Here is a 57671-nt window from a genome sequence, read left to right on the forward strand (position 1 = left end):
GGTACCCGAATGTTCAGGTTGTGAACGCCCTCTCTCTTATCTATATTTAATTGCATAACCTACCTTGGTTTTATTATCATTGGTCCATCGGGGCCGATAACGGTGAGTTGACTCAGTCCCAGCTGTTCGACCATCGACCGAATTCCGCCGTTTGTCCCACAGGCGGCGCAGGGTGCTCTGTCCACGTATAGCGTCAGATTTTGCCCCGAGACGTCAATACCCTGCTGCTTAATTTGATTGAGGGCATCAATTTCCGCGTGCGTTGACGAAATTGCGTTGACCCCCGACACCGGCTGGCCATGCGCATTGATACCGTAAATTTTCTGCCCGTTGACCTCGATGACAGCCAAAGTGTTCTTGTCGGCGACGGAGCCTGCGGGGGGCAGGCCGAGCTCGGCGCGAAATTTGGCCAAGTCGTCAAATCCTGCTCGGTTTCCGCTTGTGGCTGCTCTTTGAGCGGCTGCAATGTTGCTGTAGATGGAGCGATTTGGTCCCGCAATGACAATATTGCCTGCATCATCAACGACTCTGACGAAACCTTCAGGAAGGCCGCCGACGTCGTTGGCGGCGCTTCCGGCAGAGGTGAGTGGCTTGTACCCAGCGGGAACGACAACGGTCGTGCCGTCCGAGGCAACGATAGTACGGGTGCCAGCCGCCTTTGTTGCAGCGCTGGCAGATTGCTCCAATTCACCAGCAACTTTCGTTGCGGCTCCAAGGGAAAGAACGCCTCCAGCTGTACTGGTGCAGGCTACCGTGGCGGCACAATCCAGCAGCTCCGTGACCGTGTTCGCGCATGCGGCGCTATTCGCTGCGCAGTAGGCGTACACCTCCGGACCAACCGTAACGCCCACAGCAACGAGCACAGCCAATGCAGCGACTCCAGTTGTTATCTGCTGGTGCGTAGTCAGCGCCTGTTGGTATTGAGCGGCAATTTGATCGGATGCAATATGGCCTGCGGCCACATCGCTGAGCACGCCGAGCAGCAAAGCATCCGGCGTATTGACAGAGCTCGTGCCAAGAACGTGTTGCTGGAGCCCTGATTCCTCGTCAACGGCGTTTGCAAGATCGGCTCTGCCAGCTACGCAGGCTGCACTGGAAAAGGATGCCGCACAGGCCTTTACTAAGGATGCGTTATTCGCGTCAGAAAGCTGCCGGTAGTAGGCTATGCTGAATTGCAGGTTGTCTTCGAGACCAGAAAGCGTTTGAGCCGAGCAGCCGTTGCCCAAGGATGCTTGGCAATCGGCAATCTTCTTTTGAAGGTCAGCACGCTCTTTGTTGGCCTCATCAAGTTCCTTGTGCGTGAGATAATTAAATTGATACTGCGCGCTGCCGTATGATGCTCCTTCTCCGCCGCCGACGGCGCCAGCAACCGCTGAACTGAGGCTTGTTCCGATCAGATTGGCAAGCGTCTGCTTGTCTTGATCCGACAGGGTGCTGTCCTTCAGCATACCCTCGACGAGGGCGGCGATCGCCGGTGTAAGCATTGACGAAGTTCCTGCACCGAGGGCACCCTTGATTGCCCCCTCCCAACCATTCACTCCGCCGAGGATACCGCCGCCGATCGCATGTAGCAGCGCGCGGCCTTCGCCACCTTCCTTCCAAAGATCAGCTGCGGCGTCGTCTCCACGTTGGAGAGCCTGCTTGTACAGCTCGCTGGAAATATCCCCGACCAGCCCAGCCATTGTTGCTTGTGCCGCCTGCAAATCAGCCTGCGTCTTGTACTGATCGCGCAGGATATTCTCGAGGTCCGGCAGGCCGGGCAGCGAGGTATTAGTGTTGTCGGTATCGCGACGGATCGTGCCGATATCCTGGGTCTGGTGCGCCGGGTCGGTGATGGTGATCGGGATATTGCCACCGATGGCCGAGAGCGCCTGACCGGTTTTGTTTTCGTTCGCTTTGACAGGAGGTGACGGCACTATGCCGCTAGTACCGATTGAGCCGCCGTAGGTGTCGGCCTTCCAGGTTGAATGGGTATCGATATCGGCAACCGTCAGCGTCCCGGTAGAGAAGCTGTTGCGTCCCTCCCCGGCCTCACTCGTGATCAAACCCCCAACGAGCGACGTATGACCGCTGACATCAATATCGAGTCCCCCTGCCCCGGCGTGAATGCCGGACTGCTCGGTGACCACTACGGCGTCGCCGCTGGCCTTCTGGGTAACGCCGGAAACACTGGTCGAGCCGAAGCCGGTCTGGGCCGATAAACTGAGTTGGTCGGCCTTGGCCTTGGCAGTATCTACCTGGCTTTCGATGGTCAGGTTCTTGACGTCGGCGGTGACCGAATTACCGGTGATCGTGGCGCCGCGCAGCGTCAGGTCATTGGTGACGATTGTGATGTCACCAGTGCCATTGACGTGGGTGTTCGTGTGGCTGACGCCGCTTGTATCGGCGCTGCCCTTGCCGTAGCCGGCATTGGCAACCAGACCCAGATCTTTGGTGCCTTTGCCTCCGCCGCCAAAAGTGGCACCGACACCGACCCCAGCACTCCAGGAGGAGTTGCTGCTCGCGCTGTCCGTCGTGCCTGTCGCAGCGTTGAGATTAATGTTGCCGCTGGTCGCCGACAGAAAGATATCGCCGGTCAGCGGATCGCCTGAAACCGTTGGTATGCCGTTCTTGTCGTAGCCGGCCAGGATCTGCGCACCGTCGCTCGTGATCGAGCCGTTCTCTGCCTCCATCGAGATCGACCGACCAGCACGAATGTCGGTGACGACGGGTGTCGAGGTGGAGGATGAGGACTGGCTTTCCTGATGGTTGGCGCCGACCGTCAGAGTGACGTTAACACCGATGTCGCCGGACTTTTGATATTGGCTGTAGACACCCGTCAGATCTTTGTAGGCCTGGTAAAAGCCAAGGCCAGCGATGGCGGTGTTGGTGACGGCATTGACGCCGCCGCTGTCCGACAGACGCTCGGCCGAGTTCATGATGCTCTGAGCTGCCTTGCCAACCTGGCTGGACACCGTAAGCGTCACGCCAGCAAAGGTCTTCTCGTGCATTTCCTCATAATTGGTGACGTCGTTGGCCGAGAGCAGGTTGATGTCGTTGCCGGCAAAAAGATTGACGTCACGCTCGGCAGACGCGCTGGTCGCCTGCAGGTTGACATTGTTGCCGGCCGAGATGTTGAGGTCGCGACCTGCTGACAGCGCCGACATGGCATTTGTGTCGGATTGCTGGGCCGAACTGTCCTTGGTCGACTGGGCGCCGATGCCGAGCGAGAAGCCGCCATTGCCGGACGAGAAGGCGAGACCAAAGCCGGATTTCTTCTGCTGTTCGGATTGCGCCGCACTTTCTGCCCCTGGCGTGACATTGACGTCACGGGCCGCCGACAGGTTGATGTCACGGTCGGCGGTGACCTGCGAACCCATGATGTTGAGATCGGTGGCGCGCGCCGTCAGGTTGACGTCTTGCCCGGCCGATAGCTTGGAGCCGACATTGTCGGTCGAGGATTGTGCGCCCTGCTTTTCGTTCTTGCCGTAAAGCGAGATGAAGCCGCCACCTGAACCGACGAAGAGGCCGGAGTCCTTGCGCTGGCTGTCGGACTGATGGTTCTCCTGAGCCCCGATGATGCTGACGCTTTCGCCGGAAACATTGAGCGACCCATTGGCATTGACCTTCGAGCCGACGATGACGGCCGCCTTGCCGGCGTCGAGATTGACATCGCCGGAGGCGGAAAGCTCAGAGCCGACCGTCGTCTCGTTATAGGCGTCATAGCTGGAGCTGCCCTTGCGCAAGAAACCCTTGCTCTTCGAACTATCATGCTCGGTCTCGGTATCCTTGGCCGAGGTGACGATCAGGTTGCCACCGGTCTGGATATTAAGATCCGAGGCATGGGTGGCATCACCGGCGGTGACCTTGGATGCCGACACGGTGGTATCGCCGCCGGAGAGGATCGTCACACCATCCTTGCCGGAGAGGGTTGAGCCTGCCGCCGTGGTCGTCTCAAGATGGCCGCTAGCGTCCTTCTTGGTCGATCCGAAGAAGCCGCTCTTCTTGCTGGAGCTCTTGGTGTCGAGCGTATAGCCATCGGTGGCTTCGGCGATGGTGACGTTGTTTTTCGCCTGCAGGCCGAGCATGCCGTCGGCTGCCAGCGTCGAGCCGATGACGTTGATGTCGTTGTTGGATTTTGCGACGAGATCACCACCGGCGGTGATGGTGGAGCCATTGTTCGTGATCGACGATGACGAATTCTTTCCGAAGACAGAGGCACTCTGGCTCTGCGCGGTGGTAACGTTGATGTCGCCGTTCGAGCTCAGACCGACATCACCCTTGGCCGACAGATCCGAGCCTGAAATCAGGACGCCGGTGTTGCCGCTGATCCCGAGATTGCCGCCGGCCGTCAGCTGCGACGCCTGCTGATCGGTCCCGGAGGCCTTGGTGTAGCCATCGTTCGTCTTGCGCGCGACATCGGTCGAGACGACGTTGACGGCGCCGCTCGCGGCCTTGATATTGAGATCGCCGCCGGCCTTGGCAGAGGAGCCGATGACATTGACATCGTTATTAGCGGCAATGGCAAGATTGCTGCCAGCGGTGACCCGTGCACCTGTGGCATTTTGTTGCCCGCCATTATCGACCTTGACCGCAGCGAGGTTGACATTGTTGCCGGAGAGCTGAGCCGATCCGCCAGCTTTGACGCTGGCGCCAGCGACATTGAGATCGCTGTTATTGGCGGCGAGCAAGAGATTACCGCCCGCCGAAACCCCCGCATTCGTGTTGACCACGTTCTGGCCGCCGATGGTCATCGTCTGGGCGGCAAGCGTGATGCCGTTGGAAGCGGTCAGGTTCGCGTTGCCACCGGCATAGAAGGTGCCGGTGGATTTGATCGAGCTGGCAGCGATGCTAAGGCCGCCGGCGGCGGCGACCGCGCCGGAATTGTTGAGGTCGCCGACGTTGAGATTGACGGAGTTGCCAGCGATCATCGCGCCGGCGCCAGACCCTGCCTTGGCCCGGTCGGCAGCCGACAGGTAGACGACGGGAGCCAGCACCTGGGCCCCGTTCACGGTCTGCGTCTGGTAAAGCACGATGGATTGCTGCAGATTGGCCGCCTGCTCGGTCGTCAACCCCTGGCCGAAGGCCAGACCATGGGCCTCGGCGTAGGCAGCCCCATTGTCGAGCAAGGTCTTCATCTGCTCGATGGCACTGTTGCCTGGAATGAAGGAACCGTTTCCGAGCCCGTCGCCGACCAACTGGCGCAATTGCGTGTCTATCAGCTGGTTGTCGAAATAGGCGTCGCCGAGGAACGGAATACTGGTCTCGGGGTCGTAACCGGCCCGACTGATGAAGTAGCTCGATCCGTAGAACTTCGAGACGTCGAGGAAGGCTGCTCGGGTCTCGAAGATGAAGGCCTGGCCGGGTATCGTGCCGCCGACACCACCGGATTGCGGCTTTGCCAGTGCAGCGAGCTGCGCGACATTTGCTGGCGAGATCTGGGTGAGGTTGCCAAGCGCGGCGGTCAGGCCGCCACCGGCGGTCGGCACGCTGTTGCCAGCCACATTGGAGAGCGCGCTATTGACCGTGAACAGCGCGCCGCCTGCAGTCAGGCCGCTCAAGGCAGATAGCGGATCGCTCGATGTCGAAGGCGTACTGACGGCCGCGCTGCCGCTGGTCGAACCAAGGGATGTGTTGTTGACCGTGCCAAAGTTGAGGGTCAGCGCGCCGGCTGCCTTCAGGGTACCAGCCGCACCGCCAATGACCTGCGAACCCGATACGACAGATGATCCGTTGGCGATATCGCGCGATGGATCGGCCGTGCCATCGGCATTGTAAGCTGTACAGGCGCTCTGGGCGTTGCAGGTCGTCATCGTGGTGCGATTGAGGACGACCCCTTCGTTGGTGAGTGTCGACCCTGAGAGCGTCGCGTTGCCACCCGCTTCGATCCTGCTGTAGGAATTGGTGAGATTGGTCGCATCGATGGTCAGATTGCCACCGGATCGGATCACCGCTTCGGGGGTTAGCGTGCTCGTAAACCTGTCTTCGTAAACCGACTGGCTGAGATTGCTGGTCGGATCCCAGGTATAGGTCGTGCTGGTGTCGGCGACCCCGCCACGAATGACCTGGTCGACGATGAAGTACTTGGATGGGTTGGTGGGGTCGAGGACCGGGGTGCCGTTGGCATCGACCGGGACACGGGCCTTGATCCAGTCGTAGATCGGTCCAACTGCGGTCGGCCCGTTGGCGGAGGTCCAGGTCCAGGCATGATAGCTTGTGCCATCCGCAAGCGTCGCCTGAGACCAGAGCAGCGGCTCGTAGTCCTGCCAGGCCGGCGGATCAACACCGGGGTAAAGCTGGTGGATATTCTGGTCGCTGGTTTCGAGATAGGCAAACGGCTTGCCGGCGACATCGGGGTTGAGCACGAAGGTGCCGACGACATTGCCCGATGAGACCAGCTGACCGGTTACCCAGGTTGGTGTCGTCGACCGCTTGTTGACGAGATTGGAGGTCAGGATAGACATGTCACCACCCGCCTGGATGAGGCCGGAGATGTTGGTGGTGGCAGCGTTGCGTTGGCTGAGGTTACTTCCCGCAATCGTCAGGTCATTGCCAGCGAGAATGGCGCCCTGATCGTTGGTCAGCGCCCCCGCGACAAGGAGAGAAGCGTCACGACCGGCATAGAGAAGACCGGTCGATGTATTGGTCAGATCGCCGCTGGTATTGATCGTCAGATTGTTGGCAGCGGCAATTTGTCCGCTGTTGGAGAGGGTGGGAAGGGTGAGCGTCAGGTCATGGGCGGCCAGCAGCGTCGTCGTGTCGCTGATGGCAAGGCTGCCTGCAGTGATGGCAATATCGCCGGAGCCGCCGGCATTCATGGCCGTCTTCACGGCCGCACCGGTCAAATCAGCCTGGCCGCTGAGGTCGAGCGCCAGTCCGCCGAGGACGAGGCTGCTGCCGGTGAGGTTTGCGGATGTGGCCGTGATCGACAGCGTGCCGCCGACAGCCAGCTTGGCGCCGCGTGTTCCCGAGAGATCGATCGTACCGGTATTTATCGTAAGGTTGCCGGTGACGTTGCTGTTGTTCGTGTAGGTGATGGTGCCCGGCGCGCTCAACGAGGCGTTGGCAAGGCTTTGCAGCAGCGCATAGCTGATACCGCCGCTCGTCGTTGCCGAGAGGTTGCCACCGGACAGCAGCGCATTGCTGGCGGTTATGTCGCCATTTGTGGCCGTGAGTGTCATTGTGCCTGATTGGGCATTGCCCTGTTTCAGCATCAGCGCGCCGGTGCTTGAGGCACGCGTCGCAGCGAAATCGACGCCTGACACCAGGCTAGCGACTGAGATCGACTGACCTTGCAGGTTGACACTGTCTGCTGCCATGGATTGGCCGGCCAGAGCGATTGTGCCGCCGGCGGTCATCGTCAGGTTCTGATGGGCAATAACGTTGACGGGCGTTATATTACCGATGTCACCGCTCGCCGTGGCGCCGATCCCGCCGGCCGCCAGCAGATTGGACGCGTTGATATTGCCTGCGGTGGCTTCTAGGGTGAGTGTGCCAGTTGAGCCGAGCACAACGCTACCGTCCGTAGATTGGTTTGTAGCGACAAAGTCGACGCCAGAGACAAGGCTGCCCGCCGTGATGGACGAGCCGGTGATTGCGACATTGCCTGCTGCCAGAAGCGTTCCAGAAACATTGGCGGCGGCATCGACGGTGACGGCACCATGACCGGTGACGTTGGACGCTGCGAATGACCCGGCCGTGATATTGAGATCGCCGGCGACCAGCAGCGCCCCGGTCGTGGCGCTGCCGAGACTGCCATTGGTGGCGCTGACGGCATTGATCGTCAGGTCACCATCTGAGCCGATGACGATAGCGCCGGTCGAGGATTGCGCCATCGCAGCAAAATCAACACCCGTCACGACTTGGCCGGTCGAGATCGTGCCACCCGACAACGAAACATCGTTGGCCCCGAGGGTTTGGCCAGTGACGGTCAGGTTGTTACCGCCCGAAAGCGAGACGTCGTTATGCCCTGTTACAGTGCCGAGGCTGAGATCCGCGGCTGTCGCCGTGATGGTTCCGGCCGCAAGCAAAGCATTTGCCGAGAGCTGACCGGCGGCCTGTAGAGACAGGTTACCGGTCGTGCCCAAGGTGACATTGCCGCCATTGGCTTGTGTTGCGGCAAAGTCCAGACCGCTGATGACTTGATTGAGGGAGACCGAGCCGCCAGAGATCGAGACCTCCTTTGCTCCGAGAAGCTGGCCGGTGGCCGTGAGGCTGGAGCTGCCGGACAGGGTGACGACTTGGTGGCCGGTCACATTCCCGACGTTGAGATCTGCGGCCGTGGCAAACATCGTTCCTGCCGCAAGCAGCGTATCTGCTGACAGACTGCCAGAGGCCTGCAACGTCATATCGCCGGCATTGCCAACCACAAGATTGCCATTGGCCGCAGCGGTTGCCGCAAAATCCACGCCGGATACGATGGCGCCGGCTTGAATGGTGGCGCCCGAGATCAGGACATTGCTGCTCCCAAAGATCTGGCCGGAAACGTTGGTCGATGCATCGACAGTGAGCGTTCCGTGGGAAATCACCGTGCTTGATGTCAGCGACGTCGCAGCCACCGTCAGATCGGTGGTCGACTGAAGGCTGCCGGCCGTCATGGTGCCGGCCGCCGTTGAAGTGAGCGCTCCGGCAGACAGAAGGTTGCCCGTCGCGATATTGCCGCCTGTGGCCGTCAGGCTGAGATTGCCAGCGGAGCCGAGAACCACGTTGCCGTTTGGATCGGCACTGGTAGCATCGATATCGATGCCCGAGACGACCATGCCCGTCGAGACTGACCGACCGGCGGCAGTGAGATTGCGCTCAGCCAGCACGTTACCGGCGACAGCAATATCCAGCCCGGCATTCAGCGCGATGTTGCCGTTGCTTAACAGGGAAGCGGCCGACAGCGAGCCAGCCGTCGCGGTCAGAGTGAGATCACCGACGCTGTTGGCAGCACCTGCGATCACGATATCGCCGGAGGTGGCGACAAGCGTTGCCGCACCATTGCCAGCGGTGACGCTGCCGGCAGCAATGCCGCCGCCGGAACTCATCTGCACGGCCGTGCCGCTGGTGACGTCTTCCACCACGCTTATGAGGCCGGCTCCGCTCACCAGGGCAATATCGCTGTCAGCCGCAACCGACTGCAAGGTGATGCCCTCGTCGGCCTGGACATTGACCTTTTGCTTCGATGCAACCTTTGCAGCGGTGACCCGGTGTTTCGAGGTGATGGTCACGCCATCGCGTGCCGACGCATTGCCGATCGAGATCTTGCCGTCAGCCGAGAGGGACAGTTCACCGGCATTGGCGGCCATGTCGCCGCTCATCTTGACGCCGGCACCCTTCTCGGTGACGACGATCTTGATGCGGTCGGCCTGCATGGCGCCGAGCGCCGAGCCATCGATCGCATATTCCGGTGTGCCGGAGGTCGCCGTCAGCGCGGTTGCCTCGCCTGTGGCGTAGTCGTATTTGCTGGCGCCGCCCGTCAGTCGGATTGTCTTGCCATAAAGCGGCGCGTTGACGTGGATCTGGCGCGAGACGACGTCGAACAGGTCGACGGCACCGGGGGCAGCCGCAAGATTTGCCCCTGCCCCTTCGAAGGTGACATCGCCGCCATTGACGGTGAACCCTGTCAGACGACCGTCAGCCCCGATATCTGGAACCCCGGTGGTGAGCGTCGCGCGCGGGGTGTTGATGAAACCGCAGCCCGAGCACGTGATCCCGTTCGGATTGGCGATGATCACATCCGCCCTGCCGCCGAAGACTTCGGTCGGACCGTTGAGCGCCGAGCGATTGCCGCTCGTCACCTCGTTGAGGATGACGGAGGCCGGACCGGAAGTCTTCAGGTTCGGATTGCCCGGCGTGACCCCCCCGAGGTTCGATGTGCCGACCTCGCCATTGAAGTTGTTGAGGATGAGGCCAGGCGTGCCGACATTGTAGTTGTCGTATTTGTTATGGGAGAGACCGGTCCCGTTCGGCGTGACGATATCGACGAGCGGGACACCGTTCGGCGCTGTCCCGACGCCGGGCTGATTGGCTGCGGGGGCTGATCCTGCAGCGGAGACAGACTGGGCATTGGCCAGCATCGGCTGGAAAACCAGCAGGCCGCTCAAGAGCATCGCAAGCGATCGTCCGGCGATCACACGAAAACCTTGCCTGGTGCGCTTTGAAAAGCCAGCGCTTCCCAAAATCTTGATGCGATCAGTCATGGTCACCACCTCACGGATGTGCTGGCGAACAGAAGCCCGGCGTTGTGCCGGTCAACCGTTCCGCCGAATATGTCCGAATAGCCGATATCGAAATTGACATGGCCGCCAGCGAGCTTGGCGCCCACCGTCCAGCCAAACATGTCGCCACCCTCGATGCGGTAGCGTGATTGCGAAGGGATGCGCCCATAATCAAGACCGACATAGGGACGAAACTCGCCAAATAATTTTACAAGCTCCGCATGACTGGCGAAGGGCTGTGTGCGCCAGGCCAGATCGTTGCGGACAAAGAAGCCGTTATTGCCGTAAAGCATGGTCTCGCGCGTGCCACGCACGTTGGAATATCCGCCAATCGAGAATTGTTCGGTGCCGAACAGATTGTCCGGGGAATACTGTCCAGTGATGATCGAGTTGACCTCAAAATGCTGTTCGGCGAGCTCAAACGGCTTGGTCATCGTGATGGTGCCGGTAAATTTGGAAAACCGGGGATCTGCGTCCCCTGCCCCGACGTCGCCCGGCCCTACGGCGTCAAAGAGATTGAGCCCCTGGCTGTAGGACAGGTCGAAGACCCAGAGCCCTCCCAACATTCGGCGCGAATGCGAAATACCGAGATCGCCGACCGTATATCTGCGGCTGCCGACCTCGATCTTGTTTCCGAGCAGGAAATTATTGGTTTCCTTATAGGTCAGGCCGCTATTGAACGTCGTGATCGAATCCTTGTCGCGGAAAATCACCCGGTCTGCGCCGATGCCAGCCTGTTTGCTGGTACCAGACGTTTCCAACGGACCGAAATTGCCGGGGACGGAGCTGTCGTAACCATACCAGGAACCGTTCAACGATAGTGTCCAATAGCCGTAGGGGACGCTGACATTACCGGAATAGCTGTTGCTCCTGCCCTGACCGTCATCAGGCCAGGGATAGTCCGGGCCGCTATGCTCGTAGGAGAAGTTCCATTGATCGTTGATGCCAAAAAGGCTGTCATAGCCGACCGTGGTCGATGACTTGGAGTATCCCGTCTGCTCCTGGCCGAGATTGTTATTGCCGAAGGACAGGTGCCAGGGATGGTCCGGCTTGTTCTCGATGTTGAGGATCGTGGTTCCATCCGTCTTGCCCGGCAGCATGGCTGTCTTGGCGTTGTTGGACGGGAGACGGTTGATCTGGTCGAGACCCTGCTCGATATCACGCAGGTTGGTGATCTTGTCCTTCATGCCGGGAAAGGCAGTCGCCAATACGCCGGAGCCGGGGGCTGGTTTGCCGTTGATGTAAATATCCGACAGCGTACCTTCGACGGCGACCAGACGCAGCATCTTGGTCCCGGCGATATCCTGTGCGGGCACGTAGACGCGCGAGGCTACGAAGCCCTTGTCGAGGTAGAGATGCGTCAGGTCGCGCAGCAGTCCGTTGATCTCGCCCATGCCGACACAGCGGTTCGCATAAGATGCCGTGACCTTGGCAATGGCAGCAGCAGAAAATTGCTTCACTCCATCCACCTCGACATGGGTGATCGCAAAGCACGGTCCAGGCTTCTGACTGCTGGATGGTGTTGGTTGCTGAGGCCCTGCCGGCGCGGGCTTCGGCGTCATCTGTCCCAAGGCCTCCAGGCGCTTCTGTTCAGCCTCTTGCGCTTGCCGGCGCGCGAAGTCGTCATTGGGCGTCTGGGCAACGACCGGCGATACGGCAAGGGCTGCCGTCAGCAGGGCGCTGGCGGTCAAAACGAGATTGCGGCGGTGAGCAGCTGGTGGGGGCCGGGCCGACTTCATAACTCTATCTGCCTCTTGCCTTAGGGAGTATCAGTCTTCTGCAAAGCATCCAAAGCCGCCGACAATCCTTTCAGCGAGAATTTGATGTTGACCTTCTGCCCATTCATCATCTGCACGTGCCCGGTACCATCGGCTGCCTTGGAAAACGCCGCGATCATGCGGGCGTCCAATTTCTGCTGAGACCAGCAGCCGGCCTGAGTGCAATTGCGGTAGGCGAGTTGCACCACAGGCTTGTCGGCCGCGTCGATGCTTAGCCCAGAGGGCAGATACATGTTGAGCGGCACAAGGGCGGTGAGAACGAGATCACTTGCCGGCGGCTTTGCACCCTTTTTGCCTGATGTGGCCGGTACATCTGCCTTGGCGATGGCAAGCGTCAGTACGTTAACATCCTGGTCGCCCTGCTTTACCGTCGCAATCTGCGCGACCTCACAGTTCGTTGTCGCAGCGCCATCGGCAGCCTTGCCGTCGATGCAGCGGTAATACCAGTCGTCGAATTTCTGGACGCGGGCCTGGGGCGCGGGTGCCGGCTGTGCAGGTGGGGCCGCAGTGGTCGTCTGCTGGCCATTTGTGTTTGCCGGAGCGGCCTGCTGCTCCTGCGCGAGGGCAGAATGCCCGTACAAGGTTGATGAAAACAGCAGCGTGGATGCCAACGCCCGCACTGAAAATGCTCTATTTAAAGCCGTTAAAGTCATGCAATCCCCACCAGCAATGCATTTGAATGTGCAAGTCGACCCGATCAATCGACTGTCCATCAAAGTTTTAAAAATACAGGGTTTTAGAAATACGAGGCCACTCATTGGCTGCGTCCGAGATATCAGACTAAAAGCACTATGGGCACACTGAGTCTTTCGCGCGCCGTTGTATTTGCGACGTTTCTGACGAGACGTGCTAATTCTACATCACCGACCCCTGCAGATTGATGGTAAATCCCGCTGCCGTTCTCGCTGAGTGCACCCTGCGATGTTTAAAGCATAGGGCCGGACAACCCGGTTCGTTTCATCGAAGCTTTTGTTGACGACATTGATCTTACGACACCAGCTTCGTTCAGGCGGCAGCCAAGGACACGGGTCGGCCAAGCTTTGATCCGCCCAATTGGACACCTCTATTTTCCGGGTGCGGTGGGCCAAATGGCCCCGTGGATGCATCATCCGCGATGAACTCGCGCGGATGACCACTCATCTTTTGTGATGATTGCCGCATCTGCCGCATACATTTCGGCCTTCCGGCCAGCTGCGCGTTATGCGGTCCGTGGTTTTCCAGTCAGCGTTGGATCTCCTGGGAGAGCATGAGCCGCTGTTCCTGCCGCTACAAGGCGGCAAGGTGCTGGCTGCTCCTGTCGGCAGCATACTGCCACTCATCAGGACGTTGTTCGATCTGTTCAATCTGGTTGGAGGTGTGGTGCGGACGGGCGACTGCGGTTGTCGTCGCTTGATGCTGCAAGCCTTGCCGATCTGGAGGGAGCCGCCGGCGCCGGCGCCGTCTGGCAGGGCGGTCAAAGAGTGCTTGCGCTGGAGAAAAAGCTACGCGGCCACGACGGCATTCCTGATGTCGACCTGCCGCCGTGGCTTAATGCGACATTGCGGCCCTATTAGGCGCACGGGCTGGCATCGTTGGCGTTTCTCAAGGGTGTTGGGCTTGGCGGCATGCTTTCGGGCGATATGGGTTTCGGAAAAACGGTCCAGGCGCTGGGCCTGATCGCCATCGAGAAGCCACTGGGCGACTATCGACCCGCGTTCTAGTCGTCGCTCCCACCAGCCTCATGGTCAATTGGGCGACGGAACCCGAAAAATTTGCGCCGGGATTATCCATACTCGTTCTGCAAGGTGCCGACCGCAAGTAGCATTTCCAAAGCCTTGAGGCTGTTGATCTTATGCTAACCACCTATCCGCTGCTGGCACACGACCAAGCCATCCTTGCCGAGCGCGGTTGGCACATGATCTTCCTTGATGAGGCGCAGGTCATCAAGAACGCAAATGCCGCGACGACGAAGCTGGTACATGGGCTAAAATCGCCGCATCGCTTTTGCCTAAACCGGGACGCCGCTGGAAAATCACCGCGGCGAAGTATGGTCGCTGTTTCACTTCATTGCTCCGGGGTTTCTCGGCGATTTGAAGAGTTTTACCCGTCAGTGGCGGACGCCGATCGAAAAGAAGGGTGACACGGCCAGCTCGCGGCTGTTAGCAACCCGTATCAAGCCCTTTCTGCTGCGGCGAACGAAGGAAGAGGTGGCGGCCGAATTGCCGCCAAAAACCGTTATAACCGAAAAAGTAGAGCTTTCTGCAGGTCAGCGGACGTTTTACGAATCCATCCGGCTAGCGATGCATGTAAAAGTTCAGGCGGCAATCGCCGAGAAAGGGCTCGCCCCCAGCCATATCGTCATTCTGGATGCCCTGCTGAAATTGCGTCAGGCCTGCTGCGATCCGCGCCTCTTGAAACTGACGCAACCGAAAAAGCTATCGGCAAGTGCCTTTGAGTCGGCCAAGCTCGAACAGCTGATCGAGTTGGTCGCCAATCTGATCGATGAAGGCCGCAAGTCATCGTATTCTCCCAGTTCACTTCATGTTGGAGTTGATCGGGAAGCGACTAGACGACGCGGGCATCGCCTATGCCTTGCTCACCGGCGATACCATCGATCGTGCAGCGCAGGTAATGTCGTTCCAAATGAAAAAATGCCTGTCTTCTTCATAAGCTTTAAGGCCGGCGGTGTCGGACTGAACCTGACGGCCGCTGATACAGTGATCCTCTACGATCCCTGGTGGAACCCGGCGGTCGAGGAACAAGCTCTCGACTGGGCCCACAGGATCGGCCAGGCTAAGCCGATCTTCGTCTACCGGCTGGTTGCCGCCGACCCGATTGAAGAAAAAATGGACGTGCTCAAAGACAAAAGCGTGCGCTGGCCGCCAGCCTCTTCGACCATGACTGCCGCCCGACACTCGCGATGACCGAGCCGGATCTCGACTTGTTGCTCGGGGTAGCTGATCGGGGGGGTGAGTGGATTATGGTCGCAACGCTTAATCTCACCCTGGATGCGGACCTCACCGCCGGCGTTTTCCGTCCCGCCGAGTTTAAATGACGTCTTCTCAGAAATCGCCCGTCAATCCTCAGCTGTAAATCTGGACACCAATGTTTCGTTGTCGAAGCTGTATCATAAACTCCATTGCGGGAGACGGCGAAATTCTTCGCGCTTGAGCCGCAAGTCGCAACTATGGTTGAGACCGCCTCTTTGCCTGCACAGAAGTTGCTCCGAGCGCAGCAGCGGGCCCGCCAACAGCGCCCGACCCAAAGCCTTTGTCATCTGAAACTATTAAGGCTGCTTATTTCAGACTTAAGTCGCTGTTTCTCGGCTGCCGAACAAGCGGTGGGGTATACGTCGCAAACAGCCAGGGTTTCTTCAGCATCGGTACGCCTTTGGGCTTGCTCGTGGTTGAGGTCATTAAACTGGTACCATGCTTGTGTCGCCGGCCTCGGCATGGTGCTGGCGCCGACTTTGCTGAGCGGCCGGGAAATGCGATCCGGCGTGATTGTAGCGCTCTCGGGACATGAGCCTGTCGAAACCGGAACTTGTCGGTACTAGCGTCGCTCGGAATCGCGCGGTCCGGCAATTCTGCGGCAGGGTGGGTGCCGAAATGCGGCGACTGGAGTGAGAGCAGGTTACGATGACGCACCCGCGCCGAAAATTCAGGGATGTCATTTTAGCCGATAAATTGAAAACGCTCGACGTCTTAGTCGCCCAAACTCTCTTTCGCGCAAGGGCGATTTTGCTTGATCGCCGATTCGCGCACTAGCCGATAGACTCTTTCGGGGACAGGAAGGTTTGCGCAATCGTCTAAATCGCGGTCTACACAATGGCCTTTCCGCATCACCGATTCGCTTATTCGCCAAAAAACCCGTTCGCTTAGAAATGGATACGCCTGTCACGACTGACACCGGATTGCCATCTTGCTGCTCAGCCCATTCGCCTATTCCCAAATCGGTTGTTCTGACGCACCAGGACGCGCCAATGGCGGCGATGCCCTTCCTTTGCGGTAAGGCATCTGCGTACAAACGGGCGGTATTACCGTCGATTTTTCCCCAACTGATCGCCAGCGTACGTCCGCCATATTGAGCATCATCGCCGCGCCAAAGCGACTGCGCCCCGCGGGCGAAACGGCACGGTATACCGTTAGCCTATCCTGCTCTCGGACCAAATCAGTTTGACCACCTATGCTAACGCGCAACTGCTATAACATGGCGACCAGACCGATTTCGTGGAAGATGCTGAAGCGGGCCGTCGTCGTGAGGTGTCGGAATGTCGGTGACCGAAACGGTGAGATATCAATAACATCCGAACGAGGCAACGACTAGCGCAACGCAGGAGAGGATTACCACCCTCAGCGCATGCCCGAAGAATGCGGGCATAGTGCAAAGCGTTCCGCCTCTCCGTCGTGTTTGAGGAAGTCGGGGCTGCGTCCGCCAACCGGCCAGACAGGCCGGGCGGGTGTCGGATAGATCTTGATGCCGTCGCAGTTTGCCGACAATACGCAGCGCTAATCAACGCCCTCGACGCCAAGCGACGACGATGCATCGCTGCCAGAGCATCGTCACCGGGAACGGCGGAGACCCGCTTGCGGGCTTCGTTCGCGAGGTGAATTGAGACGTCCGCCGCAGGCGGATCGCCCGGATCATCGGCCTGCCATCCCATCTAATATTAATCCGCCGTGTCCGGTTCTGCCTGTCATTATCATCCAGCCAAATCAGCTCTACGTCGAACGCAGGGCCCCCATCAAAAACATGGCCTGTTACTATTCTATGTCGATTGAGCCGAATCTGTTCGGCGAGGTCTGTCTTATCCGCCGATGGGGTCGCATTTGGCACCGGTGGTCATAGCCGAGTGCATCATTTCACGCCGGAGGAGGAGGCTGGCAACCTCTTCCTTGAACTGCTGCGAAAGAGGCGATCTCATGGATACGAACCGAAGCCCCATGGCCGCCCGGAGAGCGTCATCTGATCGGCTGCGAGAAGAGGACCGCCAGGGCGTGCCTTCCGGTAAACGTGAGACGGGGTCTCGCCCATTGGATTCAAACGTGATCTTGATCTCGGCGAAGAACGGACTGTTGATCGCGAGCTTCAGGCCAAATTTGTCGTTGCGGAATAACGGGCAGTCCGCGAAATAGGACCGTAGTGCAAGCGTAGGACGCGACGCCAATGGACGGTGAGGAAGTCGAAGACGCAGGAAACTCTATCGGCGTCGCGTTGCGGCACGACGTCCGGCAGCGCGGTCTTGATTTCGATCACAGAGCGTCGAAAGGCGCCGTGTGGAAACTGATCACTTCCGTGACCGACAGGCGGAACGGGTCTTGGTCGTCATGGAGCTTCCAGTCTATCATGCCGGTCGATCCGGCAGGGTGGCCTTGGCGATATGGTGAAAGCCACCCTCAAAAGGGCGGCTCGGCGCTGAGTCTGACTTCCCGTTCGGCCATCAGGACTTCGCGCCCAGCCAGCGCCAGGTCGAGTTCCGCTTCGATCCGGCGACGTTCGTCCGGGTGTACGTTCGTCCGGGTGTGCGTTCCGCAACTCGGCCTGCAGTTCCACGATGCTCCGTTCCAGTTCGTTTGCCATCGTCGTCTCCTTGACGTTTGTTAAAGACGACGCCCGCGGTCATGGAGGGATGGAGGGGTCAACGGTCGCGATAGAGACCGGCGGAGCCGGCAGGGTGAGCCGAACTTCTGTGGTCGGGCCTCAGGATCGGGCAAGAAATTTCGGGGACCCGCTCGTCCTAGGCCTTCATGCCGCCATGGCATCCTCGGTTGGACGCAGCAGACATTCCCTCTCCGTACTGCCCATTGATCCGCAAGTGGGCTCGATGCCCGCGTGCGGATCCACCAATACAGATGCACCGTGATGCGCCAAATACGCGGTAGCTGTGGAAAAATCAGCAAATCGCTGCTCTTGGCGGGGTGGGTCGATGACAGGGCTGTGATCCTCTGTCAGGGATTTTCGCACGAATGACAATGGGGAGAACGATATGACGACCACCAATGAAATTGCCGACAAGATCGCCGACGAGCACAGTCTCACGAAGGCCCAGGGAAAGGCGATCGTCGAAGCGGTGATTGCATCGATCATAGAGGCAGCGATTGCCGGCGACGAAACGAGCCTTCCCGGCTTCGGAAAATTCAAGGTGAAAGATACACCGGAGCGCGAGGCGCGCAATCCCGCGACCGGAGCGGCCATCAAGGTCGCCGCCGCCAAGAAGCTGGTTTTCACACCAGCCAAGGCGCTGAAGGATGCGCTCAACAAGTGATCTGAGGAAAGCCCCGCCCGGATCGAGCGGGGCTTCGATGTCTGATCAGCGGCGGGTGTTGCGCGACCAGATGAGCTGCAGTCCCTCGTGTCCCTGGATTTCACTGAGCGTCGCGTAGATCGGGGCCGGAAAACTCGGATCGTCAAGTTTGACCGAGATGCAGGCGCGCTCGGTTTCCCGGGCCTGCTTCTGCCAGCCTGCGCCGAATTCGACATTATGCGGTGCACCGCATAAGGTCGATTATGCATAGAGCGGGATTATGCGGAGCGTTGGTCGCTGAAGCCTGCTTTTGCCGATGCTCGCGGTGGATTTTACTCCGCATAATTCCGGAGCCTTCTGTGCCGCTGAGATGGATAGTGCGTCTTAAAATGCGGACGTCTTTGGCCTATGCTGATCCGCATGATCATTTAGGCGGAAGCTTCAAAGTTGGCGGAAAAGAATGATGCTTGGGAGAACATTGCTCGCATTCGACGGCGGTTAGCCGATCTGAATGAAGAGCGGATGGCGCTTGAGCGTGAGCTGGAAGTGTTTGAGCAACAGCTGATTTCCGATAGCCCGATTGCCGCCGAAAAGCCAGCCTTCACCGATGCCCCTGTTACCAACAGCTCGCCGTCGATGGAGAAGGTGGAGTTATTCCGGCAGTTGTTTGCCGGGCGCCCCGATGTCTTTCCGGTGCGATGGGAAAATAGAAAGGATGGACGCACCGGCTATTCGCCATCCTGTTCCAACGAGTGGGCGAAAGGAATCTGCGGCAAGCCGAAGGTGAAATGTGGGGACTGCCCGCATCAGGCGTTCATCCCGTATTCCGAGGATATCATCGAAAAGCACCTTCGTGGCGGCGATGCCCGTTCAAGCGACTTTGTTGCCGGCGTATATCCATTGCTGCAAGACGAAACATGCTGGTTCCTTGCTGCTGACTTCGACAAGGAAAGCTGGGCGGACGATACCAGAGCGTTGCTGGCAACCTGTCACGCAAAAGGAATTGCCGCAGCCCTCGAACGGTCGAGGTCGGGAAACGGCGGCCATGTCTGGATATTCTTCTCCGAACCCGTTCCCGCGAAGGTCGCCCGACAACTGGGGGCCGCACTGATCACAGAGACGATGGAGAACCGCCCCGAGATCGGCTTCACGTCCTATGACCGTTTCTTTCCCAACCAGGATACCATGCCACTTGGCGGCTTCGGCAATCTGATCGCGCTTCCCCTGCAAAGGAAAGCTCGCGAAAATGGAAACAGCGTTTTTATCGATGGCGACCTGCAACCCTACGATGACCAGTGGGCATACCTGTCGTCTTTACCCAGGTTGTCGGCGGACGAAGTCTTCAGGATCGCCGACGAAGCCGAATTGTCGGGGCGGGTCTTGGGCGTCCGGATGCCGGTCGATGACGAACATGCCGATGAGCGGTGGATGATGTTGCCGTCACGTCGGAGCGAGCCGCGGCGAATTGAGGCTGCGATCCCGCAAAGCATCAAGGTCGTGATCGCCGATCAGGTTTATATCGATAGGACCGAGCTTCCGTCCGCGCTGATTGCGCAGTTCGTGCGCCTGGCAGCATTCCAGAACCCGGAATTTTATCGTGCGCAAGCAATGCGATTGCCGACATTCGGCAAGCCGCGGATCATCTACTGTGCCGAGCTTCATCACGCCATGTCGCGCTGCCACGAGGCTGCTTCGACGAAGCAATTGAGCTCGTCAAGAGCCATGGCGCGACCGCCATTTTGGAGGATCACCGCGAAGACGGAGATGCGCTACCCGCCGGCGTCTCGTTCCAAGGGGAACTGCGACGGCCACAATCGCGGGCCTTTGCTGCTCTTGTCGCCAACGATAACGGCGTGCTCGCCGCGACGACCGCCTTCGGCAAGACAGTTGTCGCTGCTGCACTCATTGCACATCGAAGCCGCAACACGCTGGTTCTTGTTCACCGCAGGGAGCTTCTCACCCAATGGGTAGAGCGTCTGAGTTCCTTCCTGAGCATCGACCCAAAGCAGATCGGCATCATCGGTGGCGGGAAAAGGAAGCCAACAGGGATCATCGATGTGGCGCTGATCCAAAGCCTGGTTCGCAATGGCGAGGTCGATGACATCGTGGGAAATTACGGTCATCTGATTGTGGACGAGTGCCACCATCTGTCCGCTGCAAGTTTTGAACTTGTCGCTCGCAGATCCAAGGCGCGATACGTGGTTGGCCTATCAGCGACGGTCGCCCGAAAGGACGGCCATCATCCGATCATCTTCATGCAATGCGGTCCCGTTCGCCATCGGGTCGATGCAAGAGTTCAAGCTGCCGAGCGTGGTATGCGCCACCGTGCCCGCGACCGTTCGACGAAGTTTGAGTTACCAGCGTCACTCGTCTCGGCAGAGCGCCCGTCAATGCCAGCGATCTATGCGGCCCTTGCGCAGGACCAAGGCCGAAATGACCTGATATTCGATGACGTGCTGAAGTCCCTCGAGGCCAAACGTTCGCCCATCCTGCTGACGGAGCGTAAGGATCACCTTGATTATCTGCAGCAGAAGTTCTCACCGTTTGTAAAAAATCTGGTGGTGCTACGTGGCGGCATGTCGGCGAAGGATCGCAAGCAAGCCAACACGGCGTTGAATGTCGCAGACGATGATGAGCGTCTGATACTTGCGATAGGCCGCTATATCGGGGAAGGCTTCGATGACGCCCGGCTCGACACGTTGTTCCTCACCATGCCGATCGCCTGGAAAGGCACTTTGGCGCAGTATGTCGGACGTCTGCATCGTCAGCATGACGGTAAGAAAGACGTCTTGGTCGTCGATTACGTCGATAGCACCGTTCCCGTTCTGGCCCGGATGGCGGCAAAGCGACGAGTGGGTTATCGCGCGCTGGGCTATGTGATCGAATGAGGGCGCCCCGCTGTGGGCGGAGCGCCGTGTTTCTGGTCAGCGGGACCAGATGAGCTTGTGCTCGCCTTTGTCGCCCTGGACGAGGGAGGCATAGACCGGAGCTGTGAAGGACGGATCGTCGAGCTTGAGCGAGAGGTATTCGGCGCCGGTTTCCCGGGCGGTCCGGCTCCAGCCGGCTCCGAACTCGACACCCGTTGCTGTGACCCGGAAGTCCGGGGCGCGATCGTTGTCGCGGTCGCAGGGTTTGATTGATGCCTTGACGTTGAGGGTGAGGGTCTTGATGGTACCGTTGTAGGCGCCGGTTTCGTCGCGGGTGAAGGTGCCGTTCTGAGCCATTGTCGTTTCTCCTGAGAGTTGTTCGAAGCCGCCCGATGCGGCCTCGATGGCGGTCGAGAGGCGACGGGTTGGCCTGCTGCATCCAAAGGACCACAGCGCCAGCGGAGGACGGCGGTAGCCGAGCTTGTTGGCTCGCGAGGAATGGCCGCTTGCGGTTAGGGGAAGAAGGTCGGCGAAGCCGTTGCAGGCCAAGGCCGGACCGGCGCCAGACCAGCCGAGATGAGAGGCCGTATCGGGGCTTCGCGGCATTGTCGGCCGAGAACGACGTGGATGATCGCCTCATCATCAGCAGGAACACCGCTGTCGCAGCGTCATCGCCCCTACCGATGTCATTGCCATTGCCATCATCTTGAGGACCGGCAGCAAGACACGTGGGCCTGTGAGGCCAAACTCGCCGTGCCGATAACGGATGAGCTGCATACCGACTGCTGGAATGGATTTTAAACCTCCGATTTGTTCAATACGCCGGACTTCTCCGGAGCCGACAAGCAACTGGAGGTAATAGTGACAAAGCGAAAGTACAGACATCGCCACAGTAACTGATGCTCGCCATCAACACGTACTTTGCCCAGACTTTCGGCGGACTGCGACAGACGCGAACACAAGTACTGTCGACCATCACTATGTCTCCATCTTAACGCTTTGAAACGGCGTCCGGAAGACGATCCCAGACGCCCGCCTTGCGCCATCGGGAGAACCGATTGTAAAGCGTCGTGCGCGGGCCATAACGCTCCGGCACATCTCGCCAAGTTGAACCAGTCCTGAAACGCCAGAGGATACCGTTGATGACCCAACGGTCATCAACACGTTCAATTCCACGGCTGTTGTTCGGCAGCAGAGGTGCAATGATAGCCCATTCCTCGTCGCTCAATTCGTGACGGCGCAGAGCAATCTCCTTTCAAGAAAATGAGAATCTGCAATGAGCTCAGTGCAAAGCACGGCCTCGTGGTTTTCCATCCAACGCGCAGCTGTTGATCGGCGCCCACAGCATTGCGCCGGCAACGAACAGCGCGCGAAAGGTCTCCCCCTTGTCGACCGACCGTTCCGGCCCGATGTCGTCGGCCTTGTTTTGGCTTGCCAGCATGACATGGAACTTGCCGGTCAATTCACTGCCGCCATCGAGACACTGAAAACTGATGGCACGCTGCAGGCGGTGAGCCTAAAATGGTTTGGAACGGATCTCGTGTCAGATTGAAGTGGTGGCTCATGCCGCAAGTCCGCAAAAAAGGGCCGGCGGCGGGCAAGGTGGCCTTATATCTGAAGGATATCGCTAAGCCGCAATCTTCCCGATTTCCCGCTTTGATGCCTGAACGAGAAATCCTGACCTGGTCAAACCATGTGCTTCTGCGTAGGCATCCACCTCCTGCAAGACATCCTCGGGCATCGTGATGTTTACGCGGACGGCCTTTTTCGTTTCTTTTTTAGCGAAACAAGAATGGCGGCACCTGAGGAATTATGAGGATCAGCCATAATGTCGGTGAGGGAAGATGCTTCAGGGACAGCCTCTCCATCTTCGACAGGACCGTCGACGTGAAAAGCCAAAGCCTCTTCGGCCATGCGACGGGCGTCAACCAAATCAGTGCCGGCTGTTACGACACCTGGGAAGTCAGGAAAGGAAACACCGTAATCGCTTTCGGCTTCCTTGTGGATCAGTCCGATATAGTTGCGCATAGTGATTACCTCAGTTTTAGCCCAGATTGCTTTTCGATGCTCTTGAGCGTCAACGGGATATCTTGCTTAGGATGAGGAACTGTTACCCGGCGTAGCTTTGACGGGTGTTTGAATTGGACGTGGCTGCCCTTCTTGGCAACCTTAAACCATACATCAATCGTCAAGGCAGAGTTAATATCGACGCTCTTCGGAGAGAGAATACACACACGAAATGTGTATAAATCAAGATTGCACAGCGTCGCTTGGAATTTACGGTAAGGCGAGAGCCATTCCGCGAACAAAGCGTGATTGGCGGCGTCCCGGACGAAATGCAGGGTCGCCGCCTGCCACGGCGTGGTGAAACGCCCGCAAATTGGCGTTAGCGGCTGAGGATACAGGAACATGTCAAGCTCCCAACGGTTTAACCCCGTCAATTGAAGGAGTTCTACATGGCATTCGTCAAAGCAAAAGATGGTACGCAATTGCATGTCAAAGATATGGGCCAGGGACGTCCTGTCCTTCTCATCCATGGATGGCCGCTGACAGGCGACATGTTTGAATACCAGACGCTGGCACTTCTGGAAGCCGGATACCGGGTGATCACCTATGACCGGCGTGGTTTTGGTCAGTCAGGCCATCCGGCGGACGGCTATAACTATGATACCTTCGCCGACGATTTGGCGAGTGTCCTGGAGGAACTCGACCTACAGCAGGTCTCGCTGATCGGGTTTTCGATGGGTGGTGGCGAAATTGCCCGCTATCTCAGCCGCCATGGTGTGTCACGCGTTGCAAAGTCGGTGTTGGTTTCTTCTGTTGTCCCGTATCTCCTGAAGGACGGGAGCAATCCCGATGGCGTGGATGCAAGTGTATTTGAGGATATGAAGGCACAGATTCGCAAGGACCGCTTCGCCTTCCTGCAGGCCTTTGCGAAAACTTTTTACGGGGTCGGGATGCTGACCAATCCGGTTAGCGAGGGTGTGCTCGATTGGTCGTTTGCGCTCGGCATCATGGCAAGCCCCAAAGCCACGATCGAGTGCATCGATGCGTTCGGTAAAACGGATTTTCGCGGCGATTTCTCAGCGTTTACCATGCCGACGTTGGTCATTCACGGGACGGGCGACAAGACAGTCCCGATCGGTCCGTCGGGTCGTGCTGCTGCAGCCGGTATTACCGGGGCGACCCTAATTGAGTATGACGGCGAGCCTCACGGCCTGTTCGCGACGGTCCCCGAGCGTCTCAACAGGGATCTGCTCGAGTTCTTAGCTTAGCTGTCGGAATGCGTGAGTAGGTACAGCGAAAGGCGGGCTGGTCCTGCCTTTCGTATTTTTCATGAAAATATTTTGATCAGCAACCATCCTCGCCCGCAAAGGGAAGCCTCACTGAGGTGCGACCTCACCGACTTTGGACTTGCAATGCCGAGGCGGAAGAAGGCCCACGTACTTTTAATTCGTTGGGGGACGGAAGGTGGGGGTGGTTGCTCCATCAACAGGAGTTGGACAGGATCAAGGTTCGTTAATTGAGTAATATAATGCGTTTCCCTGCCCCCGCCATTTCCCGAGTCCGCCTTGAGCAGTTGCTTTCTCTCAACGCTCAATCCAAGCCGATTTCGCCTGAAGTCAGGCTGGGAAGCCCCGCGCCAGAGCAGGCAAGCCTAGATCTTTCCCGGCCAACGGGAGGTACCTCACGCCGAGAGCCAGAAGAAACTTTTTTACATCAATGACTTGGAAGAGATTGCGTCATGCGACTTATGGAATCTGGGGTTTTCATAGCGCGAAAAAAAAGAATTTTACCTAATCGCTTGAATGTCAGCACTCACCGTCGGACAGCTTCGCTCTCAATCTTAATCAGAGTGGTCTGAATTGATTGCCACCATCAATTGCTTTTGATGGCTCGAACCTGTCTCACCCACCACTCCGGATAAAATCTAGAAGAAAATGATGAGCCCGACGGCTCTCACCGCATTTCCAGAATACCCAAGAGCTTACCACGATAGCTATCGCCGATCACAGCGAGGACGATAACGGCACCGATCACGATAGGTTTGACATTATCGTCGGCGCCCAGAAGTTGCAAGCCGGTCGACAATACCTGCAGAATGCACGCGCCGACCAGTGTTCCGACAATTGAGCCTTTGCCACCCGAGAGACTTGTCCCACCGATGATGACGGCCGCAATTGCATTTAGCTCATAGCCAATCCCTGCGACAGGACTGCCGACGTTCAGCCGGAGCAGATAGACCATAGCGGCTATCCCGGCAGTCAGCCCCGAGATTGCAAAGACTGCAATTTTGTAGCGCCGCGGCGTATGGCCGGAAAGGCGCACGGCCTCTTCGTTGGTGCCGATGGCAAACACGAAGCGCCCGAAAACCGTATATTTCAGGATGAACCATCCGATGAGAACGACGACGATCGCGATCAGGAAGATCGACGGCAGCACGCCCCAGAAGATGAGATTTCCGAAATCGACGAATGGCTGCGGCAGGCCCGTAATCGTGGAGTTATCGCTGACCACACGCGCCAGACCGCTGGCGACATTGAGCATTCCTAGCGTGACGATGAACGAGGGAAGCTTCCACCTCTCGCAGATCCAGCCGTTGAGCCCGCCAAGAATGAGGCCAACGCCCATGGAGGCAACTGATGCCAGAACGATCGCTTGCCAAGGGGACAGACGGGGATCGATCATGATGGTGGCGCCAACCACCGTGCAAAGTGCTAGAAGCGAACCCACCGAGAGATCGATGCCCCCGACGAGGATGACGAAGGTCATGCCGGACGCCAGGACGGTGTTGATCGCCGTCTGAACGAAAATCTTCAGGAAGTTCTCGGGCGTCGCAAAATAGGGGGCTGCGGCCGAGAAGAATATGACGAGGACGACGAGTGCAATCGCAACACCGGCTTCCCGCATTGAAATACGCAGGATGGTATCAACGAGGCGCACCCGTTTCACGGCACTCGTGGTTTCAGTGTTCTCGGACACGACTATACTCCTTGTAGGCCAGTGAGAGGATCTTGCTCTCGTCAAACTCTTCACGTGTCACTTGACCAGCAATCTTTCCGGCTGAAAGAACGATGATGCGGTGGCAGATGCCCATCAGCTCAGGCAGATCGGAGGAAACCACGAGAATGCCCTTTCCCGTGGCAGCCAAGTTCCAGACAAGCTCATAGATCTCGGCTTTGGCGCCGACATCGATCCCGCGGGTGGGCTCATCGAAAATGAGCACCTTCGGTCCGCGGAAAAGCCATTTGGCGATAACCACCTTTTGCTGGTTGCCGCCGGAAAAGGTTCTGACGACCTGTTTGATCGAGGGCGTCTTTATGCGCAGTTCCTGCACCAGACGCCTGGCATTGCTGTCTTCCACCGTCTTCAGGATCAGTCCGTTGCGGGAGATCTTGCGCAGGTCGGTTATCGTCGAGTTCTGGGCGCAGGTCATGTCGAGCATGAGCCCCTGTGTTTTGCGGTCTTCGGTCGCAAGGCAAAGGCCCGCGTTCACCGCATCCTTCGGGGATCTGATCTCGACCACTTTTCCATCGACCCTGATCTCCCCGGCGGCTTTCAGATCGGCTCCGAAAATGGCTCGCACGGCCTGCGTGCGGCCGCTGCCGACAAGGCCGGCGATGCCGACGATCTCCCCGCTAGCAACGGAGAACGACAACTCCGGGCTATCGCGGCTTACCCTGAGACCCGACACTCCGAGCGCTTCGCCATAAACGGGGCTGTCTTTGCGGAACACGTTGAGATTGGCAATCGTTCGGCCGACCATGAGCTCAACGATTTCAGGAATGGCAAGTCCGGCGAGCGGCCGGGTAATCACGTGCTGGCCATCGCGCAATATGGTCACGTCGTCGCCGACTTCAAAAATCTCTTCGAGACGATGAGATATGTAAAGCGTTGTTACGCCGCGGTTTCGCAGGCGTCTGAGAATTTCGAAGAGGCGATCGACCTCCTTCGAGGTCAGCGTCGCAGTCGGCTCATCAAGCACAAGGAATTTGCTTTCGTAGCAAAGCGCCTTTGCGATTTCGAGCAATTGCAACTGTGCGACACTCAAGCGGCCGGCCTGCATTGTTGGCGCTATGTCGAGGCCGACTTCGGCGAGCAGTTCAGCCGCGCGTCTGTTCATCTGCTTGTAGTCGACCAGTCCGTGGCGGCGCGGCAGGTTCTCGAACAACAGGTTTTCAGCAACCGTCAGATTCGATAGTGGATGGAGTTCCTGATGGACGATGCGGATGCCGGCGCTGAAGGCCTCAAAGGGCGACTGAGGCTCATAGCGCCTGCCGTCGAACCAAATCTGCCCGTCGTCGGGTTTGAACACGCCGCCGAGAAGATTAATGAGCGTAGATTTTCCGGCGCCGTTTTCCCCAAGCAGCACATGTCCCCTGCCGCGGGAAATTTCGATGGAAACGTCCTTGAGCGCCACAACGCCGGGAAACCGTTTGCCGATCCTGTCCAGCCTCAAAATCGTTTCTTCGGTTTCATGTACCAAGTCGATCTCATGCATCGTTCGATCCGGATGAGGGTCAGCAGCACTTCGACGGTTCTAAACAATCGACGCGGCTAGTCATAAGCGGGAATTTTTGCAAATGCCTGCCGGGGAGATGATGCGCCAGCCATGAGCCAGCGCATCCGGTTTTGTTTGGACTACAAAGTGACAAGCTACTTCGTTATGAGCTTGATGTCAGTCTTGACCCAGCCGGTGAACTTCTCGCCCTTCATTTCACGAAGACCGTAATCGATGCCCATGGCAGCCATCTGGGCACCATATTGCTCAACGGTTGCCAGCACCTTGCCATCTTTGATCAAAGGTTGAACGGCTGGAATATTGTCGAAGCCGACAACTTTGATCTTGCCGCTCACGCCAGCCGCATCAAGCGCTTTCACAACACCAAGCACCATCGAGTCGTTGGCAGCCATGACGCCCTGAATGTCATGATATTTGGTCAGAAAATTCGTCATGACAGTGTTAGCTTCTTCGGTCTCCCAATGCGCGGTTTTGCTGTCGAGAAGCTGCAGACCACCGGCCTTGATCGCGTCGGCAAAGCCTTTCGCCCGCTCCTTGGCATTATCGGCTTCCGGGTTGCCTTCCAGGACGACGACCTTGCCACCCTTACCGAGATCCTTAGCAAGAGCATCGCCGGCCAGCTTGGCGCCATCCCTGTTGTCAGGACCGAAAAAAGCGAGATCGATACCGGCGGCCTTCTTCGCACCCTCATCGAGCGCAACATCAATATTGATGACCTTTACGCCCGCTTTTACCGCCTTGGCCAGCGGTGTTACCATGGCCTTAGAGTCTGCCGGAGCAACGACGATGATGTCGTACTTCTGCGTCACAAAGTTTTCGACGGCATCGACCTGCGATGCGAAATCACGCTCGTCTTTCATGCCGACGGCCTTGAAGTCGAACTTGTCCTTATTCTTGGCGGCGTAATCGTCGGCGCCAGCCTTCATCTGCTTGAAAAATTCGTTGGAAAGCGACTTCATGATGAGGCCAACTTTCGGCTTGTCAGCGGCGAAGGCCGGAGCAGTGCTCATCGACAATGCGACGGCCACAAAAAGCGAGCCAGCCGCACTGAGTTTCAGCACGTTGCGACGGGTTTTGATATGAAAAGCACTACGAATTCGTAGATTCGACATTTTAAACCTCCCCAATGTCTTGGAAACCAGGGCCTCCTCGCCCGTATGAACCGTTTCCAATCGTCGACGGATACCAAGTCATATATACGCTGTCAATGCCGTATCCTCGCGCAGTTATGCAACTTGAAGATGTATCTGGCCAGGAAATTGACAGCGTGACATGAACCGGTTCTATATTGCGCGAAGCAAAGTTCGCTCTCAAACTCAGGTCAAATGACGGCTATTGAGCGCGCGGATCTCCATCGGTATGAGACAGGGTAAATCGGACGTTCGGTCTCCGAAGCACATAGGCAGAGCCTGAAAATGAAGAAGGTCGGGATACGAGACGTTGCCAAGCGCGCCGGGGTCGCGACTGGGACTGTTTCCAGGGTGCTGAATGGCCACGCTTCCGTGGCGCAGGACGTGCGCGACAGCGTTGATAAGGTCATTGCGGAGCTTGGCTATCGACCGGACCCCCATGCTCGCAGCATGCGAAGCAGAGTGAGCAGGCTGATCGGAATCGTGATCCCGAATTTGTCCAACCCTTTTTTTGCCGAAGTTGTGCAGGGTGCGGAGCAGGCCGCAGCATCGTTCGGCTACAATGTCATCTTCATGACCTCGCTCGATGACGTTGCAAAGGAAGCAGACCGGCTGGAGCAACTGGTCGGACGCAAGGTCGATGGGATCATCCTTGTTCCCAGTGACGGCTTTCACGCAACGAAACCTCCTCTTGGTTTGCCGCTCGTCGTGCTCGACCGGCTAATTAAGGATTATCCGGGCGTTGCTGCCAACCATCGTCAGGGCGCGAGGCTTGGCGCGGAATATCTTTTGAATTTGGGCCATCGCAGTATCGGTATCGTATCCGGGCCGTCCGACTCTGTCCCTGCAAATGATCGTCTCAGTGGCTATCTGGAGGCCGTTGAGGTTTTCAACGGCAGCAGCGGCCAATCGTGCAGTACCATGGTCGTGGAGGCCACATTCGATTATGAAGGTGGCTTGCGGGCCGGGAGTTATTTGCTGGCACAGGCACGCAACGAGAGGCCGACGGCGATCCTGGCGAGCTCAGATCAGCAGGCAATCGGCTGCATGCGGGCTGCCTACGACCTCGGCATTCCCATACCCGCTGCCCTTAGCATTGTCGGGTTCGACGGCATTCCTCTTTCTTACATGACGACGCCACGATTGAGCACTATCCGACAGCCGATAGCGGCGGTCGCTGCCGCGGCGGTGGAAATGATCTTGGGCCGCCGCGAGTTTTCCGAAGCCGATAAACCCCTTCTTCTGGAGTGTGCGCTCCTTGAAGGTGAGACCGCATCATCGCCTAGCCAGGTCCCGATGCTAAGAAATACATAAATCAAAAAGCATGTGCTGGACGTTTAAACATTTCCATATTAAATACCTGTCGACAGATTGCACGCAGATTGCCACTGATCGCATTCTCCGGCTGCATTGACATAACGGGAACGCTATATGGAATTGGTCCGCACACGCGGTTCTGGCACCCAGACAGTCTACGCGACCATCAGGCAGGAGATTCTTGCCATGACATTGGCGCCCGGCTGTCCTCTCGACGAGGTCAAGTTGTCTGAGCGCTTTGGAATGTCGAGGACGCCGATCCGGGAAGCCCTTTTGCGGCTGTCTGCCGATGGACTGATCACCACCTTGCCGAACCGCAGCACCATTGTCGCGGCCATCGATTTCGCGACGCTTCCCACCTATTTCGAAGCACTGACATTGATGTATCGCGTGACGACACGCGGTGCCGCCGACAAGCGCAATTCTACCGCCATGGCCCACATCCGCGCGTGCCAAGCGGATTTCGCTCAGGCTGTGGCGTCCAGGGATGCCTACGCGATGATCGAGGCGAATCGCGACTTTCACGTCGCAATCGCGGAACTGGCCGGCAACCACTATTATACGACCTTCTTCTCCCGGCTGCTGGATGAGGGACGCCGTATCCTGAGGCTCTACTATTCGACGTTCGACGACCGATTGCCACGGCAATATGTCGATGAGCACGAGGAGACGATCGCCACGATCGAGGCCCAGGACGTCGAGAAAGCCGATGCGCTGGCAACCGGCCACGCGGACCAGATTGTTGCGCAGATCCAGGAATATGTTGCCCGCGATGCCGGCAACGCCCGTCGCATCACGATCGTCTAGCGTCACCCGCCGCACGGGTGATCCGCGTGTCGAGCGCTGCCGAAAACCCGTTTCGGACTGGACGCTTTTCGTAACGGTCCATTCCAAACCCGCATTACCACCACGTCTTCAAATCATTGATTGCCGAACGCTGCAGGAGCCCACACATGGAATGGAATTTCCCCGTCGCAAGGATCGATGACCCGGAGCGCTTGCAGCGGGTTGGGCTATTGCAACAGGTGCTGGCGGCTGCCGATTGCGGCGGCATCCTGCTCGGCCCGACAGAAAGTCTGCGTTATTTTACCGGCCTGGTGTGGCATCAGAGCGAGCGTTTGCTCGGAGCGCTGGTGACGCCCAGCGCTCTCTACTACATCGTCCCAGGCTTTGAGCTTGGCCGGGTGGAGACGTTGGCGAGGTTGCCGGGCGAGGTCGTCGTATGGCAGGAGGAGGAAAGCAGTGCCGCCCTCATCAGCGCGTTGCTTCCTCCGAACAGCCGCCTGGCGCTCGACGACGCCTTGCCGCTCTTCGTCTATCACGCGCTTGCACAAAATCTTGGTGCGGAACGCCTCGTCGATGGCGGGAGGATGATCCGCGACCTGCGCCTGTGCAAATCCAGCGCCGAGATCGACCTCATCCAGTTCGCCATGAACCTGACGCTCGAGGTGCAGCGACGCGCGAATGCCTTCATCAAGCCGGGCATCCGCGCCTCGCAGGTTGTGCAATATATCGATGAGCAGCACCGGGCGCTCGGTGTCCCCGACGGATCCAGCTTCTGCATCGTGTCCTTTGCCGAGGCCACCTCCCTGCCCCACGGCGTCGATGGAGACCAAGTCTACCATGCCGGCGACGTCGTCCTCGTCGATACGGGTTGCCGCATCGACGGCTATCATTCGGACCTGACGAGAACCTACGTCTTGGAAGACCCGGACGAAGACTTTGCCCGGGCCTGGACAATCGAGCGGGAAGCGCAACAGGCGGTCTTTGATGCCGCGAAAATCGGCGCGGCGTGCAGCACGCTCGACGACGCCGCGCGCGCCGTACTGTCGAGATATGGTCTTGGCCCCGACTACCGGCTGCCTGGCCTTCCGCATCGCGCCGGCCATGGGCTTGGGCTGGACATTCATGAAGAGCCCTATCTGGTCCGTGGCAATGCGACCGTTCTCGCACCTGGAATGTGCTTTTCTAACGAGCCAATGATCGTCTTTCCGGAGCGCTTCGGTCTCCGGCTGGAGGACCACATCTACATGACGGAAACCGGGCCGCGCTGGTTCACGACCCCCGCAAAAGGACCGGCCGAGCCATTCGCCAATTGACAGCAATCGTCTATGATCGCCGGCCGGCCTGCGGGTGATTGTCGGCACCGGCGCCGTCAACACCAAGATCGCCGCCGAGCATGCGGCCCACGCCCAAAAGGTCGGCGGGCATGGTCTGATGGTCATTCCAAGGGTCCTGTCGCGCGGCACCTCGGCGTCTGCCCAGCGCGACCATTTCAAGACCATCCTGTCGGCGGCACCCAACCTTCTGGCGGTGATCTACAACAGCCCCTATTATGGCTTTGCGACCCGCGCCGAGTTGGTCTTCGATCTTCGCAACGACCACAAGAACCTGATCGGCTTCAAGGAATTCGGCGGCCCCTCAGACCTGCGCTACGCTTCGGAAAACATCACCAGCCGCGACGATGAAGTGACGCTCATGGTCGGTGCCGATACGGCTGTGTTCCACGGGTTCGTAAACTGCGGCGCGTCCGGCGCCATCACCGGCATCGGCAATGTTCTGCCCAAGGAAATCCTGCATCTGGTCGCGCTCGCCCAGGCGGCGGCAGGGGGCGATGCGGTTGCCCGCGCCCATGCGCTGGAACTCGAAAGCGCCCTCGGCGTGCTCTCTTGCTTCGATGAAGGCCCGGATCTGGTGCTCTATTACAAGCACATGCTCGTTCTCACCGGCAATCCCGAATTTACGCTGCATTTCAACGAGACCGACAGCCTGTCGGACAGCCAGCGCGATTACGTCGAAAAACAGTTTGCCCTGTTCCAGGCCTGGTATGCGGATTGGTCGAAGCAGTTCGCGTCGCTGGAAAAATCCAAGGCAGCGTGAGGCAGTAGAGCCAAGCCGACGCGCAGGACACCGGATCGAAGCGGCCAGAGTCGCTTTGATCCCATACCACAAGAGCGGGACGGCCTAGCCTTCAGTTTCGGCCGCTGCTTTGACGAACGACGAGCCGGCAGGCAATGCCCCGCTCACCGGGCGCAATCGCCTCGCCCTTGGTGAGGCCCAGAATGGCAAGGCCCGCCTGCCGCCCGAGCTCCTTCAACTCCATGTCGATCGTCGTCAGGGCCGGCCGCGTCTGCTCGGCAATGACCTCCCAATTGTCGAAGCCAACGACCGCGACGTCCTGGGGAACACGCACCCCGCGGTCGCGCAAGGCATCGATCACCCCGCGGGCGATCTGGTCATTGCCACAAAAGATCGCATCGGGCGTCGCGTCTCGCTCGAAGATCATGTCGATCGCCGCGTGCCCCCACTCCTCCGTCCAGTCGCCGAACAGCACTTCCGCCCCCGCGCCATAGCTATCCCGGTAGGATCTGGCGCGTAGCCGGGCCGCCAGATAATCCTCGGGACCGGTGATGTGGATGATGGTCCGTCTCGACAACCCCACCAGATGGTCGACGGCAAGTCGCGCGCCTTGCACGTCGTCGGGCAGGAATGACAGACTTCCGGCCGGACCCTTCGCAAAAGCATAGACGACCGGGATCGAAAGATTGAGAAGCTCGACTGGCGGAACGACATCCAGCCGGGTCGCCGTGAAAATGATGCCGTCGACATGCTTGTCCAGCAGCGCTTCGAGATGAAGTTTCGCAAGAGCGGGGTCGTTGTTGGTGGCGCAGAGAAAAACCGAAACGCCCTGGCTGACAAGCGCCTCCGACACACCTGCCGTCATCGGCAACGTCAAGCGGCCATAGGTGTCGTTCGTCAACATGCCGATCGTCGAGGTTCGCTTGCTGAGCAATCCCCTCGCCAGCGAACTTGGGCGAAAGCCGATCTCGGCGGCTATCTGCTTTACCCGTAGGCGCGTTTCCTCGTTCACGCGGCCGGTGTCGTTCAGCGCATTCGAAACGGTCGAGATGCTAACGCCGGCGCGCTTGGCGACGTCTCGGATGGTGCGGCGGCGATGGGCGAGGCTTGTCAAAATAGGGGTCCCGGATTTTCGTTGCCAAAAGGTTTTAGCAAAGGCCATATACTTTGCAAAAAGGTTTTTGCATATTTTTGCACACACAATGTCGACATACCGATTTTTCTCGAATAGCGTCGTGGCAACGTCAAACAAAGGTGCTTGACGGCAACGAAAAAAGGGAACGCTTATGCACAAAATCAAATTGGCGCTCATAGCACTTTCGCTTTTGGCAAGCACGTCGCTTGCAAACGCCGAAGACATCACCCTCTGGGTTAGGACCTCGTCCGGCGCCGTGCTTCAGGCGCTTGCCGACCACTACAACGCGTCCCATGCCGACAAGGTCAACGTCACGCAAATCACCGCCGAGCAGATGGTGCCGAAACTCGGCGCCGCCATCGCCGGCGGCGCTGCCCCCGATGGCGCTGTCCTCGATTTGATCTACCTGCCGACATTCGCGGCGGCCGATAGCCTCGAAGACATCAGCGACTTCGTCAAGTCCGCCCCTTACGCAAGCGCCATGAGCCCTTCGCATATTCGCCTGGCCACCTATAACGACAAGGTCTACGGCGTCCCGGCCCTGCCCGACGCCTCGATCATCGCCTACAACACCGACCTGTTCACCAAGGCCGGCCTCGATCCGTCCAAGCCGCCGGCATCGCTCGACGAGATCGCTGCGGATGCCAAGAAGATCTCGGCACTCGGCAACAGCACCTACGGCTTCTATTTTGTCGCCAATTCCGGCAGCTGGCTGATCTATGACTTCCTGCCGCATATCTGGGCGGCGGGCGCCGATATCCTGAGCGCCGACGGCAAGACCGCCACGGTCGACACACCGGCCATGCGCGAGACCATCGCCGCCTACCGCGACATGTGGAAGGCCGGTGCCATCCACCCAACCTCGCGCTCGGGCAACGGCAACAACGCCGTCGAAGCCTTCGCCTCCGGCAAGGTCGGGATCCTGATGACCGGCTCCTACATCGTCAATCTGCTGACCAGCAAATATCCAGACGTAAAGTTCGCGGTGGCGCCGATTCCCGGCCCGAAGAACGGCGCGTCCAGCTTTGCCGGCGGCGATACCTTGGCGCTGATGAAGGGCATCGCTCCCGCGAAGAAGAAGGTCGCCCTCGACTTCGTGAATTTCTACATGCAGCCGGACCAGCAGGTGTTCATCACCCAGGAATCCGGCATGCCGTCGCGCACCGACCTTGCCAAGGAAGCCTATGCCAAGTTCGACCCGCGCAACCTCACTGCCTATGATGTGCTTGCCAAGGCCCGGACGCCCTACACCTTCTCGTCCGACGAACTCTTCGTCAGCCGCACGGGGCCGTTCGTCAACCTGATCCAGGGCGCGATCTTCGGCGATGACGTCAATGGTTCGATCGCCAAGACGCAGGACGATTTCACGAAAATCCTGAAGCGCACCAACCCGAACTGATGTTCCAATCACAGGCGCAGGGCGGCACCCTCCGTCCTGCGGTAGCACACCATCCCCATTGAATGCTCTCAACGAAGCGGAAACTCAGTTGTCTTCAAACCCAGGCATGCGGGCATCTGCAGATCACGGACGTGCCAACAAGCCCGAGCCAACGGGTTGGCTGGGACTGCTGTTCATCCTACCAAGCACGCTCTTCATTCTGCTGCTGTTCATTCTGCCGTTGATCATGACGGTCTGGATGAGTTTTTATAACTGGCCGCTGCTCGGTAGGACGAAGTTCATCGGCCTTGCCAATTACATCGAGCTCGCCGGCGATACCCAGCTCTGGCATTCGCTCGGCTTCACCATGCTGTACACCTTTCTGGTGACGACAGCCCTTTTCTTGGTCGCCTTTCCGCTGGCGCTGCTGGTCGATCGCCCGATGCGGATCGCCGGCTTCTTTCGCACCATCTACTTCCTTCCCGTGGTCATCGGCTTCGGCGCGGCATCGACGCTGTGGATGTGGCTCCTCAATCCAGACAATGGCGTTTTCGCTGAACTCCTGCAGGCCGTCGGCCTGGTCAACAGCGCGCCAAGACCACTGGAAAGTTTCTGGACAGCGCTTGCCGTCATCATCCTGATGGTCGTGTGGAAAACGGCGGGCTTCACCATGGTGATCCTGCTGACGGGGTTGCAAGGCATTCCCGACGATATTATCGAGGCAGCAAAGATCGACGGCGCCAGTCCTTTCAGCCGCTTTCGGCGGATCACCCTGCCGCTGATGCGCAATTCGATCATGCTGGCGTTGATCCTCAACATCACCTCGTCGATGCTCGCCTTCGATCAGTTCTTCATCATCACCCAGGGCGGGCCTCAGAACAGCACGATCTCGGCGGTCTACTCGATCTATCTGGCATCCTTCTCCTCCTACCGTCTCGGATACGGCTCGGCGATCTCCTTCTCGCTGCTGGTCGTGCTGGTGGCGATCAGTTCCATCCAGTTCGTTTTCCTGCGCCAACGTCCGGAGGGCGAGCGATGACCCCGGTGCCTTCGACCGTTGCGCCGAGGCGGCGCGCCGACAGGACCACGAAGCTCGCCTTTCTGGCTGTCTCGATCGTGTTTTCGATCTTCTTCATCATGCCGATCGTCTGGTCCTTCGCCAACTCCTTCAAGCCGGCGGCAGAGGCGCTTGCCCATCCGGTCGCGCTTTTTTCCAAGGCTTTTTCGCTGGAGAACTATCGCCGTCTCGAACACGTCGGCGCCGGCTGGTATGTCTACGCTCTCAACTCCGTCGCCATCGCCATCGGCACGGTGGTGCTGACTGTGCTGATATCGGTGCCGGCCGGCTACGGCTTTTCGAAATTCCGCTTTCCCGGCCAGTCGCTGATCTTCATCATGGTGATGGCGACGATGATGATCCCGTTTCAGTCGATCCTGACGCCGCTGTTCCTCATCCTGAAGGTCATCCACCTGCAGAACAGTTTGGTCGGCCTGGTGCTTATCTATGTGACCTTCCAGCTGCCGTTCTCGATCTTCATGATGCGCAACGCTTTCGATGCCGTACCACAGGCGCTGATCGAGGCCGGCCGCATCGATGGCGCGTCGCAGACCACCATCCTGCGGCGGATCATGCTGCCAATCGCGCTTCCGGGCGTCGCGACCGTCGCGATGTTCGCCTTCCTCAATTCCTGGAACGAATTTCTGGCGGCGCTGATTTTCCTCTCGGAGCAAAACAAGTTCACGCTTCCCATCATGCTCGTCAATGTCTCCTCCGGGATGTACGGCATCATCGACTGGGGCGCCCTGCAGGCCGGCATCACCGTGACGATGATCCCCTGCCTTCTGCTGTTCTTCCTTCTTCAACGCTATTACGTGCGCGGCCTGACCGCCGGCGCCGTCAAGTAAAGTTCGCGGCTTCCCCCGCCAGGAGTTTCCATGTCAGTTTCCGACAAGACAACCGCGTCCGCGCCAGACGGCCGTCCAGCCCGCTTCGTTCCCGCCGACCACAGCCGCGTCGAATTCAGCGGCGGCTTCTGGCAGAGCTGGACGGAGACCGTTCGCAGCGTCACCATTCCGTCCCAGCACGATCGGCTCGAGGAGGAAGGATTTCTCGAGGTTCTCGACTTCGGAAAGCCGCCGGGTCCCCTTGCGCGCCCGATCCAGCCCAGCGGCCTGTCGATGCAGCATTTTTTCGATTCCGACTTCGGCAAGTGGATCGAAGCCGCCAGCTACACGCTCAAGGCTCATCCCGATGTCGAGATCGAGGCGAAGATCGAAGCGATCGTCGAAAAACTCGAGCAGGGCCAGATGGCCGACGGCTATCTCAACAGCTGGTTCATTCGCCGCGAACCTGAGAAGCGCTGGACGAACCTGCGCGACCTGCACGAGATGTATTCCATGGGCCACCTGTTGGAGGGGGCCGTAGCCTATTTCGAGGCGACCGGAAAGCGGCGCTTTCTCGACGTGATGATCCGCGCCGTCGATCATATCATCGACACTTTCGGCCCCGAGCCCGGTAAACTGCGCGGCTATGACGCGCATGAGGAGATCGAGCTTGCGCTGGTCAAGCTCTACCGCGTCACCCGCGACCCCCGTCATCTCGACCTTGCCGTCTACTTTGTCGACGAGCGCGGCGCCATGCCGTCCTATTATGACGAGGAGGCGCGCAAGCGCGGTGAAAACCCCGACGACTACGTCTATCAGACCTACGCCTACAGCCAGGCGCACATCCCCGTGCGCGAGCAGACGCAGGTGGTCGGCCATGCCGTTCGCGCCATGTATCTGTTCTCGGCCATGGCGGACCTGGCGCATGAGAACAACGATCCCGCGTTGTTTGCCATTTGCGATCGGCTCTTCGACAACCTGACCAGCCGCCAACTCTACGTCACCGGCGGGCTCGGGCCATCGGCATCGAACGAAGGTTTTACCCGCGAGTACGATCTTCCCAATGAGACGGCTTATGCAGAGACATGCGCCGCAGTGGCCTTGGGGTTCTGGGGCCATCGGATGGCACAGATCGACCTCGACAGACGGTTCACGGACAGTCTCGAAACCGTGCTGTTCAACGGCGCTCTCTCCGGCATTTCCCGCGATGGGCAACATTATTTCTACGAGAACGTGCTCGAAAGCCACGGCCAGAACCGTCGTTGGAAATGGCACTATTGCCCATGCTGCCCGACGAACATTGCCCGTTTCATCACGTCGCTGGGCCAATATTTTTACTCTGCCAGGGCCGGCGAACTCGCGGTTCATCTCTATGGCGCCAATACCGCGGAATTGTCGGTCGGGAATGCTTTCGTCCGTCTCACGCAGGAAACCCGCTATCCCTGGGATGGCGACATCGGCCTTCGTCTTGGGCTCGAAAACGCCACGCCGCTGACCGTGAAGCTGCGGATTCCGGGCTGGTGCCTTGACGCGACCATCGCCGTCAACGGCGAGCCAGTCGATCTTCGAGCGTGTGTCACCAAAGGTTATGCGTATATCGCCCGGGAATGGCGGGACGGCGACGAAATTCGCCTTTCGTTCGACATGCCGGTGCAGCGGCTCTATGCCCATCCGGCGGCAAGCGAAGACAGCGGTCGCGTGGCGCTGCGGCGCGGTCCCGTTGTCTATTGCGTCGAGGAAACCGACATCGGCGGTGAACCGCAGCGGCTTCGTCTGCCTGCCGATGCGGTGATCGGTACGCGTTTCGATGCGGAGCTTCTCGGCGGCGCCATGGTGCTGGAAGGCGAAGCGCTGGAAGCGGACGCCAGCGACTGGAGCGACAGCCTCTACCGTACGTCTCCGCCAGCTTTGGTTCCGAAACCATTCAAGGCAATTCCGTATCATCTCTGGGCGAACCGCGAGCCGGGTGCGATGCTCGTTTGGCTGCAGGAAAATTAGGAGAAGAGCGATGGCAAGGCTTCAACTCAAAAGCGTCGTCAAATCCTACGGTATTTATGAAGCCGTGCGCGGCATCGATCTCGATATCGAGGACAACGAGTTCGTCGTCTTCGTCGGCCCTTCCGGCTGCGGAAAATCGACCACGCTCCGGATGATCGCCGGGCTGGAGCACATCACCGCCGGCGATATCGTCATCGGCGACCGTGTCGTCACCAATCTCGGTCCGGGCAAGCGCGATATCGCCATGGTGTTTCAGAACTACGCGCTCTATCCGCACATGTCGGTCCGGGAGAACATCGCCTTCTGTCTGCAGCAGCAGAAACTCGCAAAACCCGAAATCGAGGCCAGGATCAGACGCGCATCGGAAACGCTGCATATCACCGAACTCCTGGATCGGCGGCCCGGCCAACTGTCCGGCGGTCAGCGTCAGCGCGTCGCCATGGGCCGGGCGATCGTGCGCAATCCGAAGGTGTTTCTGTTCGACGAGCCGCTGTCGAACCTGGATGCGAAGCTCCGCGTCCAGATGCGCACCGAAATCAAAAGGCTTCATCAGATCCTGCCGACGACCACCGTCTACGTCACCCATGACCAGGTCGAAGCGATGACGATGGCAGACCGTGTCGTGGTGATGAATGCAGGACTTGTCGAGCAAGTTGGACCGCCGCAGGAGTTGTACCACAGCCCGGCGAGCCTGTTCGTCGCCGGGTTCATCGGCTCGCCATCGATGAACTTTCTTGAAGCAGAACTCATCGACCGCGACGGCGTCCCGGCCGTGCGGCTGGCGGATGGTACGCTGCTGGCGATACCGGCACAACGTCTGGCCGGCTATGCGCCGCATGTCGGGAAAGCCGTTACCTTCGGTATCCGTCCCGAGTCGATATCCCCTCGACAGGAGCGCGAGGGCTTTGCGAGTATCGACGTGATGGTTGACCTGGTGGAGCCGCTGGGACCGTCGACGATGATCTATTTCGATGTAGCAAATATCACGCTCTGCGCCAGCATCAGCCCTGACAGCGGTGCGCGGCCCCAGACGACGATGCCGATCTCGGTGAATATGAACCAGATGCATTTGTTCGACCGGGAAAGCGGACGATCCTTGCGTACCTAAACGAGGCCGCACTGTCGCCCGTGTCTACTACTTGCGCTTGAACAGATACGAACTGCCGACCCGCAGAAAATAAAAAGGCAAGCAACATGAACGGAGTAAGCTACGCCCATTTATGAAACCTACCTGGGCGGTGCCGCTACATCAAAGACGGTCAGGGCGCGGAGATCAAAGGACCTTCATCGCAAGTTGAAGGCTAAGCTTTTCAACACGGCCAAGCGGTAAGCCTAGATTAGCGCGTACTCAGCCGCGTAGATATCATGTTCGTCTCAAGGCAGTTGCGAGTCAATTAACAGCGACGTCTGTCAAAAACCACCCGCGCATCGAACGCGTCTAGCGTAACTCGCCCTCCTCACTCGCGCCGCTATGATTTTAACTTAAATCTGATACTTATCTGATCAGCAGGCGTGTGTTTTTTTGCGGGTTTGAAGCGCCATTCGGGCCCGGAGACGAAGCATAGGCCTGAATGGCATTCTACATGATCAACTGAATATGCGACCAGATTCGTTAAGAGCCGAGAACGAAACGAGAAAATGCGAGTGCATTTCGCGCATCTTCATCCATTTTGGCTTCGTCTGCACCATCGCTCAGATCGCGCCACACCCTGATGTCGGAGCCTATCGTTCCACCCGTTTTGACAAAAGGCTCCATCACGACGGCACCAGTGTAATTGATGTCGCGCAGTGCGAGACTGATCTCATGCCAAGGTAGTCGGCCTTTGCCCGGGACACGGCGATTGCTTTCGCCGGTGTGGAAATGCCCGAGTAGCGGGCCCGCGGTGCGGATGGCATCGCCAAAGCTGTCCTCCTCAATGTTCATATGGAATGTATCAAGCATCACTTTGACATTGGGCTTGCCGACATCGTTGATGAAGGCCACGCCTTCTGCCGCGGTGTTGAGAACGTGGTTCTCGAAGCGATTCAGCACCTCGATGCAGAGGTTTATGCCCAGGTCGTTGGCAAAGTCCGCGATACCGTGAATGCCCTCGACCCCGCGTGCACGGTCGCCTTCCTTGTCGACAGGCGTTGAATAGTCCACCGGCCAATAGGAATGGAGCGCACCGCCGATTGTCTTGATATCAAGCTTTGCGACGTTCTTGAGCGTTTGCTGGAAAAATACCTTACCAGCTTGCCGCACGGCAATATCAGGGGACGACAGGTTCTTGGCCTTGGAAGGCCCAATGCCGGCGGTTAGAATGATACTGTTGTCTGCCGCGCTCTGTTTGATCAGGGCAAGATCTGCGTCGCTATAGTCGTTGATGTGGTGCGCAGCCACTTCGATGACATCGAAGCCAAGCTTCGCAACCTTCTCGATGTATGGAGCAAAACTGGCGCTCCACTCATGTTCCCAGTAAGAATAGTAAATTCCATGCTTCATTGGAGCCTCCTTGAGTTTTCAGATGCAGATGTTCAGAACGACCAGCCGTCGAGAAAATTTGATCGGGTTAATATTCGTCGTCTCCTCCTTGCGAATGGAATTACCTTCCTGCCTAGAAGCGTCGCATGACAGCCGGACCGTCCGTCTTTGCCGGAGTGCAAGCTGCGATCGCCGGCGGCAAATGCCGGCTTGACTTCAACGGGAGAACAATCCGTATTGCGCGGCCTTACCGCGCAGAAAAGACAAACCGTCGCCCATCACCTGTTCAACGTCGCGCGCGACCGGGCGCCATGTCGATATGTCACCCGCCATGTCCGCTGGCATGCCGACAAAACTTTCCAGCGTCAGGACTCCCTTGAAATCGACCGCGGCGAGAGAAGCGAAAATAGGATCCCAGGGAACGTTTCCGTAGCCGGACGTGCCTCTGTCGCTCTCCGACATATGCATGTATTTCAGATGATTGCCGGCGTTCAGGATGCCGTTTCCGGCGCCCTTCTCCTCGATATTCATGTGGAAGGTGTCGAGATGGATGAAGACGTTGTCCAGACTGATCCGTTCGACCAAGGTGACGGCCTGCTCGGCGGAGTTTATCAAGTGGCTTTCATAGCGGTTCACCGCCTCGACACCAAGCTGGATGCCATGAAGCTTCGCATGGGTGCCGGCGGCGTGCAGGGCGCGCACCAGATTGTCATATTCGGCCTGCGTCGGGGGCAGCCCGGTCCGCTCGTTGGTACCACCGTATGTTACACCAGTCAGCGCTTCGCCCCCCAGCGCTGCCGCCGTGTCAATTGCAATCTTGAGATGTTCGATCGCCGCATCCGGTCGAACCGAAGCCCATGCCGCCTGCGGCAACACCAGGGAGCAAGCAGCGCGCAGGGAATGTCTATCGAGAAGTTGGCGCGTGTGTCTTGCATCAACCGACGTCGCGTCCAGTAGTGGTATTTCGATGAAATCCAGCCCGTACTCGGCCGCGCCGGCTATCGCTTTCTCCGCACCGGGGCGGTCCCACTTCATCGTCCATATGCTTGCATGAATGCCGAACCCTTGCATATGCCTAACCTCTTCTGCTGCTGAAAACTTTGTACTGCGATGCGGCCCATCGAAGGATCATGACGCCGACAAGCAGCAGGCCCCAGACGGCGGTTGCCAGATGCTGATTTGCGCCCATCAGGTTCAGGCCAGAAGACAGAAGTTGTAAAACGACGAGAGCGACGAAGACTGGAATGACCCGGCCGAAACCGCCGAATGGGTTGATGCCGCCGAGAAAGCATGCAAGCACCGTAATCAACAGGTAAGATTCACCATGTCCGACCCGGACGGAGTTGAAACGCGCCATCATGACGATACCGGCGATGGCACACATCGCTCCGGACAAGGTGTAGACCAGGATAACCACCCTGCGAGTGCTGACGCCGGAATAGCGGGCGGCCTCGATATTGGAGCCAATCATGTAGGTGTTGAAGCCAAGCTTCGTGCGCGTCAGCAGCACGTGCCACACCAGCACGCAGCCGAGCAAGACGATCAGCGGGATGGGAATCCCAAGCCAGCTGCCGTGACCCAGCGGCTGAATAAAATCAGGAAAGCCAGAAACATCGCCACCGCGCGTGAGGAATTCGCCGAGACCCCGAACGAAGATCATCATGGAAAGAGACACCAGGATCGGGTGCGCCCGCGTGTATGCCACGACGACGCCCATGATCAAGCCGGTGGAAGCGCCGGCTACGACCGCACATAGGCAGCCGACCGCGAATATGAAGGGGTTGGCATCCACGCCGCCATTTGCCTGCAGGATCCAGGCGACGGTCAGCCCGGCGAAGTTAGCGGTGAACGTGACCGCCAGATTGAGCCCACCGGTCAACACCGGCAAAAGCATCGCCAATGTTAGCAACCCCAATTCCGGCAGTTGGAACGCAACGGAACCGAAGGTCGCCTGGCTTAAAAACTGCGGCGACGCGATGCTGAAGAACAAGAGCACGGCCATCAACGCGAGGAAGGGTCCAACCATCTCCTTGCCGAAGCGCCTATAGAAAGTTTCAACGATAGCGGTCATTGCGTTTTACCCTCCTTGCGAAGGAACGGCATGAGCCGATCGATGCGCGTGTTCGACACGGTGATGGCTACCAGAATGATGGCGCCAATGATCATCTTGAAGGCGAAGGGCGACACGCCCATCAGGTTCAGTCCGTTTTGTATGATGGCGATCATCAGGATCCCCAGCACGCAGCCAAGCACCGATCCTTTTCCGCCACCAAGGCGCGCGCCGCCAAGCACAACCGCCGCCAGCACATCGAGCTCGCGGCCATACAGAGCGTTCGGAACCACTTCTTGGGCGTAGTGCGCCTGGACAAGGCCGCCGATGCCGGACATAAGCCCCAGCCAGCCGAAGGCGATGAACTGCATCGCTCCGACATTGATGCCGAACCGTCGCGCGCCCTCCGGGTTGTCGCCAAATGCGTAGAGCTGGCGTCCGATCGTCGTGCGGGTGATCAGCAGCCAGGTTGCGATGACGCACAGCACCATGACGAGAACCGGAAGCGTGATCTCGATCCAGGTACCATTGGGCATCTCGTGTTCGAAAAGCACCACCCGGCTGGTCAGCCAATCCGGCAAATTGTAGATTGACACGCCGCCGGTAAAAAACATCAGCAGGCCAAAATAGATATTGAAGGTTGAGATCGTCGCAACGATGGAAATGATGCGGAAGCCATGGATCAGAAAGGCATTGAGCGCGCCCAAGAGAATTCCGACCGAACCGGCGATAATGAGCCCAGACACCCAGCCGCCGCCGCCAATCCAGCCGAGCGCGATGACGGTGACGTATTGCACGACGGACGCACTAACCGCGAAGGATATGTCGATGCCACCGGCGATCAGGACGACCAACAGGCCGACCGCGAAGATGATGTTGACCGAGCTTGTGTTGAGCAGATCGAACGTATTGCCGAGCGAGAAAAAATTATCGGTGGCGAACGACAGATAAATGCAGATGACGGCAATGACGCCGATGAGCGCACTTTCGGTCGCGTGAGTACGAATAAAACTACGCATAAACAGCCGCCTCGATTTCCTGGAGTGAGCAATGCCGCGGATCGAACGAGCCGACGATCTCGCCTTTCGCCATGTGCAGCACCCGGTCTGCGTTGAAATAAACCTCCGGCACCTCGTCCGAAATCAGAATGATCGCCAGTCCGGTCTTCGCCAATTTGGCGACGATCTCGAAAATTCCGGCCCGAGCACCGACATCGACACCAACCGTCGGCGAATCGAGAATGAGCAGCTTCGGCTCGGTCGCCAGCCACTTGGCAATCGCAATGCGCTGCTGGTTACCGCCTGAGAGCGTCGAGATCGCGTCTTCCTGAAGCCCTATCTTGACACCGAGTTCGCGGATCCATCCGGCAACGAGATCGTGCTTCTTTTTGTCCGAAAGAAACCCGCCGGATCGGATTTTGTAGAGTGACGAGATCACCAGATTGTCGGCGATCGACTGCGGTTGAATGAGACCAAGAGACAGACGGTCCTCCGACAGATAGGCAATTCCAGCATCGATGGCGTCCCGATTGGACGAAAACCGGACAACCGAGCCTTCGAGCGTCACAGTGCCGGAGTCTGGCCGGTTCATGCCGAACAATGCGAGCGCCAATTCCGTCCGCCCGGCGCCCAAAAGCCCGGTGATGCCAAGCGTTTCGCCACGTCGAACGGTGAGCGAGATATTCTCGAACTGACCGCGACGACTAAGCGACTTGACCTCAAGAACGGTCGGCTGGTCTTCTTTCAAGGTGGCCCGAAGGTGATTGTCGAAATTCTTGCCCGTCATCAGTTCGGTGATGCGAGACTGGGTCATGCCCTCCGTCGAGTAGGCGCCGACCAGGGCTCCGTCGCGAAGGACGGTCAGGCGGCTCGAAATCTCCAGCACCTCGGCTAGGCGGTGACTGACAAAGACGACGGAAACGCCGTCGGCGGACAGAGTGCGCACAATATTCAGAAGATGATCGGTCTCCGATTGCGTCAGCGACGCGGTTGGTTCGTCCATGAAGACGATCTTCGCCTCGCCGACTAGGGCGCGGGCAATCGCGACGATCTGTCTCTGCGCTATGGGAAATTCCTTGAGCGGCAGATCGATATTCAAATCGACTCCAAGCCGCTTGAGAGCGCTCAATGCCAGCCGCCGCATGTGGCGATAATTGACGAATCGAGGCCAGCGACCGAGAACGGTCTGGAAGGCAATGTTTTCCGCGACGGTCATCTCCGGAAAAAGTGCAAGATCTTGCCAAATGACCTGGATGCCCTTTGTCTGTGCCGTGACCGGCGACATATCCGGGTAGGCCTGACCATCGAATTCAATGATTGCCCCAGGCGCCGGACGATATACTCCAGTGATGATTTTGATCAGGGTGCTTTTGCCAGAGCCATTCTCGCCGGCAAGGCAATGGACTTCGCCCGGCAGCACATCAAAGGAGACATTCTTCAACGCATGGACGCCGCCAAACGTAATATTGATGTCGCGCAGCGACAGCAGCGGTCGGCTGCCCGCAGTCGCACTATCGATCTCATGCATTCAGATGTGCTCGCCCGTTTTGGTGGATGGTCAACGAGCCGGGCCAGCCCAAGCAGGCCCAGCTTGCTGGGAGGAACAAGTGTCCTAGAGGCCCATGGCGGCCAGACCAGCGACCGTGTCCTTGTTGATCTGGACAAGCTGGTCGACTATGATGTTGTGGTTAGTGAAATCAGGATGGATGACGCCGAGACCCTCGATCGTATCGCCGTCCTTCAGTTGCTCGCCCTTCATCAATTTGTCGGCGAGCGTCACGAAAACTTCGCCGGCTTGCTTCGGATTCCACATAATCCCGCCCGAGATCGCATCCGATTTCAGCAGCTTCTCGCCCTGACCGGGCGAGAAGGGACCCAGGACAAAAATCTTGCCGGTCTTGCGCCGCTCTTCAACAGCACGGCCGGCGCCGATTGGCCCTTGGCTGCCGAAAGCCAAGAAACCCGTCAAATTCGGGTGGGCGGAGATCAGATCCAAAGCGGTGCTGCGACTTTTGTCGACATCCTCAGCCACGCCGTAGCGATCGCCGACCAGCTTCATGTCCGGATTATTTTTCTTCAGATAGGCAATGGCCGCATCGGCCCAGGCATTGTGCAGGGGAACCGTCAGCGAACCGACAAATACCGCGTATTCGCCTTTTCCGCCCATCTTGTCGGCGAGCAGCTTTCCGTAAGCCTCGCCGAAGCCCTTCGAAGAGGCGAGTTCGAAGTCCCAATCGGCGCCTTTCTGACTGGGCGACTCATGGGTGATGACGATGATGCCCTTTTCTCGCGCCTTGGTGAGAACCGGCTCCAGAACCTTAGCGTCGTTCGGCACCACACCGATGACCTTCACGCCCTGGGCAATCAGATCCTCTATGGCGCGAACCTGCAGTGCGGGGTCAGAACTCGTTGGACCGACCATCGTCGCATCAATACCGAGCTTCTTGCCTTGTTCCTTAATGCCGGCTTCCATCGCATTGAACCACGGGATGCCGCCAATCTTGACGACCACGCCGACTTTGCCGGCGTCAGCGGCAAAGGCGGCTGCAGCCGTTGAAAGCGCCAGCGACGCGGCCAGCGCGGCAACGATAAATTTGGTCATTATTTCTCCTCCACAGTTCCCGCAGGAACACGCAGACGCCCACGAAGGCGCCCTCTCCTCATCCCTGACGACGGCCGAAGCCTTCGCCACCTCATTCCCCACTTCCCGATGGGGCCACCAGAAGCACAATCGATATTTCTTTTTGCGCAATCGATGGTGCAAATATCATCTATCTAATGTGGGCTTTCGTCAAGAGGGGACGGAGGATAAGAGAAAATTAAGGAGCGACCATGAAAGACGACAGCAAGAAAAAGGCCACGATTTACGATCTCTCTGTGCTTTCGGGAATCTCCGCCTCGACTGTCAGTGCGGTTCTCAACGGCACGTGGCAAAAGCGGCGCATCAAGGAAAGTACGGCGGCGCTCATTCGCGGCCTCGCCGACAAGCATCAATATACCGCCAACCGCCAGGCACGAGGCCTTCGCAGCTCCAGGTCCGGCTTGGTGGGCCTTATGCTTCCGGTCTACGACAATCGCTATTTTTCGTCGATGGCTCAGGCATTTGAAGCGCACGTGCGGCAACGGGGCCAATGCCCGATTGTCGTAAGCTCGGGTCGCGATCCTCAGGAAGAACGCGAGACGGCAGAGGATCTCATATCCTATTCAATCGACGAGCTGTTTATTTGCGGTGCCACCGACCCTGATGGTGTGCATGATGTCTGCGAAGCCGCAGGGTTAAGACACGTCAATATCGATCTGCCCGGGTCGAAGACCCACTCGGTGATCAGCGACAACTATCAGGGTGCGAGGACGCTTACCGAGGCAATTATTCGGCACTTCCCTGCGGACGATCCGTTGCGAGCTGACGAGATCTTTCTGTTCGGCGGGCGTGACGATCACGCCACGCGTGAGCGTATACGAGGGTTTCGAGATGCTCGCGGTGAACTGCTCGGCGTTGGAGTGGAAGACGGAACCCAATCTACCGGCTACTCTCCGAACGCAATGCGGATTGCCTTTGAGTCATATTTTCAGCGTACGGGGAAACTTCCAAGGGCATTGTTCGTCAACTCTTCTATCAACTTCGAGGGTTTGCTGCGTTTCATGTCGGCTCACCCGCACGAACTTTTCGCTGATTTGGTGGTCGGGTGCTTTGACTATGACCCCTTCGCTTCATTCCTTCCTTTTCCGGTGTTCATGATGAAGCAAGATGTAGAAGGGATGCTTTCCAAGGCCTTCGAGCTCATCAAACAGCCTTCTACCCACCCGTTGATGCATCTCGTTGCATCGCAGTTAGTTCCTCCGCGTACTGCACTCCTTGGCCCATTGGACAACCTCAAAGATGCTCTCTGAAAAGTCGCCAAACCTTGTTGTCGAGTTCGGCGGCTTTGAAATTACCGAAAAACGCACGCCTTTAAAGGATTCGAACTGGCGTGCTTGTAGCGAGAGAAGCTAAAATATTGATCTTTTGGGTTGCGCGGCTCTCCAACTCGATCGCTCAGCTGATGGATGGAGCGGGAGAAAAGGCTAATACGGGAAACGCCAAGCGTTACCAGCTCACGAACCCATTTGGGGTTATCACACCCTTCCCTCTGCGGACAACGGTCGATAAACGAGCATCCAGCGGGCAGGTGTCGGTTGCTTGGCAATTGGCCTGTCTCGGCATTCGGCCAATCACCATGAGGCATCGCAGATGCGTGACGTTATCCACGTGGCCAATCAGTTTTAATCCAACGCTTGCAGATACCGGTGAAGTTGGATCGTGACGTATCCGGATAGAAGGGTTGCTGGGAGCACTTGTTGCGCGAGATATACGATGAATTGGCCCCACACAAGTGGGGCCAGCCGCGCATCAATAATCGCCTGGGGGCGGTGGTGCAAACCCCGGCGGTGGCCGTGGTGGTGGCCCGCGCCTGAAACCAGGCGGTGGTTCGTCGTCATAGCCGTTCCAGTGCCGCCGCGGCGGGGGTGGTGGCATACGATTAAAATAGCACGGCCCGTCAGGACCCAGGTGTCAGCCTCGCCCGAAAGCATAGTCTACATGCAGCACGAACAATGACACGCCCGCTGGGCTAACGGTACCAGGCACCGCCACTGAAGCGGTCGAAGCAAGGCCTTATATGGTCAGTCCTATAGTCAAGAACATTGTTTTCATAAGGTGTTCACATAGGTTTTGAGGTCCAGACGACATGATGGAAGAAGCCGCTCGGTGTCTGGCCCCGACTAGGCGGGGCCATCTCTTTTAGTTGTCGTCGCCGGGTGGCGGCGGCGGTGGTGGCAAGCCACGATCATCGCCAGGGCGCGGATGGTTGAGATGGCGACGCGGCGGTGGCGGTGGTGGGCCATTGCGAATGCAACGGCCGTCGCGTCCAAGATGGCGACGCGGGCCACACTCGCGGTCAACCAAAACAACCGAGTTCGATTGAGCGACCGAAAGACCGGCCGCAGGCATGGCGTAACTGGCTGGGGCGGACATACAGCTGGTTATAGCGGTGAACACCAATATTAGCTTTTTCACTTTCTCTCCTAAACTGCCCCACGTCGGATCAGTTAGCGCATCCCGGGTGAATATCCAGTGGATCATAGAGACAACTAGAGGAGCCCTGGTGGAACGACCTCGTTTCGATCTCGCGGCCCCTGCTATCGAGATGACCCCACAGAACTGGAACTGTGAGGATGTGGACGATTGCAGTCACAAAAAAATGCAGCCTCCTCGTCGCCGAGCACGCATCCGGACAGCAAGCTCGGCTCATTCTTGCTGTCATTGTCGCGCCATAACTCGGGAGCCCCTTCAAGAACATCCTAAAATACCCTCGAGCTTCCTCGAACCTGCCGTATGGCCGGGTTGGCTGTGACGGCAGAAGTCAGTTCCGGCATTGACTAAGGTCAACTTTGGCCTCCTCAACGTAACCCGCGCCGTCCTGCCCTTCATGCGCCGGGCACGTTCCGGCCGCATCCTGAATATCTCGTCGATCGGCGGCTATCGCGGCGTCGCTGGCCTCGATGTTTACCCAACGAAATTCGCGGTCGAAGGGCTGAGCGAGGCTCTACATGACGAACTTGCACCGCTTGGCATTCAAGTCACCGTCATCGAGCCGGGCTATTTCAGCACCGACTTCCTCGACAGCTCATCCTTGTCCGTCAGCGGTAATATCATCGGCGATTATGCAGACACTTCCGGCAAGGTGCGAACCATAGACCGCCGGTCTCAGCCATAATCAACCCGGCAACCCTCAAAAGCTGGCAGAGGCGCTCATCGCCTTCACTGACGCCCCCAATCCGCCGGTCCGCCTGCCGCTCGGTAGCGACACGGTCGCCGCGATCGAGAAAAAGCACGCACAAGACGCTGCCATTCTCTCCGAATGGCGCACCGTCTCGTTCTCGACCGACTTCGCCGTTGACTAACGACGGCGCTCGTCTGATTAACTTCGTGAAATGGGAGGCCGCTTTCGGGGCCTCTCATCGCCTTGAAAGGTATCGAACCGCGTTTTTCAATTCTCGGCGATTTAAGAGACTGAAGACCCTTCCAGTGACTAAAAAACCCCGACTTAAGGATAGTCCCGTACTGAACTGAACCGTTGCCAACGCCGCGCCGCATACGCCGTATGTGGCCACAGCTGCGTATCCCCGGGCAAATATTTCAATTCATCTGCGTGAAAATCAGGGTCCGCAGCTCTGACCGCACCGTGTTGTGCAAAAACAAGGATTTCTCTAACAGCCCCCGCAATCATCTTCTTTCGCTCAGCCGTCGCGCGCTTTCTCCTTGGCGACCTGCTGCACAAAATCGAGGAAAGCTCTGACCTTTGCCGGCGGCAGATGGCGCGCTGGATGGTACGCGTAGAGGGGATAATGTTCGTCCGACCAGTCTTTGAGAATTTGTCTTAGTCCGCCGCCTTTCAGCCAGGGATCCAAACCGATCTCCAGGCTCTGAAAGATACCTTGGCCGGCAATGCAGGCGGCGATCGCGGCGGATGGGTCGTCAAAAATTATCCTGCCGACGACTTTTACGCTGACAACTTCACCACCTCGATGAAATTCCCAAGGGAAAGCTCGGCCGGTCTCGGGGTCTCGGAACAGAATAACTTCGTGTCCACCTATCTCCTCCGGCCGGACCGGCTCGCCGAATTTCTCGAGATAGGCGGGGGCCGCGCACGTGATGACGCGGATATCCAGAAGCTTTCTTGCGATGAGTGACCCGGCATTGGTCGATCCAAATCGGACGGCCACATCGAACCCGCTCATCATGTCGTCACGGGCGTTCGTCGTCATAAGATCGATTTTCAGATCCGGATATTTCTCGGTGAACCGCGGAAGCTGGGGCGCTAATACCATCCTTGCGAACCAAGGGTCGATCGATACGCGCAGCCTCCCGCCGACCGCTGCTGCCGATCCCGAGGCGGTCGCAGCCGCTTCTTCCAGGCCCGCCACGAGCGGCACCGCTTGTAGACGAAACAAACGACCCTCTTCGGTCAGCGCGACAGAACGGGGTGTGCGGTCGAAGAGACGCACGCCCATCCTTGTTTCCAGTCGTCCGATTGCTCGGCTGATGCCGGAAGGGGTCACTCCCAATACGTCCGCGGCCTTGGCAAAATTGCCGGCGTCGGCAACTGCCAAGAATACACTTACCCCAGTAAGAAGACGTCCGTCGAAGCTCATGAAAAAGCTTTCGCATTCCGGGAAAACGAATAACAGTGATTTTTTGTCATTTTGAATATGACTATTATGATCTTTTAGCATGGCTCGGCTGTTGGTAGGTATTCGCCGTCAGCCTTTCGAAGGCGAGCGGTTTACCAGACCCGCGATCCGTCTGGATTCAAGGTAAACAATCATGAGTGAGATCACGAGAAGAGCGGTGCTGACACGCGGCACCATGGCCGCCGCCGCGGCATGTCTTGGGGCAAGCGCTGTTCAGGCGGCCAGCCAAAGCCCGCGCCTCAAAAATGCGAAGTTTAACTCGATCGATGCCGCGATAGAGAAGGCAGTCAATGACCGCACGGTCGCTGGTGCGGTCGCTATGGCTGCAACGCAGAAGGGAATCGTCTACGAAGGCCTTTTCGGCAAGGCAAACGTGGACAGCGGTACCGCAATGCGGCCTGACACGGTCTTTTGGCTTTTGTCGATGACGAAGGCGATCACAGCGACAGCATGCATGCAGCTGGTTGAGCAGGGCCGCCTCAAGCTGGATGATGACGCATCGAAATACCTGCCGCAGCTTGCTGCACCCAAAATTCTGGTAGGTTTTGATGCCAACGGTCAGCCACAGCTGCGTTCCGCCAAGAACTCAATCAAGGTTCATCACCTTCTGACGCATACCTCCGGCTACACCTATGCGAACTGGAGCGATGTGATAGTGCGCTACGAGACCGCCACCGGTTTACCCGATATCGCAACCTGCCAGAACGCCGCCTTCAATGTGCCGCTCGAATTCGAGCCGGGGGAACGATGGCAGTACGGCATCAGCATGGACTGGACTGGTAAGCTGGTCGAAGCTGTTAGCGATCAGTCGTTGGAAGTCTATTTCCGGGAGAACATTTTTGCGCCTCTCGGAATGAAGGATTCGGGATTTCTGATCAGCAGCGAGCAGAAGCGCCGTGTCGCGACATGTTTCAGCAGAGAGACTGATGGCGGCTTGAAAGCAATGCCGTTCGAGATGCCTCAGAGGCCGGAATTTTTCATGGGCGGTGGCGGCGCATACAGCACCCCGCAAGACTACATGATGCTCCTTCAGGCATTGCTCCATGGAGGCAAGTTGAACGGGGTTCAGATCCTCAAGCCTGAGACCGTCGCGATGATGATGCAGAACCAGATCGGGGATCTGAATGTTCGCAAGATGGAGTCGGCCGCACCGGCCTATTCGAACAGCTTCGATCAGTTCCCGGATCAGAAGCACAAATGGGGCTACTCTTTCGACATCAACACTGAGGCTGGGCCACACGGCCGCTCCGCAGGCAGTGCATCCTGGGCTGGGCTACTCAATTGCTACTTCTGGATTGATCCGGTTCGCCGGGTGACTGGGTCCCTCTTTACGCAGCTTCTTCCTTTCTATGACGACCGCGTCGTTGCTCTCTACGGCGACTTCGAACGCGGGCTCTATGACGGGCTCGCTTAATCTCTCCTCTTTCTGAATGGAAAATCAGACATGTACGCAATCACTGGAATCACCGGCAAAGTCGGCGGCGCTCTTGCGCGGACTCTGCTCGCCAACGGCAAAGCCGTCCGTGCGATCGTTCGCGATCAGGCCAAGGGCACTTCGTGGGCCGCTCTCGGCTGCGATGTCGCTCTAGCCGAGATGGAAGACGGAAAGGCGCTTTCGGCGGCCTTTGCCGGCACTGAGGCCGTCTTCATTCTTCCGCCGTCCGAGTTCGACCCTGAGCCTGGCTATCCCGAGGCGCAAAAGGTGATCGACAGTGTCGTCGCCGCTCTAAAGACCGCACGCCCGAAAAAGGTCCTCTGCCTGTCGACGATCGGCGCAGACGCGAAAGAGGACAATCTGCTGTCCCAGCGCACGATGCTGGAAAATGCCCTTAACGAGCTTGACCTGCCTGTCACCTTCCTCCGACCCGCATGGTTCATGGAAAATGCACTTTGGGACTTAGGCACGGCCCGCGACACTGGCATTCTTCACAGCTTCCTGCAGCCCGCGGACAAAAAGTTCCCGATGATCGCAACGAAGGACATCGGCATCCTGGCGGCAGAGCTGATCCAGCAGGATTGGACCGGAAAACGCGTCGTCGAGTTGGAGGCTGCTCAACGGGTATCGCCAGATGACCTCGCGCAAGCCTTCGCAGTGGCGCTCAACAGGACGGTGAAGGTCGAAATTGTCAACCGCGCAACTTGGGAGGAGCTGTTCCGCTCGCAGGGGATGAAGAACCCGACGCCGCGTATTCGCATGCTCGACGGCTTCAATGAAAGCTGGATCGAGTTCAAGGACAGCGGTCGCCTGGCGGAAAAGGGAAACACCTCGCTGCAGCAGGTCGTGGACGCACTCGTGGCCGGTGACAACACAGACGATCGCGCCTGATCGAACGATTAGGATGCAGGGGGGCGCCCACCTGCATCTCCAGCTTTGTTGTTGTGGAAGGAAAATATCCAATGGACACGATCGAAACGCAAGGTGTGACGATACCTCGTCTTGGCCTCGGAACGTTCCGGATGCCGGGTGCCGGCGCGCAACCGGCGGTGGAAAGCGCGCTTTCGCTCGGATATCGGCATATTGATACCGCGGCAATGTATGAAAATGAGGCGGCGGTCGGTACGGCGATTGCAGGCTCAGGCATTCATCGCCGCGAACTCTTCGTCACGACCAAGGTTTGGCACGATCAACTGGCGCCGGGTGCTTTGCAGCGAGCCTTCGCGACTAGCCTCGAAAAGCTGAAGATGGACTATGTCGATCTTTTTCTCGTGCATTGGCCGTCGGCGGACATGGACATTGCGGCGACCCTGACTGCCATGGGCCGTCTTCGTGAACATGGCTTCGCGAGAGCAATCGGCGTGTGCAATTTCAACATGCCAATGATCCGGCACGTTGTGGAAGACATACAGGTTCCGATCGCGGTTCATCAAATCGAGTACCATCCGTATCTGTCGCAGGCGCCCATGCTTCAGTACCTGCGCGCCAAGGGAATTGCGCTGACCGCTTATGCCCCTTTGGCGCAGGGCCGCGCGGCGAGCGATCCGACCCTGCAGTCGATTGGCCGGAAACACAATGTTAGCGCGTCGCAAGTTGCTATCGCCTGGCTCCTTGGCCAGGACGGGGTGATCGCGATCCCGAAGGCTGGACGAACCGAGACCCAAAAGGCAAATCTCGCGGCGGCATCGATCCGGCTGGATGACGAAGACCTCTCTTTGATAGCCTCCCTCCCCAAGGACCAACGCTTCGTCAATCCCCCGTTTGCGTGTGACTGGAATGCCACCGACTGAAGACTGGGCGATTACTCAGGAGCGCTGTCAGGCACGGCAGTGAGCGAGCAGCGTCTCCACCACAGTGATTCGTGATCGCCGCGCCATGGTGGCGGGGCTGTAGCAGGCGCGATGTCCAAAACGTGGTCGCGTTTCGGCGGAGGCTTCACTGGGTCAACTGCAATCCAAGCACTTTCTTACAGCCAATAAGAATCCGATGACGAGAATGAAAGGGATAGCGTCTTGGATACCGATTTCGACGTAGCGCGACCGCTTGGCGTCGTTGAGGACTTCTTCTGGCTCTTCGATCATTGTTGTCCCAAGCATTTCTGTATCGTCGCAGAGATAAAAGGTCGAACTCTCGTGACTGATTGGAAGGCGGCGGCGGATGCATTGCAGGCACGTCATCCAATGCTATTTGTCTCGATCGATTGTACGCGACAGCGAATACCCCATTTCTACAAAGGCTCTCGGCGCCCCATCCCGCTGCGCGTCGCGCCTTCTGGAACAACTTGGGGGAGAGAAGCGGAACGTGAGATCAGTTCGCCGTTTGATCCGACGGAGGGGCCGCTTGCTCGCGGCTTGTCATCAATCTCTTTGCTGCGCGATTTACTTTCGGCAATTTCGGGGCAGCAACTGGATCCCTATGAATTCCCGCCCCCGATCGACTAGAAATTGGATGCTCCTACGCGACCATCATCGGCACCTGGCAAGAAACTCTCGCACACGCTCGCTGTCGGATGCTTGAAACAGCCAGCGGTTACCCGACCGAGTACTCAACACTCTGGTAGCCTTTGAGCTTCGACGTAGTGGTGGAGCCTGACGAGCCACTGGAGAAATGCACGGTTGCGCGTCTAACCTCGTCGGCAACCGCAGGCACAGCAGCCAACACCGCAAGACCAAACATCAGATATCCGATCATTCGCATTGCAAAGCCTTTCCGGGTTGATATTGGCAGAGGGAATTAAAGACTGGATCTGCGGCATTCGCAAAGCCGACGAGACGAGCTATCAACATGACTATAGCCGCACAGGAGGTCGCCTTGGACTTTATGAAACTGCTTAAGTCGCTCGAAGAGCTCCTCTATGAGCTGGTGTCGTGGCTAGTGTTTTACCCGCTCACCATGTGGCGCTCTGTCGTCAGACCCCTCACCATGATGCGTTATGCCGATGCTGAACTCACTGACGAGCCTGCGGATCAGTACGAAGATACACTGAGCCCACCTCTCTTTCTTCTGATCACGCTGCTGCTGTCACAGTGCCTATCAGCCGCCTTTCCGTCCATATATGACACGGCGACTGCAGCCAAGGAGCTGGGCTCGGGATCAAACCTGCTTATCGCCCGCGGCGTGGTCTTCGGGATCTATCCGCTTTGCATGGCAGTCACAGCGCTGCGTCATCAGTCGACAAAGATTACCCGGAACTCACTGCGTCCACCGTTCTTCAGCCAGTGCTATGTCGCAGCGCCCTTTGCGTTCATGATTGGCTTGGCGTTCGACTTCATGTTCATGCCCCACGAACAGGGCCTCACCATCGGGGTCCTGACGATCGCGTCGGCTACACTCTGGTATGCGCAAGCCCAGGTAAGATGGCTTATGCAGGATCTCAAAATCGGAACACTGAGAGCGACGGGTGCTTTCGTTATCGCTTTCGTCTCTGCGAGCGTCGTCGCGCTTGTACTGGCGGTCACAATCGCCCTAGAGGCCAAAAACATAGCAGCCAGCTAAATCTCGATAATCTCTTTGCGCTGTTGGACGCCTTGATGGCATTCGAACCGCAGCCGGATGACAATCAAGTTTCTAAATCATTGATACGACAAGGCTTCTAAACAAATTTACTGCATTTGGATCCATGAATGACTGTAATTTTCGCCGGACCGCTCGACCAGTCAAACAACGCCACCACGATTAACCATCCGCGCGCCAAGACCCCGGCTAATGTAGAGGCTGTCTCGTCGCAAGGGAGCATCACCACATTACGCGCGCGGGCTTCGGAGATTGCTGACACAAACTGTCAACACCACAACATAACGTATCGCTATGTTTCCTCAACGAGACCAATTTCCAATGACCCCAATCGTTATGATCCCTGGCTTGCTGTGCTCCGCAGAGCTTTACGCTCCCCAGATGGCTGCGCTGTGGCCGTTCGGCCCCGTTACGGTAGCATCGACACTATCCGGGACAACCATGCCGGAAATCGCTACAAACATTTTGAGAGACGCGCCGCCGAGCTTTGCACTCGTCGGTCTATCGATGGGCGGATATGTCGCCTTGGAGATCATGCGTCAGGCACCGGAGCGAGTCAGCAAACTGGCATTGCTCGATACGTCTGCTCGGCCGGACACCCAAGAGCAAGTTGCGCAGCGGCGCGGCATGTTGGCTCAAGCTAAAGGTGGCGATTTCGAAGAGCTTTTGAGCCAAGTAATGTCGATACTCTTGCACCCTGCCCATCGA

At 58.2% G+C, this 57671-nt stretch carries 42 protein-coding genes and 6 pseudogenes (2 of these 48 running past the window's edge); 27 read left to right on the forward strand and 21 right to left on the reverse strand.

What is annotated here, in order from left to right:
* The 4 genes in view from J5278_RS20605 to J5278_RS20620 are tightly spaced (at most 20 nt apart) and all read right to left on the reverse strand, a layout consistent with a single transcriptional unit that may run on beyond the window.
* A protein-coding gene (locus J5278_RS20605) for a hypothetical protein (RefSeq protein ID WP_209186143.1) crosses the window boundary here: on the reverse strand, positions 1 to 56 show its 5' portion. The gene continues 322 nt to the left of window position 1, outside the view; 56 of the gene's 378 nt are visible here — the first part of the coding sequence; the start codon lies at positions 54 to 56; its stop codon lies beyond the left edge, outside the window.
* Positions 57 to 59: 3 nt separating this feature from the next.
* Positions 60 to 10163, reverse strand: a complete 10104-nt coding sequence (locus J5278_RS20610) for a hemagglutinin repeat-containing protein (protein ID WP_209187248.1) — start codon at positions 10161 to 10163, stop codon at positions 60 to 62.
* A 2-nt stretch (positions 10164 to 10165) separates the two neighbouring features.
* Positions 10166 to 11920 (reverse strand): ShlB/FhaC/HecB family hemolysin secretion/activation protein, encoded by a 1755-nt coding sequence (locus tag J5278_RS20615; protein WP_209187247.1) that lies wholly within the window; start codon positions 11918 to 11920, stop codon positions 10166 to 10168.
* 20 nt (positions 11921 to 11940) lie between these two features.
* Positions 11941 to 12717, reverse strand: coding sequence for an invasion associated locus B family protein (locus J5278_RS20620; protein ID WP_247748922.1), 777 nt, complete (start codon positions 12715 to 12717; stop codon positions 11941 to 11943).
* Between the two features lie 621 nt (positions 12718 to 13338).
* On the opposite strand from J5278_RS20620, the gene J5278_RS31085 reads away from it, so the two are divergent.
* The 7 genes and pseudogenes from J5278_RS31085 to J5278_RS20635 all read left to right on the forward strand — a co-directional run bounded on the left by J5278_RS31085 (position 13339) and on the right by J5278_RS20635 (position 18203).
* Positions 13339 to 13512 carry a hypothetical protein gene (locus J5278_RS31085; RefSeq protein WP_224128877.1) on the forward strand — a complete coding sequence of 58 codons (174 nt, stop codon included), beginning with the start codon at positions 13339 to 13341 and terminating at the stop codon, positions 13510 to 13512.
* Positions 13513 to 13530: 18 nt separating this feature from the next.
* On the forward strand, positions 13531 to 13659 hold the full coding sequence (locus J5278_RS31090; RefSeq protein ID WP_257623461.1) for a hypothetical protein: 129 nt from the start codon (positions 13531 to 13533) through the stop codon (positions 13657 to 13659).
* A 131-nt stretch (positions 13660 to 13790) separates the two neighbouring features.
* The gene (locus J5278_RS31095) at positions 13791 to 14078 is read left to right on the forward strand and encodes an SNF2-related protein (protein ID WP_257623462.1); all 288 of its coding nucleotides are present in this window, start codon (positions 13791 to 13793) and stop codon (positions 14076 to 14078) included.
* Positions 14005 to 14862: a DEAD/DEAH box helicase gene (locus tag J5278_RS31100; RefSeq protein ID WP_257623486.1), complete on the forward strand. Its 858-nt coding sequence runs from the start codon at positions 14005 to 14007 to the stop codon at positions 14860 to 14862. The genes J5278_RS31095 and J5278_RS31100 overlap by 74 nt, the downstream gene beginning before the upstream one ends.
* Positions 14859 to 14993, forward strand: a complete 135-nt coding sequence (locus tag J5278_RS31105) for a hypothetical protein (RefSeq protein WP_257623463.1) — start codon at positions 14859 to 14861, stop codon at positions 14991 to 14993. Before J5278_RS31100 ends, J5278_RS31105 begins: the two co-directional genes overlap by 4 nt.
* 1643 nt (positions 14994 to 16636) lie before the next feature.
* Positions 16637 to 16907, forward strand: a pseudogene (locus J5278_RS20630) (WGR domain-containing protein).
* A 1017-nt stretch (positions 16908 to 17924) separates the two neighbouring features.
* On the forward strand, positions 17925 to 18203 hold the full coding sequence (locus tag J5278_RS20635; protein WP_142831578.1) for an HU family DNA-binding protein: 279 nt from the start codon (positions 17925 to 17927) through the stop codon (positions 18201 to 18203).
* A gap of 45 nt (positions 18204 to 18248) precedes the next feature.
* Here the strand turns inward: J5278_RS20635 and J5278_RS31115 are convergent.
* Positions 18249 to 18419 (reverse strand): annotated as a pseudogene (locus J5278_RS31115) (DUF736 family protein); the annotation flags it as partial.
* Positions 18420 to 18704: 285 nt separating this feature from the next.
* On the opposite strand from J5278_RS31115, the gene J5278_RS31120 reads away from it, so the two are divergent.
* Positions 18705 to 20153, forward strand: a complete 1449-nt coding sequence (locus J5278_RS31120) for a hypothetical protein (RefSeq protein ID WP_257623464.1) — start codon at positions 18705 to 18707, stop codon at positions 20151 to 20153.
* On the forward strand, positions 20036 to 21070 hold the full coding sequence (locus tag J5278_RS31125) for a DEAD/DEAH box helicase (protein WP_257623465.1): 1035 nt from the start codon (positions 20036 to 20038) through the stop codon (positions 21068 to 21070). The genes J5278_RS31120 and J5278_RS31125 overlap by 118 nt, the downstream gene beginning before the upstream one ends.
* A 36-nt stretch (positions 21071 to 21106) precedes the next feature.
* Here J5278_RS31125 and J5278_RS20650 read toward each other — a convergent pair whose 3' ends face one another.
* From J5278_RS20650 to J5278_RS31130, 5 genes and pseudogenes are all read right to left on the reverse strand, one after another.
* Positions 21107 to 21406, reverse strand: coding sequence for a DUF736 domain-containing protein (locus J5278_RS20650; RefSeq protein ID WP_209187272.1), 300 nt, complete (start codon positions 21404 to 21406; stop codon positions 21107 to 21109).
* A gap of 637 nt (positions 21407 to 22043) precedes the next feature.
* Positions 22044 to 22298, reverse strand: a pseudogene (locus J5278_RS20655) (transposase); the annotation flags it as partial.
* Positions 22299 to 22331: 33 nt separating this feature from the next.
* The gene (locus tag J5278_RS20660) at positions 22332 to 22511 is read right to left on the reverse strand and encodes a hypothetical protein (RefSeq protein WP_209229084.1); all 180 of its coding nucleotides are present in this window, start codon (positions 22509 to 22511) and stop codon (positions 22332 to 22334) included.
* 165 nt (positions 22512 to 22676) lie between these two features.
* Positions 22677 to 23077: pseudogene (locus J5278_RS20665) on the reverse strand (type II toxin-antitoxin system HicB family antitoxin).
* Between the two features lie 5 nt (positions 23078 to 23082).
* Positions 23083 to 23277, reverse strand: coding sequence for a type II toxin-antitoxin system HicA family toxin (locus tag J5278_RS31130; RefSeq protein ID WP_244615502.1), 195 nt, complete (start codon positions 23275 to 23277; stop codon positions 23083 to 23085).
* Positions 23278 to 23505: 228 nt separating this feature from the next.
* Here J5278_RS31130 and J5278_RS20675 point away from each other — a divergent pair, with 228 nt between their 5' ends.
* On the forward strand, positions 23506 to 24324 hold the full coding sequence (locus tag J5278_RS20675; RefSeq protein WP_209188234.1) for an alpha/beta fold hydrolase: 819 nt from the start codon (positions 23506 to 23508) through the stop codon (positions 24322 to 24324).
* A 685-nt stretch (positions 24325 to 25009) separates the two neighbouring features.
* Here the strand turns inward: J5278_RS20675 and J5278_RS20680 are convergent.
* The 3 genes from J5278_RS20680 to J5278_RS20690 all read right to left on the reverse strand — a co-directional run bounded on the left by J5278_RS20680 (position 25010) and on the right by J5278_RS20690 (position 28684).
* Positions 25010 to 25960: an ABC transporter permease gene (locus J5278_RS20680; RefSeq protein WP_224128902.1), complete on the reverse strand. Its 951-nt coding sequence runs from the start codon at positions 25958 to 25960 to the stop codon at positions 25010 to 25012.
* Positions 25961 to 26015: 55 nt separating this feature from the next.
* A complete protein-coding gene (locus tag J5278_RS20685; protein WP_209229082.1) occupies positions 26016 to 27551 on the reverse strand; it encodes a sugar ABC transporter ATP-binding protein in 1536 nt (511 codons plus the stop codon).
* 155 nt (positions 27552 to 27706) lie between these two features.
* Positions 27707 to 28684, reverse strand: coding sequence for a sugar ABC transporter substrate-binding protein (locus tag J5278_RS20690; RefSeq protein WP_142831633.1), 978 nt, complete (start codon positions 28682 to 28684; stop codon positions 27707 to 27709).
* A 303-nt stretch (positions 28685 to 28987) separates the two neighbouring features.
* Between J5278_RS20690 and J5278_RS20695 the strand changes: the two genes are divergently transcribed.
* The 4 genes and pseudogenes from J5278_RS20695 to J5278_RS20710 form a co-directional block, all read left to right on the forward strand.
* The gene (locus tag J5278_RS20695) at positions 28988 to 30016 is read left to right on the forward strand and encodes a LacI family DNA-binding transcriptional regulator (protein ID WP_209188231.1); all 1029 of its coding nucleotides are present in this window, start codon (positions 28988 to 28990) and stop codon (positions 30014 to 30016) included.
* Between the two features lie 117 nt (positions 30017 to 30133).
* On the forward strand, positions 30134 to 30826 hold the full coding sequence (locus tag J5278_RS20700) for a GntR family transcriptional regulator (RefSeq protein ID WP_209188230.1): 693 nt from the start codon (positions 30134 to 30136) through the stop codon (positions 30824 to 30826).
* Between the two features lie 146 nt (positions 30827 to 30972).
* Entirely contained in the window at positions 30973 to 32118 is a 1146-nt protein-coding gene (locus tag J5278_RS20705) for a Xaa-Pro peptidase family protein (protein ID WP_142831586.1), read from the forward strand.
* 22 nt (positions 32119 to 32140) lie between these two features.
* Positions 32141 to 32899: pseudogene (locus J5278_RS20710) on the forward strand (dihydrodipicolinate synthase family protein); the annotation flags it as partial.
* A 91-nt stretch (positions 32900 to 32990) separates the two neighbouring features.
* Here the strand turns inward: J5278_RS20710 and J5278_RS20715 are convergent.
* The gene (locus J5278_RS20715; RefSeq protein WP_247749435.1) at positions 32991 to 33992 is read right to left on the reverse strand and encodes a LacI family DNA-binding transcriptional regulator; all 1002 of its coding nucleotides are present in this window, start codon (positions 33990 to 33992) and stop codon (positions 32991 to 32993) included.
* Positions 33993 to 34164: 172 nt separating this feature from the next.
* On the opposite strand from J5278_RS20715, the gene J5278_RS20720 reads away from it, so the two are divergent.
* The 5 genes from J5278_RS20720 (at position 34165) to J5278_RS20740 (ending at position 40381) form a co-directional block, all read left to right on the forward strand.
* Positions 34165 to 35412 (forward strand): sugar ABC transporter substrate-binding protein, encoded by a 1248-nt coding sequence (locus tag J5278_RS20720; RefSeq protein WP_209206992.1) that lies wholly within the window; start codon positions 34165 to 34167, stop codon positions 35410 to 35412.
* 106 nt (positions 35413 to 35518) lie between these two features.
* Positions 35519 to 36430 (forward strand): carbohydrate ABC transporter permease, encoded by a 912-nt coding sequence (locus J5278_RS20725; protein WP_209186183.1) that lies wholly within the window; start codon positions 35519 to 35521, stop codon positions 36428 to 36430.
* Positions 36427 to 37296, forward strand: a complete 870-nt coding sequence (locus tag J5278_RS20730) for a carbohydrate ABC transporter permease (protein WP_219258972.1) — start codon at positions 36427 to 36429, stop codon at positions 37294 to 37296. Before J5278_RS20725 ends, J5278_RS20730 begins: the two co-directional genes overlap by 4 nt.
* A 30-nt stretch (positions 37297 to 37326) precedes the next feature.
* Positions 37327 to 39273, forward strand: coding sequence for a glycoside hydrolase family 127 protein (locus tag J5278_RS20735; RefSeq protein ID WP_142831591.1), 1947 nt, complete (start codon positions 37327 to 37329; stop codon positions 39271 to 39273).
* A gap of 10 nt (positions 39274 to 39283) precedes the next feature.
* The gene (locus J5278_RS20740) at positions 39284 to 40381 is read left to right on the forward strand and encodes an ABC transporter ATP-binding protein (RefSeq protein ID WP_142831592.1); all 1098 of its coding nucleotides are present in this window, start codon (positions 39284 to 39286) and stop codon (positions 40379 to 40381) included.
* Between the two features lie 504 nt (positions 40382 to 40885).
* On the opposite strand, the gene J5278_RS20745 is transcribed toward J5278_RS20740, so the two are convergent.
* The 6 genes from J5278_RS20745 to J5278_RS20770 form a co-directional block, all read right to left on the reverse strand.
* The gene (locus tag J5278_RS20745; RefSeq protein ID WP_143123092.1) at positions 40886 to 41755 is read right to left on the reverse strand and encodes a sugar phosphate isomerase/epimerase family protein; all 870 of its coding nucleotides are present in this window, start codon (positions 41753 to 41755) and stop codon (positions 40886 to 40888) included.
* A gap of 195 nt (positions 41756 to 41950) precedes the next feature.
* Complete coding sequence (locus J5278_RS20750) at positions 41951 to 42805, reverse strand: sugar phosphate isomerase/epimerase (RefSeq protein WP_219258974.1); 855 nt, start codon at positions 42803 to 42805, stop codon at positions 41951 to 41953.
* A gap of 4 nt (positions 42806 to 42809) precedes the next feature.
* Complete coding sequence (locus tag J5278_RS20755) at positions 42810 to 43805, reverse strand: ABC transporter permease (protein ID WP_142831595.1); 996 nt, start codon at positions 43803 to 43805, stop codon at positions 42810 to 42812.
* Positions 43802 to 44803, reverse strand: a complete 1002-nt coding sequence (locus J5278_RS20760; protein WP_142831596.1) for an ABC transporter permease — start codon at positions 44801 to 44803, stop codon at positions 43802 to 43804. Before J5278_RS20760 ends, J5278_RS20755 begins: the two co-directional genes overlap by 4 nt.
* Positions 44796 to 46310, reverse strand: a complete 1515-nt coding sequence (locus tag J5278_RS20765; protein ID WP_209186136.1) for a sugar ABC transporter ATP-binding protein — start codon at positions 46308 to 46310, stop codon at positions 44796 to 44798. The genes J5278_RS20760 and J5278_RS20765 overlap by 8 nt, the downstream gene beginning before the upstream one ends.
* 84 nt (positions 46311 to 46394) lie before the next feature.
* Complete coding sequence (locus tag J5278_RS20770; protein WP_209206999.1) at positions 46395 to 47384, reverse strand: autoinducer 2 ABC transporter substrate-binding protein; 990 nt, start codon at positions 47382 to 47384, stop codon at positions 46395 to 46397.
* A 230-nt stretch (positions 47385 to 47614) separates the two neighbouring features.
* Here J5278_RS20770 and J5278_RS20775 point away from each other — a divergent pair, with 230 nt between their 5' ends.
* Together J5278_RS20775 and J5278_RS20780 are read left to right on the forward strand one after the other, a co-directional pair.
* Entirely contained in the window at positions 47615 to 48673 is a 1059-nt protein-coding gene (locus J5278_RS20775) for a LacI family DNA-binding transcriptional regulator (protein ID WP_209186134.1), read from the forward strand.
* Positions 48674 to 50208: 1535 nt separating this feature from the next.
* Positions 50209 to 50725 (forward strand): annotated as a pseudogene (locus J5278_RS20780) (SDR family NAD(P)-dependent oxidoreductase); the annotation flags it as partial.
* A gap of 336 nt (positions 50726 to 51061) precedes the next feature.
* On the opposite strand, the gene J5278_RS20785 reads toward J5278_RS20780, so the two are convergent.
* The gene (locus tag J5278_RS20785) at positions 51062 to 51976 is read right to left on the reverse strand and encodes a LysR family transcriptional regulator (protein WP_142831636.1); all 915 of its coding nucleotides are present in this window, start codon (positions 51974 to 51976) and stop codon (positions 51062 to 51064) included.
* A 172-nt stretch (positions 51977 to 52148) separates the two neighbouring features.
* Here J5278_RS20785 and J5278_RS20790 point away from each other — a divergent pair, with 172 nt between their 5' ends.
* The 6 genes from J5278_RS20790 to J5278_RS20815 all read left to right on the forward strand — a co-directional run.
* Positions 52149 to 53429: a serine hydrolase gene (locus J5278_RS20790; protein WP_209207000.1), complete on the forward strand. Its 1281-nt coding sequence runs from the start codon at positions 52149 to 52151 to the stop codon at positions 53427 to 53429.
* 30 nt (positions 53430 to 53459) lie between these two features.
* Positions 53460 to 54341, forward strand: coding sequence for an NmrA family NAD(P)-binding protein (locus J5278_RS20795; protein ID WP_219258976.1), 882 nt, complete (start codon positions 53460 to 53462; stop codon positions 54339 to 54341).
* Positions 54342 to 54412: 71 nt separating this feature from the next.
* Positions 54413 to 55240, forward strand: coding sequence for an aldo/keto reductase (locus J5278_RS20800; RefSeq protein WP_209186131.1), 828 nt, complete (start codon positions 54413 to 54415; stop codon positions 55238 to 55240).
* A gap of 222 nt (positions 55241 to 55462) precedes the next feature.
* Positions 55463 to 55891, forward strand: a complete 429-nt coding sequence (locus tag J5278_RS20805) for a hypothetical protein (protein ID WP_209207001.1) — start codon at positions 55463 to 55465, stop codon at positions 55889 to 55891.
* A 379-nt stretch (positions 55892 to 56270) separates the two neighbouring features.
* A complete protein-coding gene (locus J5278_RS20810) occupies positions 56271 to 56945 on the forward strand; it encodes a permease (RefSeq protein ID WP_244615504.1) in 675 nt (224 codons plus the stop codon).
* A gap of 459 nt (positions 56946 to 57404) precedes the next feature.
* A protein-coding gene (locus tag J5278_RS20815) for an alpha/beta hydrolase (protein WP_257623466.1) crosses the window boundary here: on the forward strand, positions 57405 to 57671 show its start. The gene runs 309 nt beyond the window's last position; 267 of the gene's 576 nt are visible here — the first part of the coding sequence; it begins with the start codon at positions 57405 to 57407; the stop codon falls past the right edge of the window.

This window comes from Rhizobium sp. B21/90 (assembly GCF_019355815.1).
In the GTDB taxonomy this organism is placed as follows: Bacteria; Pseudomonadota; Alphaproteobacteria; order Rhizobiales; family Rhizobiaceae; genus Rhizobium; species Rhizobium rhododendri.

What these genes read in the sequence shown, in the direction of transcription:
- J5278_RS20610 (WP_209187248.1), bottom strand. Translation starts at nt 10,163, where the DNA reads ATGACTGATCGCATCAAGATTTTGGGAAGCGCTGGCTTTTCAAAGCGC.
- J5278_RS20615 (WP_209187247.1), bottom strand. Translation starts at nt 11,920, where the DNA reads ATGAAGTCGGCCCGGCCCCCACCAGCTGCTCACCGCCGCAATCTCGTT.
- J5278_RS20620 (WP_247748922.1), bottom strand. Translation starts at nt 12,717, where the DNA reads ATGAGTGGCCTCGTATTTCTAAAACCCTGTATTTTTAAAACTTTGATG.
- J5278_RS31095 (WP_257623462.1), top strand. Translation starts at nt 13,791, where the DNA reads ATGCTAACCACCTATCCGCTGCTGGCACACGACCAAGCCATCCTTGCC.
- J5278_RS31105 (WP_257623463.1), top strand. Translation starts at nt 14,859, where the DNA reads ATGACCGAGCCGGATCTCGACTTGTTGCTCGGGGTAGCTGATCGGGGG.
- J5278_RS20635 (WP_142831578.1), top strand. Translation starts at nt 17,925, where the DNA reads ATGACGACCACCAATGAAATTGCCGACAAGATCGCCGACGAGCACAGT.
- J5278_RS31120 (WP_257623464.1), top strand. Translation starts at nt 18,705, where the DNA reads ATGGCGCTTGAGCGTGAGCTGGAAGTGTTTGAGCAACAGCTGATTTCC.
- J5278_RS20650 (WP_209187272.1), bottom strand. Translation starts at nt 21,406, where the DNA reads ATGGCTCAGAACGGCACCTTCACCCGCGACGAAACCGGCGCCTACAAC.
- J5278_RS20675 (WP_209188234.1), top strand. Translation starts at nt 23,506, where the DNA reads ATGGCATTCGTCAAAGCAAAAGATGGTACGCAATTGCATGTCAAAGAT.
- J5278_RS20680 (WP_224128902.1), bottom strand. Translation starts at nt 25,960, where the DNA reads ATGCGGGAAGCCGGTGTTGCGATTGCACTCGTCGTCCTCGTCATATTC.
- J5278_RS20685 (WP_209229082.1), bottom strand. Translation starts at nt 27,551, where the DNA reads ATGCATGAGATCGACTTGGTACATGAAACCGAAGAAACGATTTTGAGG.
- J5278_RS20690 (WP_142831633.1), bottom strand. Translation starts at nt 28,684, where the DNA reads ATGTCGAATCTACGAATTCGTAGTGCTTTTCATATCAAAACCCGTCGC.
- J5278_RS20695 (WP_209188231.1), top strand. Translation starts at nt 28,988, where the DNA reads ATGAAGAAGGTCGGGATACGAGACGTTGCCAAGCGCGCCGGGGTCGCG.
- J5278_RS20700 (WP_209188230.1), top strand. Translation starts at nt 30,134, where the DNA reads ATGGAATTGGTCCGCACACGCGGTTCTGGCACCCAGACAGTCTACGCG.
- J5278_RS20705 (WP_142831586.1), top strand. Translation starts at nt 30,973, where the DNA reads ATGGAATGGAATTTCCCCGTCGCAAGGATCGATGACCCGGAGCGCTTG.
- J5278_RS20720 (WP_209206992.1), top strand. Translation starts at nt 34,165, where the DNA reads ATGCACAAAATCAAATTGGCGCTCATAGCACTTTCGCTTTTGGCAAGC.
- J5278_RS20725 (WP_209186183.1), top strand. Translation starts at nt 35,519, where the DNA reads ATGCGGGCATCTGCAGATCACGGACGTGCCAACAAGCCCGAGCCAACG.
- J5278_RS20730 (WP_219258972.1), top strand. Translation starts at nt 36,427, where the DNA reads ATGACCCCGGTGCCTTCGACCGTTGCGCCGAGGCGGCGCGCCGACAGG.
- J5278_RS20735 (WP_142831591.1), top strand. Translation starts at nt 37,327, where the DNA reads ATGTCAGTTTCCGACAAGACAACCGCGTCCGCGCCAGACGGCCGTCCA.
- J5278_RS20740 (WP_142831592.1), top strand. Translation starts at nt 39,284, where the DNA reads ATGGCAAGGCTTCAACTCAAAAGCGTCGTCAAATCCTACGGTATTTAT.
- J5278_RS20745 (WP_143123092.1), bottom strand. Translation starts at nt 41,755, where the DNA reads ATGAAGCATGGAATTTACTATTCTTACTGGGAACATGAGTGGAGCGCC.
- J5278_RS20750 (WP_219258974.1), bottom strand. Translation starts at nt 42,805, where the DNA reads ATGCAAGGGTTCGGCATTCATGCAAGCATATGGACGATGAAGTGGGAC.
- J5278_RS20755 (WP_142831595.1), bottom strand. Translation starts at nt 43,805, where the DNA reads ATGACCGCTATCGTTGAAACTTTCTATAGGCGCTTCGGCAAGGAGATG.
- J5278_RS20760 (WP_142831596.1), bottom strand. Translation starts at nt 44,803, where the DNA reads ATGCGTAGTTTTATTCGTACTCACGCGACCGAAAGTGCGCTCATCGGC.
- J5278_RS20765 (WP_209186136.1), bottom strand. Translation starts at nt 46,310, where the DNA reads ATGCATGAGATCGATAGTGCGACTGCGGGCAGCCGACCGCTGCTGTCG.
- J5278_RS20770 (WP_209206999.1), bottom strand. Translation starts at nt 47,384, where the DNA reads ATGACCAAATTTATCGTTGCCGCGCTGGCCGCGTCGCTGGCGCTTTCA.
- J5278_RS20775 (WP_209186134.1), top strand. Translation starts at nt 47,615, where the DNA reads ATGAAAGACGACAGCAAGAAAAAGGCCACGATTTACGATCTCTCTGTG.
- J5278_RS20785 (WP_142831636.1), bottom strand. Translation starts at nt 51,976, where the DNA reads ATGAGCTTCGACGGACGTCTTCTTACTGGGGTAAGTGTATTCTTGGCA.
- J5278_RS20790 (WP_209207000.1), top strand. Translation starts at nt 52,149, where the DNA reads ATGAGTGAGATCACGAGAAGAGCGGTGCTGACACGCGGCACCATGGCC.
- J5278_RS20795 (WP_219258976.1), top strand. Translation starts at nt 53,460, where the DNA reads ATGTACGCAATCACTGGAATCACCGGCAAAGTCGGCGGCGCTCTTGCG.
- J5278_RS20800 (WP_209186131.1), top strand. Translation starts at nt 54,413, where the DNA reads ATGGACACGATCGAAACGCAAGGTGTGACGATACCTCGTCTTGGCCTC.
- J5278_RS20810 (WP_244615504.1), top strand. Translation starts at nt 56,271, where the DNA reads ATGAAACTGCTTAAGTCGCTCGAAGAGCTCCTCTATGAGCTGGTGTCG.